The sequence below is a fragment of the Thermogutta sp. genome (genome assembly GCF_039793925.1).
Classification (GTDB): domain Bacteria; phylum Planctomycetota; class Planctomycetia; order Pirellulales; family Thermoguttaceae; genus Thermogutta.
Genome location: NZ_JBAMME010000295.1, coordinates 1 through 57,671, shown reverse-complemented (window position 1 = coordinate 57,671; position 57,671 = coordinate 1). Strand labels below are relative to the sequence as shown.

Genomic DNA, 57,671 nt, shown 5'->3' with positions numbered 1-57,671 from the left:
GACCGAACCCCAAAAGTACACAGGGTTTTTCCGCGGGTCCAATGTGGAGGTGTTCCGCGACATCCTGCAAAAGAAAGGCCTCTACGATCAGGCGGCGGATTTCATTCGGGCCTCGGGACGGTTTCAGGTGATCCTTTACAAGCAGGAGATCGAAGCCGCCTTGCGAACGCCGGGCATGGCCGGTTTTCAACTGCTGGACCTGCATGATTTCCCGGGACAGGGGACCGCTCCTGTGGGTGTGCTGGACGCTTTCTGGGAAAGCAAGGGGTATTGTTCTGCCCAGGAATATCGCGGCTTCTGCAATAGCACCGTTCCGCTGGCCCGACTGAAAAAGTTCATTTGGACTAACCAGGAGACTTTCGAATTCCAGCTCGATCTTGCCCATTACGGTTCAGAAGACCTCAAACAGGCGGTGCTCAAATGGGAATTGTGCGACGAAAACTCGGAGCGGCGCGTGATTGCGGCCGGACAAACAGCCCCGCAGGATTATCCCACCGGTCGGCTCACGGAGGGCCCAACGCAATCTATAGATCTTCGCGGGGTACAGGTCCCTGCGGCTCTTACGTTGAGAGTATCCCTCGAGAATTCTGACGTGATCAACAACTGGAAAATTTGGGTTTATCCGGCCCAGGTTTCGGCAGAGGTCCCAGAGCAAATCACTCTAGCCACAGATCCGCGGACAGCGTGGGCGCTGGCGCAGCAGGGGAGAACCGTGCTTTTCGTCCCGGAAAAGAAGTGGATTGGCGGCGATACACTGGGGACATTCCAGCCGATTTTTTGGAACCGGATCACCTTTCCCACGCAAAAAGTGCATATGGTGGGGATACTCTGTGATCCTGGGCATCCTGCGCTCAAAGATTTTCCCACTGATTTTCATGCTGACTGGCAGTGGCAGGAACTTCTCGACGCTTGTACGCCGATGGTCCTCGATGGGTTGCCGCGGAATCTGAAGCCGATCGTGCAGGCCATCGATGACTGGTGCGAGGCCCGAAAGCTTGGCCTTTTGTGGGAAGCGAAGGTCGGAAACGGTCGGCTTCTCGTGTGTTCCATGGACGTCCTGCACGATCTGTCCGCGCGACCAGTTGCCCGCCAGCTCAGAAAAAGTCTCATCCGGTACATGCTTTCGAATGATTTTGAGCCCACCGTGACACTCACAGACGCGCAGTGGCGCACGCTGTGGCGCGAGCCACGTCTGCTCGAAACTCTTGGTGCAACTGCCACGGCTGATAGTTACCAGCCAGGTTACGAGCCCCGACTGGCGATTGATGGCGACCCAGAAACGATGTGGCATACCGCCTGGGACCCGGTAGCCACTCCGCTCCCGCATCACATCGTGCTCGAGTTGCGTCAGCCTGTGCTCATAGCCGGGGTAAAAGTTCTACCGCGGCAGGACAACAACCCTAACGGGCAAATTGCCCAATTTCTCGTCTTTGTGAGCGAGGACGGCCAAAACTGGGGTGATGCCATCGTTCAAGGCACCTGGGACGAGCGCCCCAGCGAGAAGGTCGTTCGCTTCCCACATCCGATTCGGGCCCGATTCCTCAAAGTCGTGGCGCTAAGCGAAGTTCGCGGGCAGCCTTTCGCCTCGATTGCCGAGATCGACGTCATTCCCGCCGATCAGCAGTGACAAAAACCAGCAATTTTCGCCAGCATCGGCCGCCAATCGCGCGGGAAATCGTCGAACCTGCAAGGGCTTTCCCGTAAAGAACTTCCATGGACATGATGGGTGCAAGCGTCCACCGACGGTCTAGGTAATCGGAGACGAATTGTGTGCACTTATTTCGCGATTTGAGTCGGTTGCTCTTCCAGTCGCACGAGCCGCCCGCGAATTTTAAGACATTGTCTCACTGCCCGAAAACTGTGATCTATAGTTTCTACGAGGCGAACGGCGACAAGCTGGCTGACCAGATTAGTTTTTGACGTCGTCAAAGGGCAGAGAAAGAGGGCTGGGCGTATGCCGCGAAAGGCCTCTCGGGCCCGAGCCGCGCTTTTTTGGCCTTCTTTTTCTTAACGCGAAGACGCCCTTGTTGAGTATGGATGCCACTTTGCTGCGCTGGATCGCAATTCAGTGCGGGACATTTTGGACCGGAAGTGGTTGAGGATGGAAAAACGTTATCGGTTTCGTAGGGAGTTGAAAAAACAATGCGATTACGAACGAAAGCGTACTTGTTAATTGGGTTCATCGTGGTGCTCATGGTAACCGTTTCCTCGGTGGGATGGTACGCCTTGGCTACGCTGGACAGGGCGCTCCAGGATGTAGCGGAGCACCAGGTTCCCTCGTTAATCGAACACAAAATCAACCCGCTCATAAACGAGCAGCTTGGGAGCCTCATGACCGGCGAGCTTCCGGAAGTCGCGGGGCGCTACGAGAGCATCACGCTTATGCTGAACGCTGACCGCGATATGTACCAGGCACTCGTGGCGGAAAAGGAAGCCCTCGCCGCCAGTACCGCAGAGGCCTGGGAAAAAGCCAAGCAGGCCAGCGAAGAGAACATCGCACAGGCTGAAGAACGGGTGAAAAAGGCCCTTGAAAAATTCGACTCGCCAACTCTTCGTGAGCTTTCCCAAAAATACGAGCAGGCTTTTCAAGCGTGGAAGTCGGCAACCAGCGAAGTTGTGGCCAAAGCGGCTCGACCTGAACAGAAGGACGCAGCTAGCGAGCTCAGCGCCGCGACCTCCGCTCGCCATTTTGATGAAGCCCGACACATTCTCGACGTGATGCAGGTCGAACAGCAGGCCCAAATCGAGCAAGTGTTGAAAGCAGTGGGCGACCGTCACAGCATAATCGCTGCACATCAGCGGGAAATCCAAAGTGCCGCAGCGCAAACGGAATCGAACAGTCGTCAAATCCGAGAACAAGCACGGAACACCCTGTTCTTGTTCCTTGGATCCGTGTTTGCAGGTGGTCTGCTTTGCCTGGGTGGCGTTCTGTACCTGATTCGTCGGACACTTCGCCAGATCAGCACGACTACCGAGCTTCTCCGCGATATTGCGGAGGGTGAGGGGGATCTGACGAGGCGTCTTCCTGCCGATATGCGGGACGAGTTCGGCGAGCTGGCCACTTGGTTCAACCGATTCATCGACCGTCTGGAAGCGCTGGTGGCTAATGTGGTGGAGAGCGGTCACCAATTCGCGGAGGGCTCGCAGATTGTGGCCACCCGCTCCCAGGATATTGCTGCAGGGGCGCAACATCAGGTCGAAGCAATTGAGTCTGTGACCCGGTCCGTGGAAACCCTCAGCCAATTGATCCAGGAGATTCAGCAGAAGGCTGTGGAAGCGGCGGCACAGGCCCGGGCTACCGATCAACTGGCTCACACAGGTGCTCAGTCTGTCGAGAAATCGATGGAATCGATGGAACTGATTCGGGCAAGTGCCAATCAGATCAGTGAGATCATCGGTGTCATTTCGGATATCGCCAGCCAGACCAACCTGCTCGCCCTCAACGCGGCCATTGAGGCAGCTCGGGCAGGTGAACACGGCATGGGCTTCGCCGTAGTGGCTGACGAAGTGCGCAAGCTGGCAGAACGATGCAACCGCGCTGCCAGCCAGATCACCACGCTGATTAAGGAGTCCACGGAGCGGATTGTGGAGGGAGCACAACTGAGCGAACAGGTAGGGGGTGCTCTCCAGAAGATTGTGGCGGCAGTCGAAAGTACTTCCCAAATGATTTCCGAGATTGCCGACGTGACACAGCAGCAAACGGCCATTGCCCAACAGGTTGTGCAAGCCATTGGATCGGTAGCTGCAATCACCCAGGAGGCCTCTGCGGGCACTTCCGAGCTCGCTTCGTGCAGCGAAGAACTGGGCGCCCAGGCCACGGCACTGCGGTCGCTCGTCGGTCGGTTCAAAATCCGTGGCGAGCTGCTAAATCAGAGCTAATTCTTCTCGCATATCAGCCATAACCGAATAGGACCAGGAAAGCTACGCATCGCTGGTCATCCGGTACCTCCTTTGCTTTCACGAGTGCCCCCGCTTCGATCGGGGCACTTCATTTATCTCAGGGCAAGCGGGTAGCTTGCACACCGCTTTCTCCTGGCACACAATACGCGTTGTTTTGTGGAGAACGCTTCTGCCCTGGAAGCGACGGTGTCGGTTGACGTTTTAAACAAGGAGACCGCGACAATGCAACGCGTTTGGCACCGCTGGAGAAGTGTCCTGTTGTTAACCAGCCTGTGCTGGTGGGGATTGGCCCTCACCGCAGCCCGGGCGGACGTTAAACCGATGGCCCTGTTTTCGGACCATGCTGTCCTGCAGCAGCAGATGCCAATTCCGGTGTGGGGGACAGCCGATCCGGGCGAAGAAGTGACAGTGACTCTGGGCGATCAAAAAGTTTCCACCAAAGCAGATGAACATGGGCGGTGGATGGTGAAACTTCAGCCGATGCCGGCCGGTGGACCGTACGAACTGAAGATTCAGGGTAAGAACGAAATCGTCCTCAAAGATGTCATGGTCGGAGAGGTATGGATTTGCAGCGGCCAGTCCAACATGCAGTGGCCGGTGCGCGCGTCAGCCAACGCCGAGGAAGAAATCGCCAACTCGGCCAATCCCATGATTCGGTTGTTCACCGTGCCTCGCCAGGCCAAGCCCGAGCCGCAGGCCGATGTGAACGGTGCCTGGGCGGTCTGTGGTCCAGATACCGTGGCGGACTTCTCCGCTGTCGGTTACTTTTTCGGACGGAGCCTGCAAAAGAAGCTCGGGGTGGCTGTGGGGTTGATCAACACGTCATACGGCGGAACACCGGCCGAGGCCTGGACAAACTGGCACAAACTCATCAATATGCCTGAACTCTCGCCGATCGTGGACCGCTTCCGCGAGGCCCTCGCCAAGTATCCCGAGAATATGAAGAAATACGAGCAGGCCCTCGCTGAATACCGCGAACAGGCTCGTCAGGCCAAAGAGAAAGGTGAACAGTTTAATCGGCGGCCTCCCAGCGCTCCCATGGGGCCGGAACACCCGCACAGCCCCGGCGGTCTGTATAACGCCATGGTCGCCCCTCTTATCCCCTACGCGATCCGAGGTGCGATCTGGTATCAGGGGGAGTCCAATGCAGGCCGGGCCTATCAGTATCGCACACTGTTCCCCGCGATGATTGCCTCCTGGCGGGAAGCGTGGAATCAGGGAGATTTTCCCTTCCTCTTCGTGCAACTGGCTCCTTTCATGAAAATTGAATCCGAGCCTACAGAAAGCGCCTGGGCGGAACTCCGCGAAGCGCAACTTCTGACCATGCTCAATACTCGGAACACGGCGATGGCCGTCATCACCGATGTGGGTGAGGAAGACGATATTCACCCCAAAAAGAAACAACCGGTCGGTGAACGCCTTGCCATTGCTGCCAGGGCCCTGGCCTACGGCGAGAATATCGAGTACTCGGGACCCATCTACGACCACATGGAAATCCAGGGCAACAAGGTGATCCTGCATTTCACCCACGTGGATGGGGGACTGGTTTGCAAAGGCGACAAGCTGACGGGCTTCACGATCTGCGGCGAAGATCGAAAATTTGTCAACGCCGAAGCGGAGATTCAGGGTGATACCGTCGTCGTCTGGAGCCCGCAGGTCGAAAAACCTGTCGCAGTCCGGTTTGGCTGGGCCAACTATCCCGTGGTCAACCTTTGGAACAAAGCGGGGTTGCCGGCCAGCCCGTTCCGCACCGACGACTTCCCGGGTGTGACGAAAGACGCCCAGTGATAGGGCCTCTCACTCCAAGTGGTATCTAAAGTGCAACAGCCTGTGGAAAAGCGCGGGGACGGCACGTTTGCCGTCCCCGCATGCTATAGCGTTGCTCGGCCTAAAAAATCAACACTCCTACGTTTGACTGACACCCATCCGTGAGCTAATCGTTGATTAGGGAATACCGACGTTGACAATAATACGAGTGTTTCTGGGGGACTACTCTCCGCAGTTAGATTTTTCAAGATTTTCTATTCGGCGAAATTGTGCAAGAAAGTCCCGTTCCATGGTGGCAAGTGAAGGACTCGCGGCGGTAAACCCGCCGGAAGCGCTCCTCAGGCGTCTTCAGCATCATCAGAACCGATGCCGTGAGATTTTTGCGCGTCAGGAAGAACGGCTTCGCCTTGCCGGGGAAGGACTGAAAACCGCTCTCGAGCAGGCTCTCCGCAACGCCGAAACGGTCGCCGCGTTGGCCTCTTCGACTGACGCCGGCCTTTCTCAGCAACTGGCCTCGATGATGCCGACATTGGAGGCCATAGTCCAAAACGCCCAACTATCTGAAAACGGATGGCGGGAGGCCCTTCAATGGCAGACGGATCGCCTAGATCAGCTCACGAGGGAGTTGGCTACCATCCGTGAGGAACTTGCATCCGTGCGCAAGCTCAAGGAGGATCTGGAAACCACCCTGTCCGCACTTCAGCAACACTCCCGGGACGGCGAAGACAGTTGGAAGACGCAAGAAAGTCAACTTCTTGCGCAATTTGAACGTGAGAAACAACAGTGGGCCAATCAGTGGAATGACCGCGAAGCGGCCCTCAACGCCCTGGTACTTCGTTGCAGCCAGCTTGAAGAAGAGTTGGAAGCTCTTCGCCGTGAAGGAAACGCTTCAGCACAATCCCAGCTTCAGGAAAGATATAACCTTGCTCTGGCGGAAATCCGTGAATTGAGGCAAAAGAACGCCGAATTGGAAAAGAAGCTGGCGCGAGGGCACTCCAATGGGTCGGCTGACGGTAGGGCCGGTGATGGACGGATTCTCGATTGGGAAGCCGAAAAACAGCGAATCCTGGCAGCCCTGGAGTTGGAGTCGGAAGATTCTCCAGATGGTACGGCTCAGAAGGATCGGGTTCGTATTCAGGAGATCATCGCGCGGACTGAGGCCCTGCTCGCCGAAAAGGACAATGAAATCGCCGAGCTTCGGCGTTTGCTTGACGAACAATCCACGAGTATCGGTTCTCTGGCCGTAGGTGCTGCTGCGCTGGAACGTCTGCTCGATCAGGATGAAGTCATTCGTCAGCAACGTGAACACCTCCGCCAGTTGGAGGAAGAGTGGAAGGAGAAACTCCGCAAAGCCGAACTGGAGATCTCTTTGGAACGTGCGAAAATTGCTCGCGAGCGTGCTCTGCTGGAAGAAAAGCAGCGTGAACTCGAAGAGAAATTGGAAGCTCTGGAAAGTGCAGCGGCCTCGGGCGACAAGGCCAAACCACCCCGAGGTCGCTGGCTCACCCGGCTGGGCCTCAACGGTCCTCCGAACTCCTGATCGGCCGGCTGGTTTGCCCGAAGAAAAAAGTCCCGGCTGCGCGAATTCTTCATTTCAGTAAAGTGCCGTCTTGCAGAATTTCACGTGCGGCCCGCAAGGGATCGACCCCAAATACGATGGCCGCCAATTGTGTCCATTCCACCAGAAAACGTGGATCGACGATGTCCCCTAGCGAAGTGGCCTGGCGGTGCAAGTCGGCAAGTCGCACATGAACAGAATCCGTCGGCCGAAAGCGAGGAATTCGCAGGTAATGGAGCAGGCTGGGACTCCCGAAGCTTCGTGATCCCGACATTCCGAAGGCCTGAAGAATCGTTCCAACCAGCGGACTATTCAAAACACCGGCCAGATAGTGTCCTTCTTCACTGGACTCCACCGGGACAAAACAGCATGTCTCTTGGGGAATGACGGGTTTGCGGGGTAGTCCAGCGAGGGACTGTTTCCCCAGCACTGTGGCTTTCAGCTTTGCATCCATCCGTCTCCACACGACTTTCCACGAAGCCATCGTGTACGGGCCCACGTTGTACTGGGCATACCAGGGACGACGCGATTGCAGCTTCTTTCGTGCCGCGCGTCTGTCCAGAACATCTCGAAAATGGGCGAGATAACCGAAGGTGCCTGGGAAACGTTCGCGAAGGTAGTCCTCGGGCCATGGTGAGCGCGTGAGGGGATTCTGCACAAGGAGTATGCCAAGTGTGGGCGCCGCCACGGTGGCGAGGTCTTTCCACCGCACCAGTGGAAAAACCAGATTGGGCTCGACAGACGCCGTCATACGGGCTACAGGGGTGTGACCAAATTCCGGGTGATTCTGTACAACGAGCCGGTTGTTTTCCCATCCCAGAACTTCCAGCCAGAAAATCCCGTTCGCTCCACCTGTGTTCGCTCCTAAGTACGCCTGATAATCCGATCGGCCGCAGATTTGCTCCCAAATTTTCCACAGAGAACATCTCATGAGAATCCAGGGAGCGCCGGCATCTTCCCTGTTGGCCGGCTGGGCGAGGAGCACGGACTGCTCCGCCTGGATGCGCGGCCACGCGCCGTTACGAAATTGGTCCCGATGACCTTTCCTCCCGTGCCACACGGTAAACGGTACAGGGAAACGAGGTGGAACACCTTTCTCTGCGAAAAGAATGCCCGTTCGCTGGATTGTTCCAGGAAATACCGAGACGGCGCGAAGGTCCACCACCTCCCTGATCTTCAAATGTCTCTGGCCGTTGCTGAACAGGAGCCGAAAACTTCGGCCAGAAGCCTGGGTATGAAAGAGACTGACCGGGACCACCATTCCGAGGCGGCCCTGCTCTCCGAGAAGGCGGCACGCCGCGGCGACGAAGGCCGCCCCACAATCGCGCTTACCGCCGCCATGCCGTGCCCTTTGCGGCGAGAGATCGTAAAGCCCGAGTTCGCGAAAGACGGCGGCCATTTCGGTTCGGGCGCTTTCGTCCAGGCGGTCCCATAGGACCCACGGTGGATTGCCGACGATGATGGCGAACCGCTGACCTTTGAGGAAGCCCATTTGATTCGTTCGGAAAGATGTTCCGGATGTGTCACACGCATCGGCGGCCAGAGGCGACCACAGAGAGAGAAAATTTCCCTGAAGAACGGGAGGGCTATAGCGTGTGAGGTCTGAAAGGGTAATCTGCACGGGGCGTATCCATTGGCGACAAAGTGCGGCGGCGATCAGGGCCAGACTTGCCCGCGCGGCCAGCACAGCGGCAGGTTGAATCTCTAACCCAACCGCATCATTTCCGAGGATGGCTTGGAAGAGTCTGTCGCGAAGCACCGCTTGCGCAAAGTTGGTGCCCTCAAGTGTCAGTGTTGAAGGACCTTCTGGGCGGACGGGGAAACTCGCGGCAAGTTGCCGCTGAAGGTGCCTAGCTCGCCGCCACGCAGCCGCTACCAGAAAAACTCCGCTCCCGCACGAAGGGTCCAGGAGGCGCGCCTCTGTTTCATCGGGATATCCAAGTTTTTCGAGGATGTAGTCCGCCAGTGCAAACGGCGTGTAGAATTCGCCTTTTGCCAGACGAATCCATTTGGGAAACAGGGCCTCGCGGATGGGACGAAAGATATCTTCCGGCGCTACGTCCCAGGCTCGTTTCGGTGCGAGAATGCGTTGCACCTCCTGCACGAGCGCTGTGAGAGGCGGCGTCAGAAGGGCGGGATCAGCCTGGACAAAAAGGGCGTCGGTCAGCCCTAACCAGTGATAGAAGTCCCTGAGTTCTTTCGCTTGGCGACACCGATTGGGCACGTCCCGGCTTGCAGCGGCGGCCAGCGACTGGGCGTGGACGGACGGCTCTTCGGGGATTCCCTGGACCTCCAATAGCTGAAGAAAACGCATGGTGATGACGGTGGCCACATAGGCGAATACTGCCTCAAGGGCCTGCTCGAGAACACCGGATCCCATGCCGGGGTGCAGACCCCATTGAGAGGCCCATAAACGTCCTGCTTCAGGCAAATCGCCAGCGGCGGCCCTGTTCGGAGCCACGGATAATTCCGCAGGTGAGGCGGAAGGGGAGGTTGGCGAAGGCCGGGAGAGCGACCAGCTCAGGCATGTCAGAAGTTCCCGTACCGTGGCGGGCCGTGTCTTGAGCCACCGGGCCACCGTGCACACGGCAGATCCCAGGTTCATCGTACCCTGCACACCTGACACCTGTCTTCTCGACACCGGGTTGACCTTCACATTTTCTGGGAATTGGCAGCAGCACGTTTTTCCTGGGTTGGTGAGAACACCCTACCTTGAGGCGAGCAGCGATCACTGAGCGCTTTGTTGAGACCGCCAGAGTTTAAGACGCGGCGGCAGCTCTTCCGGTCTGGCGGTCCCTGTAGTGGCCAGTTGTTGCACTGTGATCGAGGCGACCAGGTTACCTACGAGAGCCGCCTCGGGGAGTGAAGCGCCGCTGGCCAGGGCTGCCACCGCGCCAGCCGTGGCACTGTCCCCGGCTCCCGTGGGATCAGTCGGCCCGTCCACGCGGACGGCAGGAATCCAGAGGATCTCCGGATCGCTCACCATCATTCCGTATTCACCTAGTGTGACGACGACGGGTGCGCCATTCATCACGCGGAAGTTGCCGAGGGCTTCCCGCAGCGAGGTCCAGTCGGGCGGAATGCCCTCTTGAGGCCGTGATCCTGTCAATTCATAACGGTTGCACTTGAGGATGATTCGACGAAATTGCCGGATACGACGTCGACTGTCCGCCCAAAACACAATATTGGGAAAACGTGGCGCTTGCGCGGCGAGAAATTCCCGCAAGCGACGCCCCACCACACCGCATTCTTCTTCCTCGACCTGATCCAGAACGATGACCGCGTGCACTTCCGAGAACAGGCTTTCCACCGAGGAAAGAAGCCGGTCCACCAGTTTTTCCGGTGTAGGTGTTCGATTTTTCGTGTCGTACCGGGAATGTTCTCCGGCAAGTGACGGGTCAGTAATGTCCCGGGGTTTCAGGTATGTGGGCGTGAATCGATCTGGAACAACCTGGAGATGTTCCAGGCGACAACCCAGTCTTTGCAAATCCTGGCGCAATTCATATCCCTCGCCGTCGTCGCCGATGAGTCCCACACAGTGGATGGTGCCCACGCCCAGGGCAACCAGGTTGCACACGATGGTTCCCGCGGCCCCCGGGCTATGCCGGACGCGGACTACCTGATGGGCGATTTTGCCGGTTTCCAGGCTGATCTCCGCCAATCTAGGATCGACATCGAGGTATTTGTCAAGGAAAAAATCTCCCACGACCGCAACACGTCGGCTCGGAAAAAGCTGCAGCAGGGCAGTCAGACGTTCCTGGGTCATTCCCTCAAATCGTCTTACAGGGGCCATGTCCTGGACCTCGCTCACCTTCAAAGCATTCTTTCGGGGGCCAGACTGTCCTTACAGGGAGGGCCCGAATCTGCCGCCGTGGCTTGCCTTCCGGTCAGGGGGATCGCGACTGCCAGCGGCGAATGATCTCCGTGTACAGCGCTGGCACCGTCTCGCGGTGATCCCCCTGAATGTAGAGACTTTCTCCACCATCGGCCACCGTTCGCACAAGAACCGTTTTGAACGGGCGGTAGTAATAACGCGGATCGTCCTTGGGGGCTTCGCTGCTCCAGTCGTCGCCGATCGCAACCAGATCGAACACCGCGGTTGTGAAGTGCCGGATTTCCCGACCTTCCTGGCGCGCCACATTTCGAGCCATGCTGAGAGCCTTGAGATAGACCTCCGGCCCTGCTACTGCCGAGCCGATGTTGAGGTACACACCCCCTTCCAGGCGAGCCACGCTCTCCGTGAAAACCAGAAAATCGGTGTACGATGCCTGGCCGGTGGCCGCTGCGTCGAAGTTGGGGTGTTCGTGTACGATATCCTGCCCAATGGCCACGTGGATAGTAACCGGCACACCCAGCCGATATCCGGCCGCCAGCACGCTTGTCTGTCGATAAGGGAACCGTTCTTCTTCGATCATCCGCCCCAGGGCTTCGCCAAACCCGAGGCCTTCCCGAGCCGCCAGAATCGCCGCCTCGTTGATTCGGCCGGTCTCGCACCAAAGGCCAAACTCTCCCGTGCGAATGTACCGCGCGACGCTCTCGCAGGTAGCGCCGATAAGGGCCAGTTCGAAGTCATGAATCGCCCCGGCACCATTGAGGGCCAGATGTGTCAGGAGTCCTTTCTCCATCAGATCAATGAGAAGTGGACCATTGCCCTTCCTTAAGACATGCGCGCCGCAAAACGCGATGATGGATGCTTCTTTTTCCGCGGCCTGGACAATTCTCTCGGCCAGAATGGGAATCGCGGGATGTTCGAACGAAACCTGAATGTTATTCGGATCCAGGAGAATGCTCCGGTCCAGATCGTGAACCCGCTCGCTCAAAGGACGCAACCTTACCCGCGAACGATCAAACTGTCGATAGGGCATCGCTTTTCCCTTCTCCAGCGGGGAAAAATCTTTTACGGTTATTCGCGCACCGTGGGAACCGAACGGAAAAATCGGGCCCGGGTTGACGCGGCCGTACCAGGTCTTCGTCATCCCGTGGGAACGCGGATTTCTCCCCAGAGATATCCAATGAGTGCTCGCCATTCTCGATAATCGGGGATGACCACGTCCGCGCCCACACCGATCAACCTTTGACGCTTCCACGGATCGGGCTTGCCGCTTTTATGGGCTTCGTCACTCGCCACCGCTACCGCGGTGCCCCCGACCTCCTTCACATTCTGGATTTCCACATAACCATCACCGAAACCGAGAAGTTCCCGGCCGGTAATGCGGTTGCTCGTCAGAATCTGGTCGATGACCATCGCCTTGGAAAATCGTTTATAGTCGTCAATAGCCCCATAGATGTGAGGACCGAAATATTTGTCGAGTCCCAGCAGCCGCGCTTCCTCCTGGACATAGACTTGATCGGTGCCACTAGCCAGGTACAGCGTCACTCCGCGGCGACAAAGTTCTTCCAGCAGCTCAATCGCACCGGGAACGAGCATCTCGGCGGGTTTAATGCGTCCGCTCCGCAGTCCTTCGCGCCGGTGGGCGATACGTGCCATAAGACGCTCGTGATAGATCCGCTTGTATTCGGCGGGCTGGAGCGGCTGGCCACCGCGTCGGGTTACCTCTTCCGCCAACCGGATCATCTGGTAAATCGTCTGCTTTCCTGTCAGTTCGGTCACAAAGTTCCGAACCAGTCCCTCGAGCTCCTGCGGTGTCTCCTTAGTCCCGGTGGCCAAGAGAATCTCCACCATCATGGGGATCATGACGTCCGGCCAGCCTTCTCGAATTAGACTCAATGTCCCGTCGAAATCAAACAGCACATGTCGATAGACACCCGGGCTGTCAATCGGGCGAATAATCTCGATCTGCGTTCCCGGGATGAAGATCGATTCCGTGGGCGGAGCAACCGCGGGCCGGTAGTCAGCTTCCTCATAGCCGTGAATTTGGTAGTCCATAGTTATGGGATTTTGATTGGAGAGGGTCTGGAAAACGGGTGCGGTCAGCGCTACTTGCACGTTGCCGAGCCAGCATAGGGGCCGAGCATGAAAAACCTGCGCTCATTCTCCGTTCCAGAAGCTGAAGGATCACTCATCAGGGATAATGGCGACCGCCCTGATCGGTGAACCGTCTCTTCCCACCAGTTTCAGCGGGAAACCCGCAAAAACGAACTCCTGCGGCAGAGCGTCGAGATTGGTCAGGGCTTCCACAAGAACAATCTCGGCACCGGGGGCCAGCAAAATCTGGTGGACCTCGCGACCGGCGATTTTGCTGGGGGTCGGCATATCAATTCCCAGCAAACTGATACGCCGGGCCACAATCCATTGGGCCGCCTCTATTGTGAGAGACGGAAGATCAGTGAAGTACCCCGGCTGACCGAAATGGCGGTACCACCCCGTTCGGCAGATGACGCGGCTGCCTTCCCGAAAGTACTTGGCAAACGGCTGAAGCATATCGGGAGTAATCGGTGTTTTGGGAGGGAGTTCACTCCCCGGCGCCAGATCAACGAGGCTGGCCGGGCCATAGAACCGTTCCAAAGGCACCTGATCGATCGGAGAACCGTTTTCCAGAAAATGAAACGGCGCGTCGCAGTGCGTTCCCTGGTGCGTGCCCATGGTGATCTGCGTCACGTTGCATCCGTCCTCGGGAAGCCGTCGGTAAAACTCAATGCGGAGTGGTGGGTCCTTGGGGTAACTGGGTGCTCCGTCGGTTAACGGGAGCGAAAGATCGATAATTTTTGGCATGGTGTCCCTCCAAGTCGGTCGTTGTAGCTTCTGAGCGTTTTTGTCGCAACCAAAATGAGCCGAAGCGGCTGCGGGATTGCAAGGCCAGGTTAATCGTGGCCTCTGTGATTAGTCCGCGTTGCCGGTGTCGAATGGGCTGCAGCCTTTTGTAACCCCTCTATTATGGCCCCAGGTACCCGCACGATACAGCGCCCAAGCTGGGCCTTGCTTGGACAGCGGCGAAGTTTCCAGGACAGCTCATTAAACACTAGTAAATATGTCGTATTTCGACGCTTGACCCCGGCTTCCAACCTACCTATGCTTATTACAGCAATTGCTGCTGGCAAAAATTTATCGACGCCCTCGGAGAAGCGAGAGGAGGATGAATATGAAATACTTGGTCGCGTTAGTTAGCCTGAGCGCTGGAATTATTGGCGGATCCATCCTCTTGAGCTCCTCATCCACGACGGGCGACGAGACTTCTGGTCAGTGCCCAGTGGTTAAGGCAGTGGCCGGAAGTTGCTGCGGTGGCGGAGCAGTCTCCGAGGTGGCAGACAAAACGGACGCCCAAGATTCCGCCTGCTGTGCGGGGAAGGAGTGCCACAAGGGTGAATCGTGTCCCGCCAGTGCTAGCCAGGGAGAAGCCGGTGTCCCCGCTCAATTGACCGCCCTTGAGGGAGAGGCCAAATCCAAGAAAGGGCCCAAGATTGAATGTCCGGTGATGGGCGGTGAAGCTAAGAAAAGAGGTTGCCACCGAGTATCGTGGTGGCAAGGTCTTCTTCTGCTGCCCTGATTGTATTGAGGAGTTTAAGAAGCATCAGGACAAGTATGCGGCCAAGGCCAATCAGCAGTTGGTGTTAACGAAGCAGTATGTGCAGAAGGCCTGCCCGTTGACTGGACGTCCCGTGTCTGCCGACCAGAAGGCTGAAATCGGGGGTGTGGTGGTCCATTTCTGCTGCCAAGGATGTGCTGGCAAGATTGAGAAGATGGCCGACGCCGAGTGCTTCAATGCGGTATTCGGCAATGCAGGTTTCGAGAAAGGGTTCGAGCCCCGCAAGAAAGAAGAAAAGAAACAGGGTTGATAACTCTCTCACATTGACTCTCTCCGGATAAACCCGTTCCCCTTTGTCCCTCCCGGAAGCGGCCGCGTCCCGAATGGATTGTTTGGGACGCGGCTCTTATTTTCTTGGGGCCGAAAAGGTATTATTCGGTTCTTTTTGGAATTTTTTGCTTGACGGGATGCTGGCGAGATTTTCCGCATTGAGGGTTTGCTGGGCATCCTCTCTGTTCTTTTCTTCGTCCCGGCTCATTCACAGCAACGGATGTCTCATTTCTTCTGCCGTCTCACCGTCCACTATTTCTCGCACTTTTGTCACATCCTGTAAAATCGGTGAGCACTTCGGCCAACGCGTCGGCCGGTCGATCCGCGTCGGAAAGTTGTGCCGATTCGTGGCGTGATCTGAAACCCCAATAGTTCCTGTCAGGCCCTGCCGACATTTGCGTGGTCGGAAAAGGTGACCTAGATTTTCACTGGGACCCAGCCGAAGAAACCGATTCGGAACGAGGTCAAGGGGCTATCGAATGGACAAATCAGTCGAAAAACGTTTGGCAAATGCGTGAGATCTTTGTTTGTGGCGGCCGGTGCGGTGAATCTCATCGAATGGGGCCCAATGAAGTTGTAGATGTCGGAAAACAAGCGAGGGAGCCAGCTATGACGATAGGAGAGTCTTCCCTGGTTGATGCCTGGCACCAATGGGGGACTGGTGAAAGTTCCGGTTTTGTGGAAACCTGGCCGTGGGGATCCTCGGTCACGCCCGCGGATTCAAAGTGTCTCGGCTTTCTGACCAAAGCTTTCGGGACCGATTTTGCGGTTTTCAAAGGGGAGACCGGGGAGCTTCTGGCCAAGCCCGAACAGCCGGTGATCGATTGGGAACAATTTGGGATACTGTGCCGGGTCGTCGCGAACCGAAGAGAGCCCGAAATTATTTGGGAAGATCCGCCCCTGACGGCACTCGCCGTTCCTTTCCTTGCCGCGCACGAATGGTACGTGGCCGCCAGTGTATTCGTTACCGCACCGTTGTCCCCGCAGGGTTCTCTGAAAAATCAGGCCGAGCGTCTCGGGACCAATACCGCCAATTTCCACCGATGGGCGACGTGTCAGCGCGTCTGGGATCCGCAAATCCTGATGCAGGTGGCACAAGCTTGCCGTGAGCATTTCCTCACGCTTCATCGTGTCAAGGATTTAGAAAGTCAGGCCGATGAGATGTCCATGCACCTGGCTGGTGTTTACGAAGAGATCAGTCTCCTCCACCGACTAACCCGTAATCTGCGACTCTCCAAAACAGATGAAGAGCTTGCCAAAATTGCCATCGACTGGCTGATGGAGGTGGTCCCAGCGCAAGGCATCGGGCTGGTCCTTCTGCCTGTGGACTCCACCGAGGAGAGCTATATCGGAAAGGTCCGCACTCAAAACGTGTTGCTTAAAGCAGGGGATTTGCCCCTGACGGACGAACAATTCTGCTCCCTTATGGAGCACTGGAATGTCCGCAAAGCGATCGACCCCCTGGTACGGAACTTTTCTGAACCATTCACGTTTGAAAACTTCGCCATCCGCAACGTCATCGCCGTCCCAGTGACCGAGGGTGAAAACCTCCTGGGATATCTGGCAGCTTTCAATCATCGGCAGGATCACCAGTTCGGCAGCATGGAAGCTAATCTGCTGCATTCGGTAGCGACGATTATCGGCGTCCACAGCGCTAACCTTGAGCTTTATCGACAGCAGTCGATGCTTCTGGCAGGGGTGATCCGGGCGCTGACATCGGCGATTGATGCCAAGGATCCCTACACCTGCGGTCACAGTGACCGTGTCGCTCGAATCGCCGTCCGGCTGGCTCAGGAGATGGGCTATTCGCCCGAAGCACTTTCCCGGGTCTACCTGGCAGGCCTGCTTCACGACATTGGTAAAATCGGTGTCAATGATGCCGTGCTCCAGAAACCCGGCAAACTCACGGATGAGGAGTTCGATCACATCAAGACGCATGTGGAGAAAGGCCATCGAATTCTCTCAGGGCTCAAACAACTGGATGACATTCTCCCCGCGGTGTTGCACCATCACGAGTCGTGGGATGGAACGGGCTATCCCCACAAGTTGGCAGGCGAAGCCATTCCCCCCATTGCCCGAATTGTGGCGGTTGCCGACGCCTATGACGCGATGGCGAGCAATCGTCCGTATCGCTCGCGGATGCCCAACGAGAGGATCGACGAAATCATCCGTAAGGGAGCCGGCCGCCAGTGGGATCCGCGTATCGTGGAGGCTTTCTTCCGGGCCCGTGATGATCTGCGGCAGATCGCCGACGAAAAAGACCTGAAACTCATCAATCATCCACTGCTTGGGCCGATCGTCAGAAAATCACTGGGGATGACCGACAATGGGAAAAAAAACCAGAGCGCGGCTGCCAATCAGCCGGTACCAGGCAATTCTCAATCCCCTGAAAGTTAAATCTTCAACGGCTGTTGCGAAGGTCCGAATTCATTTTGGCGAGGGAAATCTGGGAATCTCGATGGCACCGTGTCGGCCGAGATCTGTTCCGATTCCGCTGATGTAGAGCCACTCGCCGCTGGATTCCACCCAGTACTTTTCGCCTGTCAGAGGATTCACTGCTTCGGCGGGGTTCCGGTCACCTAATGCCGCGTTGAGTGCCACCGCCCAGGCAAGCATATTGGCATGATCTTCCGCCTGGGCCAGTTGCCCGGGTTCTACCATAGGCAAAAGGATTCGACACGCGACCAGAACCTCCTCATCTGCCCTTCTGGCCTGCCATTCGCTGACTAGCCGGTCAAGTGCGGATTTTCGTGCAAAATAAGGCTTTCGTGACAGCTCGATCACCTGACGCATCTGGGTAAGATAATACAGTTCGTCCTGATCCGCCTGGGTACGCGTTCGCTCTACAAGGATGCGAAGGTCGTACTCCTGCGAAAGCATTTTGGCTTCCTCGTCAGTTAACAGATCGAACAGCCGGCCAATGCGAACCAACTCATAGGCATGAAGCCCAAGGGCTCGGGCAGCCTTCCAGGTGTCAGCGTCTTCCGGCCAGGTGGCGAGGATATTCTTCATAACCTCTCGCAGCTTGGCCACCTCCTCGCGAAGGACTTCGCCGTGTGAGAAAACTTCCTGGAGCGTATCGAGAACGGTCCGGCGCAGCCGAGCGCCTTCGAATCGCAACGCGGGATGCCCGGCCTGGCTCAAACGGTGACTGATTCGCAAAGCCACGCCGATGCTTTCCAGAGATTTCCCCGTTTCTCTTTTGTAGGCCGACAGCAATGCTTGCAAAAGTTCCATCCGTGTGGCCATGATCACATGATCGGCAAACCCCAGGTTGGCGGCGAATCCGGCAGTGTAAGCAATCGGAAAGACAGATTTCGGTCGGTGCATCGCCGCACGAACCGCTTTCTGCTGCACTTCTAGAGGGTGCAGGAATTCCTGGATGGCCCTGGCAGCTGCATCATCTATTGGGAATCCGCTCAGAAGTAATTCTCTGCTCTTGGCCAGCAGGAACTCGAGACGGTCACCAGGAAAAAGCTCGTGAAACACGGCGGCCAGATTTTCATCGGCAGGTGGGAGACGCGGCGTCATGAGTTCTGGAGTTCCACCTTCCTCCTCGATTCGGGCAAGTTCCTCCCGAAGAGCAGGTAGGAGTGTCCTCCGCACGCCGGGCAATTTGCCGAGTTCTTCAAGCGGCGACGGATGAAGTGCCTCATGCTGGGAGGCCCGTTGACAGCCGGTCGAGAGCAAATAATGCACGAGTATTCCAAACGCGAGAAAACTTCGGCTCATTAGACCGCGGCGCGAAATACGACGCGCTCCAGCCGACCTGGCCGATTGACCGGGGGAACCATGCAGAGACCGGGCGGACGCGGAAGTCATGACCGGGACCCAGGCATTCGGGAGAAAATCGCGCTTCTCTTGGACCTTCCGGTGACGTCCTTATTGAACACCAAGTTAAAGTATGTGGAAATACCACATTTCTCTTTGCCAAGGTCGCGAAAGCGGGCTAGAAAAAGAAGATTGAGAAAGCAAGAACAGAAGTGAGTGCAAAAAGGAAGGTCCAGCCTGGCTAGCCTGTTGACCGGTTTTGACGTCAGATTACCGCCAGGGGTGAGAAACTTCTGGCCATTGTCCGGCCCAACTAGTCCCAGGTAATTGGAGAAGGATGGGTAAAATGGGTAACACGGTGACCCGTTGCCCACAGGCCACCGTGTTCAGCGCGCCGTCAGCGCGATTCATCAACGCATCCGAAACTTCTGAGGATGCTGCGCAATTTCACCGACGGCCGGTTGACGCTTAGATCGGCCCCCCGGCCAGGGGGTCACATCGGCCAGTTCGGGCATCAGCTCCAAAAGTTGTTGGACCAGCATGTCGGCCAGGTAGCGGACGGACGGCTGTTTCGTCCGCACCTGAATGGCTCGGGCCGTTTTCATCATTCGGAGCAACCGTGCCCGTTGGAGGACGGGTGTCGACAGAGGCTCCTCAATGTCGGAGAGCAACTCGACAAGTGGAACCTGCAAGGCCCTTTGCCAGCGGTAGAGCGCGGACAACGGCAGGTCCGTGTAGGGGTCCTCCTCGCGCTTGACCGTACGTACATCCACTTTCATCCGCCGGGCCATCGTCCGCCGTGTGACTCCCTGCCTAATTCGAACTTCGGCGAGCCGATGCAACGGCACTCTGTTATTTTGGCCCGGAGATTGCTCTTGGCTCGCTGGCGATGTCGTCGATGTGTTCGCTGGGGAAGTCTGTTGTTCCTTACCGACGGGCGTGACCACGGCCGGCAGGGCCACTGCCGGAAGACCCAAATCCGAGACGCGCATGATAACATTCCTCCGGCCGACAAGGCCGTCAAGGAATCCAGCGCCGGGAACAGAACCAGAAGATCAGAACTCCTGCTGCGTTGAGCATCTGCGAAAAGATCACCCGGCACCGTCGGTCAAGCCGCCTGATCTACCAATCATTAGGTGTGGGATCAGGCCTTCCGTCGGAGCAGGCAGGAGCACTGTGATTATTCCCAGGGAGTGCCGGTCTGATGTTCCCTCCCATCAAAGCCGGCTCGAGTGTCGCCAGGGATAATGCAACTGATCGAAGATGACAAAAAAGGGAATGAAGATGACGTGACGTGAACCCTGAGCGATGTGGCGCCACTCCGATTGATCACTGGCTCTCGCGCTGTTTCCTTTCTCTCCGCGGGGCTTGACACAACTTACACGACCGCAATGTACCGAATATCCTCATCGGCTCGCGCCGTCTCGAACGGGACGCGCTTTGGATGATCATAATGATGGCGTCGGAATACTTGATGCGTCCCTCAACACTGGGCGGATTAACAATAACTTTTGCCGCCGCTGCGGAACAATCCACCCTTTGCATTATAATCGGCAGAACGGCAGCGGCAAGTCAGTGCGTTGGGTAATTTAGCCAAAAGTCATGGCGACGCAGTACGCTTGCCAGAGTTTATTCAGTGAAGTGGCCTGTTGGCCGGGGCATCCAGCGCTATTTTAACCAAAATCACACTCGGATCGAAAAAAGGATGACCCTATGAATCATCCAGGGCTTTTGCGTCCGTGGAAGCTTTCCGATCTCACCTATGGACTGGTCAAGGACTTTCATTACGAGGTGGCCGTTCTGCCGCTTGGAGCCACAGAGCCGCACAATCTCCACTTGCCTTACAGCATGGATACACGGGAAGCCGATTTGGTCGGCGAGAGGATTTGCGAGGCGGCGTGGAATCAAGGGGCGAAGGTCATTCTGCTGCCTACTCTTCCTTACGGCACCCAGACCAATCAGCGCGGCTTTCCCTTCGCACTCAATCTCAATCCGACGACGATCTTTCGCGTATTGGAGGACCTGGTGGAATCTCTGGTCTCCCAGGGCATCCTCAAGATTGTGCTGCTGAACAGTCATGGGGGCAACGATCTCAAGCCGTTTCTCCGCGAGATGTACGGAAAGACCCCTGCGCACCTCTTCCTGTGCAACTGGTACACCGTCTTTCGCGATGTTTACCATCAAATCTTCAAACACCCCGATGACCATGCGGGCGAAATGGAGACATCCCTGGCCCTGGCTTACTGGCCGGAGTTGGTCCTGCGACGCGACGATGGCCAACTCGCTGCGGATGACGGTCGGACACGCCCCAGCCGTTTTGAGGCCGTCAATCGTGGCTGGATCACTATCACCAGGCCGTGGCACCTTCTGACCACTAACGCGGGTGCCGGCTATCCGCACGAAGCCACCGCCGACAAAGGACGCCGCGTCATGGAGATCCTCGTGGAGCGCCTCGCAGCGTTTCTCGTGGAGCTGTCTCAAAGTCTCCTCGACGATAGCTTCCCGTTTTAGCCCCATTGTGCGGGAATCCGGCCATGGTGCAGGCATAGAATAACTTCGGGGCCATGGAACACATGCTGGGCCATCGAGACAAGCAGTGATCTAAGGACGGTGGCGCGCAATTGGCGACCTACGTCCCAGGCATGCCGATTTTTAGTCCACTATCGTGCCACATAACCTGAGATCAGAATACGCCGGTTCCCCTTCCCAATTCTCGGTAGATGGAACTATCCCATGGTACACGACGATTCCTTCTCCTCCACGGCCGTGATCTTGGTTCCCCACGGGACGCGAGAACCGGCTGGTATTAGCCAAAGCATGGAACTTTGTACAGAGGCTTGTAGTGTCCTAAAGCACGAATTCGGAAGTCTGCCGCCGTTTTACGTGGGATTTTTCGAAATCGCTGAGCCAAGCCTGAAGAGCATGCTCCAGCTGGTGCTGGAAATGGGTAGGCAAAAGGTCATCGTAGTGCCCATCATGTTATTCAGCGCAGATCATATCAAGAAAGATATTCCGGCTCTTGTACGCCAGGTGGTGGAGTCTCATGCGGAAAAGCCCGTCACTGTTTACATCACGTCAGGATTTGGGCTTCGTTTGCGACTTTCGGGGCTGGCTAGGAGACGGCAAGAGGATGCGCTGGCTCGTTACAAACTCAGGCCCGAGAAAACCGGCTACGTAATGGTCGCGCGGGGCACAAGTGATGTTGCGGCTCTCGAGGAAGTCGGATCAGTGTACACCTTGACTGCGATGAATTCTTGTGCCCATCATCGCCTATGCTATTTTGCGGCGGCTGAACCACGAATTGAAGATGTGTTGGAGGAGGTGGCCCAGCTTGGCGGGATCAGCAGTGTGCTGGTGCAGCCTTACCTATTGTTTGAAGGCTACTTGACGAACCATTTACGCAAGTTACTAGAGCAGTGTCGCCAAGAATGGCCGCACATCACCTGGGTTCAGACGGAGGTATTATGGCCGGACTCCTCGCTTGTGAGTATTCTGGCCGAAAAGGTTTCCGTCGCGCTCGCCGACTCCGCCAGGGAGAGGCTTCCTGGAAGCGCCGAAGTGCATGCGGAAGGGCTTACAAAAATGGGCAGTGGGGTTCCCTACCGGATCGTGTCGCTGCGAGATTGACGCCCGCTGTTGGACAGTCGCGCCGGCGAAGCAATCGGCTTTGGTCTTGCGTGGAACCTTTTTCCACGTTAGATCCCGGTGCGAGACCACGGGCCATGTTCAGTTTCGACGAGTGGGGTCTTTCATTTACAATGAACGGCCGGCAGTGTTTCAGCCGAAATTAACAAAAGCCCTGGCCTGAGTATCCGGATTAGCGCTTCTAGATGACACGAGCGGCCGGTTTTGTCTTCTTTAAAGTGAACCTGTTGGAGGTCAGTTGCGTCTCTTAAATGTGGAGATGCAGGTTCCGAACAGTTATGGGACGTGTGTTGGCGGAAAAATTTATGGGCTGGAGAAGCCTTGGCAATTGAATCGATCGCAACTTCGCTGGCATGGAAGTTGCTCAAAACGTCGACGAGAATTTCCTTTGACTTTCGTTGCCGGGTGAGTATATCCTATAGTGGAGGCTCGAGAAGGTTGAATTTGAACCCTCTTCTTTGGAGGCAAAATCATGCGTCGAGCCTACGCACGATCCGATCCTGGCTGAGGGGCGTCCGACGGCGGAGTCGGGCGCCCAAAGCAAGTAGGAATGGCGAGCGTGGTCTTTTCCAGAAAAGTGAAAGGAGGGGTTAGCGAAGTACAGAGTCATTTCTCTGACCCGAGGCTGCCAGCGTCAGCGATGACGTGCTCAATTGGGTCGGTCCGGTACAAGCTCGTTTGAGCCCATCCTGTTAGCCAGACGCCGGCTGGACGATCCAGCAAAAGGTCATATGTGGCGGGGCCATCCGTGGCGCGTGCGACCGAAACAACATGCAGAGGCATGTAGCACGAGCGGGCGCCGACAGCCTCCCGCTAAAACCTGATGGATAAACACACGCGGGCGGTCATTGGACCGCCCGCTGCTTTTCATCCACCTTTCGGCGTGACCCGCACCGGTATCACAGTGCACTGTGACGAATTGTTCCCAGGCGATGACGCCCGTTGAGGTTCGTCAGACTTCCAGTTTCCACGGGGCGCGATAGGGCTTGCTGAGAAGTGCCGCAGCCTCGGAGTCTCCCACGATTTCCTCCTTTTCCGGGTCCCAGTGAATCTTTCGGCCTAGCTTCCATGCGATATTCATCAAATGCCCGGGATTGGTGGCCTGATGTCCGACGAGCACGTCCGCCGGTGGCTTCTGTCGCGACTTGATGGAATCCAAGAAAACTCGGGCGTGGGCCTGAAGGCTCGTGACGTGTGTATTCTTTTTGAATTCATTTTCCACCGTCGTTTCATCCTTGGGTTCGCGATTTTCTCCCGCCTCCCAAGTGATGGTGAAACCGCTGCGGTCGATGAGCATTGAACCCTTCGTTCCGTAGAAACACTTCGCGTGGGACCGCCGCTGGCGTCGCGCTGCGCCGCTGAAGGTGTATTGGAGGACAAATCCCTTGGGGGCAACCGGTGTCGGAGCGTATTCACAAATTCCCACAAAGGAGTCTGGCCATTCTGTGTTGGTGTTCTCGAAACAGTAGAAGCCACCCATCGCCGCGGCCGAGATGGGACCTTTGGTTTGCAGGAACCAGTGGACCACCTGGTAATGGTGAACGGCCCAATCTACCTGCCACCCGCCGCCGTAATCGAAGAACCAGTAGAAGTGGTTGTAACGGTTCGGATTGTACGGCACTTCGGGGGCCGGCCCTAACCAGAAGTCCCAGTTCAGTTCGGCAGGAGGATCAGAGTCCGGAGGAGAGCCGAAGCCGGGATACATGCAGTCGAAGTCCCAAACCCGAACTTCGGTAATGATGCCAAGCTGGCCGGACTGAATGATTTCCGCCGCCTTTTGATAATGCGGCCAGCTCCGCTGCTGGGTTCCAATTTGGACAATACGTTGGTATTTATCAGCAGCCTTGACCGCTGCTTGACCTTCGGCAATACAAACGCCGAGAGGTTTCTCCACATACACGTCTTTCCCTGCCTGGCAGGCGTGAATGGTGGGCAGCACGTGCCAGTGATCGTTGGTAGCCACAATTACCGCGTCAATGTCCTTGCGGTCGAGGAGACGTCGATAATCGTCGTACGCCGCTACGGTGCTTCCACCGCCTGACTTTTCGAACGGGGCTTTGGCCTCCTCCAAACGGGCCTTGTTGACATCACACACCGCTACGATCCGTGCGTCGGGTAGCCCTTGATGAGCGGTGGCCACGGCTCGGCCTTCCCCCCCACAGCCGATAAGCCCCACGTTGACCGTTTCGCTCGGCGCAGCAGCCGTTGCGGAAGCTTGGGCTGCGGGACGACCCAACCAGAGAGTGGCCACTCCAACAGCGGACGTCCCCAAAAATTGCCGTCGCGTCGTTTGTGTCTTCATGGGTAACCTCCAGTCAACTTGGCATTCGAACAACGATCGTAATCTCTGCCGATACCAAACGCCTGCATCGCCCTCTCAGAAGACGGTTGCGCGGGCGAACGCGTGAAGCTATTCGTGACCTTTTGTGCCCCAAATTATTAGCACCGAGATAGCCACAGTCAAATAATCACTCTGCGGAGCGGTTCGCTAAGAGCCTTCCAAGGGGCTCATCGCGGGTGTGAGGTACAGGAATCGGCTGGGGTAGTTCCAACGGATTGTTATCTCAATGAAGCTGCAACACGAAAGGAAATTGACGCGAAGGTACGTGGTGAACGGTGGAATTTCGTGTTGGCACAGTTTCTGTCCTGTGCTACACTTCGCCGCTCCGTGATTTTGAATTAGGGAGCGGAGAGTGGACTCAGAGAGGGATAGTCAATGCCAAAGTTCCGGCGATCCCCCCTAGTATTGGTGATGCGCAAACGATATCCTGTGCCTAATGCACTCCGCGTTCTTCTGGTTGGCCCCGTCATGGCAACGCCTCGGACTGGCATTGGGACTACCAGGCGGTTGACGGCCCTTTTGCTGATCGGAATCTTTTGTGCCGGATGTGTGGAACGGCGGCTTCTCATTCGCACGAACCCACCCGGTGCTATGGCCTATGTGGACGACTATCAGGTAGGGTTGACGCCTATCGGGACGTCCTTCACGTACTACGGAACGAGAAAGATCCGCCTTGTGAAAGACGGCTATCAACCACTCACAGTCTATGAGCGCATCAATCCACCCTGGTACGAGATCCCGCCATTTGACTTTTTTGCGGAAAACATTCTGCGGCGGGAAATTCGTGACACTCGTGTTCTGGAATACCAATTGATCCCACAGCCCGTGTCGCCACCGCAACAGCTTTTAGAGAGGGCGCAATCCCTCCGTTCGAGGGCCGCCACTCAGCCGCCGCTGCCAGCGGTCGGGCAGCCTGGGGTTGCACCATCGGCAGGTCCACCAGTTGAGGGGCTGGGTGCGTTCCCCCAATCTCAATCGGTTCTGAACCCCCCGCCACCTCCATCCATGCCAAACTCTGCGCCTTGATGCTGCGTTCTTGACCAAACCCTCATCGGGCGGCTGTTGGACCGACGCCTTCGGCGTTGGAAACTCTGGTCAAGTGGGCACGGCAGGCGTGCCCCGGCGAACATTTTTTAGCGGAACATGCTTCTCACGTGCGATTTTTGGCGTTTTCGCTCTATGGAGTGAGTTGGAGGGTCCGGTTCCACCCAGGCGTTGGCACTGTTTTAATGAACTGCGTCTGCCTGGGAGGGCAACTTCGCGCTCGGCTTAGGAATAAACGATAGGGAATTCCGCACATGATGTCTGACGGATTCAATTCGGACTTACTTTACCAGGAATTGGAGCAGCTTCTGGAACCCTTTGGCCAAACCCATCTGTTGCGTACCTGGTCGCAGCTCACCGAGGAACAGCGCAAGCAGTTAGCCCAGCAAATCCGCGAGTTAGATTTGGCGCTTCTGCAACGGCTTTACGAAAAGCGCCATCAGGTGCTGGATGTGTCGGGCCTCCTGGAACGGGCGTCTCCGCCGCGAGCAGTCCGCCTGGGAAGCCACTATCAGGGAATTCCGTTGGAGGAGGCCAGGGCGACAGGGGAACAGGTTCTCAGGGAAGGCCGCGTGGCTACCCTGCTGGTGGCGGGTGGCCAAGGAAGCCGATTGGGTTTTCCACACCCAAAAGGAATGTTTCCCATTGGCCCGGTTTCAGGGCACAGTCTTTTTCAGATCCACATCGAGAAGATTCTTGCACGCTCGAGAAAAGCGGGGCGGCCCATTCCTCTTGCGTTAATGACCAGTCCTGCGACCCATCAGGAAACTGTCACGTATTTGGAGAGTCATCGGCGGTTTGGGCTTTCGGCTGCTGATCTATACATTTTCTGCCAGGGAACCATGCCCTCGCTAGATGCAAGCACGGGGAAGATTCTGTTGGGGAGTCCCGATTCGCTGGCCCTTTCGCCGGATGGGCACGGGGGCATGCTGGCCGCCGTGATCCGCAGTGGGACCCTTCAAAGGCTCCGCGAGCGAGGTATTGAATACCTCTTCTACTTCCAGGTGGATAATCCCTTAGTGGATATCCTTGCACCGGAAGTCATCGGATACCACGTGCTCAGTGGGTCGGAGATGTCCACAGAAGTCGTTGCCAAGCAGTCCCCGTTCGACAAAGTGGGCAATCTGGTGCAGGTCGATGACCGCCTGTACATCATCGAATACAGCGATTTGCCGCCGGAATTGGCACAGAAGCGGGCTCCCGATGGCAGTCTCCTGCTCTGGGCGGGTAGCATCGGCGTCCATGTCATCAATGTCGAGTTTCTGTTCCGGGTGGCAGAGCTTGCAGATGCTCTCCCGTATCACATCGCACTCAAAAAGGTCGATTATTATGATCCCGATCAGGGCTACGTGAAACCCACGGTCCCCAACGCAATCAAGTTTGAGAAGTTCATTTTTGACCTTATACCTCATGCGAAGAACGCCATTGCTATCGAAGTCGACGCGACACGCCACTTTGCGCCACTCAAGAATGCACCAGGGGCAGAGAAAGATGCACCAGAGCATGTGCGGGCGCAGATGGTCGCTGTCCACCGTTCCTGGTTGGAAGCCAACGGGGCGATTGTGGAAGACGGTGTTGCGGTGGAAATCAGTCCGCTTGTCGCCCTGGATGCCGACGATTTGAGGGACCGAATCCCGAAAAACTGGCGAATTACGGAGCCCATTTTCCTTTCTCCGGAGTTTATCTCGGCATGGACCTCGTCATAGCAAACCACCTTAAAAACTGAGTGAGCGATCCGTAACAAAAGAGACTTTTTGAGGCATTCACGCTTTACAAGGCCAATCGGGACCCGTAGGATGGGATCAGCGGACAATTGGTAGGCGTGGCCTGCCCTGCTTTGGGAAGCCGGTCGTGAACTCGCACGTCTCGGTGATTTCGGCCGCATGTACAGAGATTGTGGCCAGATGGCGGCGGTTGGTCCTGACCCTTGCTCGTCAGTTTGAGGAGGTGGAGTATGGCGACCTTCGTGATGTTTGGCAAGTATTCTCCGGAGGCGCTTTCCCAGATCAGCGCCGAGAGAACAGAACGCTTCGTCAAAATGATCAACGATCTTGGCGGGAATGTGCGGGCGATGTACGCCACGCTGGGAAATGTGGACCTGGTGATTGTGGTGGATCTCCCCGGGGTGGAGCAGGCGGCCAAGGCCTCCGTAACGGCCAGCCGAGAAATGGGGATCCATTTCAGCACACACCCGGCCATTGCGGTTAAAGATTTTGATCAGCTCGTGAGTTCATAACTAGACAGCTTTGCCGACAATGACTCGGGCGCGGGGCGGTTGGGGTGGCATTGCACGCTCGGCGGTCGCAGGATTTTTGACCAGGTGCTGGATCTGTTTGCTATTTGCAAAACACCAGACAATCTCAACAGAATTTGAGTCGATCAACCTTGCCCTGTTTGAGCCGGGGACAATGTCTGGCTCACTTATCCCATATGGGCTTTGGCCAGCACGAGATACACCACCAGCACGGCGGCCAGCGCGTACATGAGCCAGTGGACCTGACGGCCTTCCCCCGCGAAAAACTTAACCAGGGGATATGTAATAAAGCCAAGTGCCAGGCCATCCGCGATGGAATAACTGAAAACGATTCCCGTCATTGTGATGAATGCAGGAATAGCTTCTGCTGGTCGATGCCATTCGATTTTCACCACATTCTTCATCATCATTGATCCAACAATGAGAAGTGCTGAGGCGGTGATCGGCGGATAGCTACCGATCATTTCAATCACAGGAGCGAAAAAGGGTGCGACAAGAAACAGTACCGCCACCGTGATAGCCGTCAATCCTGTGCGACCTCCCTGTTCGACGCCGGCCGCACTCTCGATGAAGCTCGTGACCGTACTCGTACCGCAAACAGCACCCACCACGGTGCCCGTGGCGTCCGCCATCAATGCCTGTTTGGCACGCGGAATTCGATTGTCGCGGATGAAACCCGCCTGTTCACTCACACCCACGAGAGTGCCGAGTGTGTCGAAAAGATCCATGAAGAGGAAGATGAAAATGAACGGAATCATGGGCGGAGCCAGGGCGTGAATCAGGTCCATCCTGGCAAAGGTGCTGGCCATGGACGGTGGAGAAGAAAAAACCTGTTCGGCGGGTGTGAATCGCTGGATGAGAGCTGATTCTTTGACCACCGGGTTCTCTGCCAAAGCGGGCACCTTTGGTACTCCCCATCGAAGCACCACGGCTAGCACGGTCGCCGCGATGATTCCGATGACGATGGAGCCGGGAATCCGACGCGCATAGAGACCTGCCGTCACCAGTAGCCCCGCGAAAAAGACAATCACATCCGGACTGGCCAGTCGTGGGCTCAATTTCACGATCTGGCTGGGGGTGCCGATGATGATCGATGCGCCCTGGAGTCCCAGGAGTGCAATAAACAGCCCGATGCCCGAGGCAATGGCGTTTCGCATGCTGGGGCTGACGGCCTCGAGGAGTTTCTCCCGCAACCCCAGCACCGACAGCACGAAAAAGAGAACTCCGGAATAGAAAATCACCCCCAGAGCAATGCTCCAGGGAGTGGTCGCCTCTGGTGTCAGTCGGCCGCTTCGGACCTCGGTCTCGATCCACGCCTGAGCGGCCGGAATAAGCGAGAGAGTGAACACGAAGTTTTCACCCATTCCTGGAGCCAGGGCAATGGGGTACCGCGCATAAAGCCCCATGATGAGCGTGGCAATTGCAGCAGAAATGCAGGTAGCCGACGTAACGGCCCCAAAGTCCATGCCCGTATCCTGACCAAACATCCGGCCGGAAAGAACTTGTGGCTGGACGACGATGATATAAGCCATCGTGAGAAAAGTGGTGATCCCGGCCAGTATCTCGGTGGAAACCGTTGTGTTGTTTTCCCGAAGACGAAACCACTGGTCCAGCATGACGATCGACTCTCCACAGTCAATCAGTTAATGCTTGTCTCACGGCTGCTGCCATCGTTTGATTCATGGGGCCGACGCCACTCTCACGGCGATACGCGCCAGGGTGATCCGCTCATAGGGGTGGGTGTTACCCCTTTCGTAGAGCACTAGGAGGGTCCCGTCGGCCAGCGAAGCCAAACAGCTATAGGCTGCCGGTCCTGGCCACACCTCGAGACCCCACGGCCAACTCTCGCAGGAATTGGCACTCACCCGCACGGTGAGTCTTTTTCGCTCCTTGGGATCGGCCGGGTTGCTGAAAGCGATTACTGGTTGTCCATCGAGCGATAGACCTTCGATCCTTCGGATACTTGCCTGGCAAATTGGTTCCACAAGTGTCATGTCGTACCTGACGGCCGACCAGGTGAGCCCCCCATCGAAGCTTTCGGCAATGGCTCGAGATGGGGACTTCCTGTTGTAATTTCGCATGTTGAGGAGCAAACGGCCACCGGCTAGCTCGACCACCTCGCATTCGTTGGTTTGTGGTCCGGCTGAGCCGCCCAAATGCCACGTCTGGCCATGGTCGTCGCTATAAAGCACGTGCGATCCGCGGTTGCCAGCATCGTCAACATGATCGCACGGGATGACTAAACGCCCCGATTGGGTTTGGATACCACATCCCGGCCCGGTGGCGTACCATGTCCAGTTCTTGAGTTTGACTTTTTCAGTCATGTCCATTGGTGGGCTCCACGTTCGGCCGTTGTCATTGCTGTGTGTGAGCCACACCGTTCGTGTGCCACGGCTTTTTTTCGCCACGATTTCCGGCTCACGGTCCACGCCCAGATTATGGGTCATCCAGAGCCAGATAGTGCCGGTTTGACGGTCAAGAACAGGGCAGGGGTTGCCGCAGGTATTGGGACCGTCGTCCCAAACGATAGACTGGTGTGTCCAGACTTTTCCAGCGGGATCCCATCGTTTCAGCAAAAGGTCGATGTCGCCCGAATCGCCACGGCCGTGCTTCCGCCCCTCACAGAATGCGAGGAGAGTACCATCGGCGGCCACGAGGAGGGAGGGAATTCGGTAGGTGTGGTATCCCTCTTCGCCGGAAATGTAGATATCTTCCTGGTCGACGAGCTCGAGAGTGACAACGCGGCCACTGGGAGTAACCTCTCCCAGTAGAATCTGATTCGATCCGAGGGGATAGGCAACGAGCAGAAAGCAGACCGTCCAACTCATTCGAACGGGTCGAAGTCGTTGCCACAGCGCACGCATGCGGTTTTTCCCCTGGATTATTGGAGCTGGTTGCAAAATTCCAGGCTTCGGACCGCCATGAGACGATGTCTCACGGACCTTGAGCCTGTATTCGTCTTCGCTGTTCCAGACCAAGCCGCGGGCGGTGACGGATTCTGGGTCCGCCGTGCATGCCCACATTTTGAGGCCCCTTTTTCCGGAATGCAAGTCGGACGGGAGATACGCTATCGGCACTGGCACGAAGAGGCTTGTGATATGCGTGACAAACAAAAACCGCCGGAACCCAGGCAAGGATTCCGGCGATTTTGTTCAATCAAACCCCCCGCGATATTGCGACTGGATGCGTCGCTGCGAGACGAACGAGGGTCAGGCGTGCACTTGCACAAGCCGGGAGAGCGACCCTGGTTCACGCGTAAGGGTTGGCACCTCCGTCGGAATATGCGACGGGAGGTTTGATTATCGACTTGTGTGCTCGCTCCACCGATGCATTATATCGGCCGAACCAACTCGAAACTGAATTCTTCTCCATGCTAAGCCTCGGAGGTCCGGCTGTGCTATGATCGGCTGGCATTTTCTCCGAGCAACTTTATTTTAGCTTACAGGCCGGGCAGGGAACAGATCGTAAAACCCCGGTTTTTTCCGCGTTTTCCCTGCCAGGATCGGAACGCCGTTTGCACATGCAGCGTCCCTCTCAATCCTTCGGAACCAGCCAGATGTTCCGGTAAACGACGCGGTTGCCGTGGGCCTGTAGGTGGATGGGCCGGGGGGCCGGGCCTTCCGGCTGCCGACCTGGCGTGGCTCCTGGCAATTCCAAATTGTCGTGAATCACCACGCCGTTATGACGCACGGTGATCCGGGCATTGGCCACCTTTTTGCCATCCTCGTACTTGGGTGGGGTGAAGTCGATGTCATACGTCTGCCAGACCAGCGGCGGTAGGCACATGTTGACATCCGGAGCTTTCACTCGGTAAATGCCACCACACTCGTTATCCTCACCGGTCAGCCCGAAGGAATCCAAAACCTGGACCTCGTAGCAGTCGTGCAGGTACACGCCGCTGTTGGAGCGTGCCTGGCCGAGGGCCTTGGGCATCCAGGAAAGCCGAAATTCCAAGTGCAGATGATACGCACCAAACTTTTGCTTGGTCGTAACACCGGAAAGCAGGCTGCCGTCCGGAAGAACTGTGCCGTTGTCGAAGGCGTCGGCGCTTTTGCCGTCGAAGAGAACCACGGCACCTTCCGGGGGTTTTGCCCCCAACGTGGGACTTTTGCGCTCCACACGCTTTAGTTTAACTTCCCCGTGACCATGCTTCAGGGTGAGAACGCCATCGGCAAGCGTGCCCTCATAACCCTCACCGCGGACACTTACTTCACCGTCCTGCCGCGTGGCTTCTCCACGTAAACGCGGCTTGGAGCGGTCCCATCCTTCCCCGGGCAGCCCACCAACAAGCACATACATCTCAAACTTGCCGTCCCCCCGTGCGATGACCTGGGCTCCCAGCTTTCCCTCACTGCCGGTCGGCAAAGCACCTTCGCCCAGGTATTCTCCCTGAATGTGGAAGTCCGGATCCTGAGCGGCGACTTCCGGATCGATAATCTCGTCCCTCGCCCGACGTTCTTCCGCCACCGCCAGGTACCCGACCACCAGCAGCGCGATGGCTAACCCAAATAGATGCCGTTTCATAGAAGCGCCTCCTCATCAAGTGATACAAGTACTGTAACGTGGTCCGCACACGTGTTAGGAATCAAGCCTGTCCGGGCAAAGTAGCCTTTTCCCACTGGTCGCGTAGGAACGCCAGGGCTTTGGGGATTTCCACTTCTCGATCGCCTTGCACGCCGCACTCGAAACTACAGTAATCCTTATAACCCACCCATTTGAGGCCGCGGAAGCCGTCAATGAAGGAACGCTCATCCTGACCAGGCAGGACACGCTTCCGAGACGCGAGATGGACGTGGTGGAGCCAGGGACCTCCGGCAACGAATGCGGCAAAATCGCTCGGCTCCTCGATGTACATGTGGTAGAAGTCTCCCATCAGGCAGATGCCGGGGCTATTCACGTCGCGGCAGATCGCTGCGGCATCGGCAACCTGACGGAGGAAAAATGCCTCGCCCCGATTGAGCGGCTCCAGGAGCACCCGGCTTTTCACGCTGACTGCGTACTCGCCGATTCCCGGCAAGATGTCCAGGAGGACCTTCCGAATCTCCTGATTGGTGAGCTTGGTTTGGCCGTTAAAGGCAGGGACAAAGATAACGCCGGTGGATTGCAATTCTCCGGCAGCAGCCAGGACCTCCTTGATCATGGAAATTCCTTCCTCCCGCCGTGCCGGATCTTCAGAGACCAAAGCCCCGCCCGCCGATCCCCAGCACACCGCGCTGATTTTCAGCCCGGCATTGGCCGCGGCTTTGGCGTACATCTCCACTTTGCCCACGACGTCACCGGGCAGTTCCACGGCGTCGAAGCCCCATTTCTTCATTTTTTCCAATTTTTCTTCGAGGCTTTTACCGGGAATGACCCCTAACTGGCTGGACAACTTCAATTCCGCTCCAGGCTGAGGAAGGGAGAACTCCCCCGGGGCTGCCAGGACGAATGATCCGCTGGCCATTCCCCAACCGGCCGAAACTGCTAGACCAGCAGCAGACATCAAAAACTCTCGCCGTTGCAACATGCTGTTTCCTCCTCGTAGCGAAGACTGAACATCACGAAGAAAGTGCAGGCTTCAGGAGCCCTCAAAGCGATGATTTTCCCTAGACAGGACGAACAGTGTCAACAAGTGCCTCGGCGGAAGTGGTTCGCGCCGCTTCGAAGACGCACTCGAAAGCCTTACCGCTTTTAGGGGAGGAAACGATTTTGCAAAGTTTTTTAAGTGGACAAACCCCTCCGCCGATAAGAAAGGATGTCCGGGTCACGCAACAGACCGGTCGGGCCGCGAGCGCGGGTCGCGGTAATGAAACCGGTGGACCAGGCCAAACTCGGACCACACATGATGTGCCCAGGGGGGAAACAGCCCGGGATACTCAAGTCATATCCCGGGCTGTTCGGTTTTTAGGGCCATGTTGGCCGGCAGGCTTCCCCTTCAGGAAAATACGCTTTCAGCACGCACAACCGTGTTTTTCCAATTTCTCGCGGAGTGTGTCGGCGGTGAATGGCTTCACCAGGTAATCCGAAACACCAGCCTGGATCGCCTGGAGGACCCGGCTCTTCTCCGCCTCCGTCGTAACCATGATGATCGGCACATGGGGATCTTGCGCCCGAATCGCCTGAATGACCTCCAACCCCGATCGGCCGGGCATATTCCAGTCGGTCAGGACCAGGCTGTACTCTCCCGGCTTGAACAAGGCGAGGGCTTCATTTCCGTCGGCCGCCTCCACGGCTTCCTGAACTCCAACCGCCTGAAGCGAGCGAATAATGATTTTCCGCATGGTGCTGGAATCGTCCGCGACTAATACTTTCGCTCCCATGGTTCCTCCTCTGCACGATCAGGCTTTTCACAAAAAGACTAGACCCCGACAAGCCATTGCAAAGACGAGCAATCTCTTGGGTTCGGGTCTTCTCACCCAAACATGCTCAACGTTGGTCACTTCCCATGGAGTGGGCGGCGACCTGCATGTTGTGCCGTCTGCCAAAATTTAGGTTACGCTCGTGAATTGTCAAAAAAATGGGATTGCAACCACGGCAGAATGAGCGAGGACAGGATGTCCAATGCCCGCCGCGCAAGTTGGCCCCAAGTGCATTCTCAAGCGTACGGCACCCCTACGGCGAGGACCTCCTGGCATTGATCAAATCGTGCTCAGCTTGGAAAAGTTGATTGTCGCGGAAAGCGGGAATACTCCGTAAATACCGCGTGTGAAGACAAGTTCGATAAAATCGTCCGCGCGCTGGATGAAACTCTTCGGCAGGATGACCACGTCGGAGTCAGACAGCCAAATCTCGTCGCACGGGGTGGCCTTATTCCCATGCAGCGCCGCTTCCAGATTGAGCATCGTTGCCATCAATCGCCAGTCTTCGCCTCGCCGGAAAACGACGATTTGCCGCAGGTTCGCCCCTGGTTTCCACCCTCCCGCCATGCTGATCGCCTGAATCACCGTGGTGGGACCGGTCAGCTCAAATCGCCCGGGATTGGCCACTTCGCCTAGGACATAGATGTACCGGGGCGCTCGTTGCATAAGGATGGGAATGGCCTCGAAGCCCTCCACCTCCTGGCGATAAAGTTCGTTCAATTCAAGCTGGAGTTCGCGGAGGGTCAATCCCTGGGCGCGAACCGACCCCAGGCCGGGTAGCGAAATCGTGCCCTCTGGAGTGATACGCACCTTTTGGGCCTGGCCGCCTTCTCCATTCCGGCGGTCCACTGTGGCTCGCAAATCTTCCAATTTGCTGTTGACCAAAATTGGCGTGACTGTGATGGACGGCACGCGATAGTACCGACGGTAAAGCTCTTCCAGCCGTTGCTGCAACTGAGCCACCGTGTAACCGGTCGCTTTCACCTGACCCAGCAGAAGAAGTGTGATCGTGCCGTCCGGCTGAATGAGCACGTCCCGATTCAGGGTGGGATCCGTGGCCGACTCAACGCGGATTTGATCCCCCACATTGAGCCGGTAGGGTTTCGATGTGGCCTCCCGCGTGAGCCGGTACACAATCTCCAGCTCGTCATCCACCCGCAGGCGGTATTCCGGCACATGCGCCGAGCGGGCAAGGCCGACATATTCCCCCTGAGCATAGCGTTCCCAGGCGATCAACCGTGCGCGTTCCCAACCTCCCCAGTGCCGGGGATCGCACGTGGAGCCATCGACCGCACATCGAGGGCATGGCGAAGCCGGGTTGTGCGTCCAGGCTGGCGCCCCTGAAACTGCGTTGGAAAGCGTGGTCTGGTCTGGGGCTGGTTGCAACACAGAGTCAGAGAGCGAGGGCCCTTCCGGCTGGGACGGCTCCGTTCTCGACGCCGAGTTCACCGCGAGGTTGTCAGACCAGCTCACCTGCGCTGCAGGGAATTCGCGACTCTTCACCGGGTTACTGAAAATTCCCCATCCAAACAAACCTCGGCTGGAATTTTGCTGCTCCTTGGAAGATGACAAACCGACAGGAAATTGCGAAGGCCCGTCAGCCCCTTTCACCGTTTCAGGACTCACCCAGACGACAGCGGGTGTGTCAGACGCGTTTCGCCCTTCCAGTCGAGCGGTGTCACCGTTGGATACGAAAGAATTTCCAGGAGAAGCGCCACTTATCCCAAGTTTCTGTCGTACTTTAGCCAGATTCCGGAGCACAATGTCATCTGCGCGGATTCGCGCCGCATACGTCAGGGCTTGATAGGCTTCTGTCCAACGGTTTCCACGTGCAAAAAGAACACCCAGGTCATTGGCAGCCATGTAATTTTCAGGACAGACTAGAATCTCTGCTTGGAAGAATACAACCCCTTGCGCCAGGGGTTCGCGCACGCCACTGTGCTGAGCTTCCGCCATAGCCATGTACAGTTTTCCCAGGCCACGCAAGGCCATCGATGCTGCAACCTCATGTCCTGCGGCCTGGGCAAACAGATCCTGCGCGTAGTTCAGATAACTGCGAAACGCATCCAGGGCTGTCAACTGGGCAAACGTTTGATCCTTGAGGATTGGCGTTTCGTGCCGTGCGATAATCTCGGAAACAGCGGCGTGGTCGATCAGGCCGTCGGGTGAGCCAAGAAAGTCCTCTGCTTCCGACAGGGCCCTCCACGCTCGGGACAGCGCGGTGACGTGGCGGGAGGTGGCCTCCTCAGCGTCCAGCCCCTGGGCGACAACGGCAAGGGCCGCACGAAACTGGGCCCGAGCAGCAAAATAGGCGCCACGCCCGGCCAGGTCATAGCCTTTCTCAGTGAGAGAGTCGGCCTGTTGAGCGACAAGTTCGAGTTTTGCGGAGCGACGAAGTCCCAGTACTTCTAGAGGGAGAGGTGCCGGGGGTTGCACGCGGGCAGACGCAATGCGGGACGGCTCGGGCTCCGCCGAAACGTTTCCCATTTCGTTAAAACCGACGGAAGGCAGCCTCGCTATTTGATCGGCGCCTTGGAGAGCTGGCGCTGACGCGAGCATGGATCCGACTAGAATCAACCTGCCTACAACTCGTTTTTGCCAGAGACGTCGCGCAAGCCATGTGGACATGCCACCCATGCCTCCTTGCAGGGTCGTACGCCTTGGGGGACGGCCAGTGTGCCTTTTGCTAAAAAGCGCCATCGGCCATAGAAAAGAATTTTCCCTCTCAATCCGGACATAAATGTACTTCTGCGATTATCCGCACGACCATCACGCTGCGGCGTTACCGTCATTGCCGTTGCAACCGTCATTCCAGGTCAAAGCTGTCCAAGGGGAGTGGCCCCGTGGTGAGTTGTATGAAAAAAGGGGGTGTGGCCGTCAGTAGTATCAAGTCTCCACGATTTTGCATTGTGACGGCCCGATCTTCTCCCACGGTGTGTACTGGGTTGGAATTACTGTGTCTGACCGACTACAATGACGCGGAGGGTCAGGGGATCTGCAGGATCTAGAAAACTTTGCAATTTGGGGGAGCGGATTGCTCTGCCCTGACGATAAACAATGCGGGAGCTCAGATCTCATTTGTCTTTTTGGACAGGTTTATTGAAACCGACCGTCGGAAGTATTGCAGTGTTAGACCCGGGCCCAAGCTCAGGGGGCCGCGAAGTGAATGATCAATAGTCTGGCTCCATTCAGTTGGAAGGATTGTCTTGAGGTGGCGGCGAAAAGCGACATTGGCTTGCGCCGCTACAACAATCAAGACGCCCACGCCGAAGATCTTGCCGGCAGCCAGGATGCTTTTTTAGACCGCGGGCATCTTTTCCTGGTGGCGGACGGTATGGGCGCTCATGCCGCTGGGGAAACGGCCAGCAAAAAAGCAGTGGAAGTCATTCCGCTGGCCTACCGCAAGCTCCGCGATCTCCCACCGCCGGAAGCCCTGCGCCAGGCTGTGAGGGAGGCCAACGAGGAAATCTTTCAGTGTGCCCAGGCCAATGAGAATTTTCGTGGAATGGGAACTACGGTGAGCGCGCTGGCGGTACTCCCTTCGGGGGCATGGATTGCGCAGGTGGGGGATAGCCGCGTATACCGCTGCCGGGGGGATGTCATTGAGCAACTTTCGCAGGACCACAGCCTGGCGTGGGAGCTGAGGCGGCTGCCAGAGGACATTCGGCCCCAGTATGTGCCCAAGAACATCATCACCCGATCGCTGGGCCCCCAGATGGACGTGGAGGTGGATCTCGAAGGACCGTTTCCAATCGAGCCCGGCGATACCTTTGTCCTTTGCACCGATGGACTCTCCGGACAGGTGTCGGACGAGGAAATTGGCCAAATTGTCCGGGTGCTTTCTCCGGCGGAGGCTGTGGAGACGCTCGTTAACCTGGCCAACCTCCGCGGCGGTCCGGACAACATTACCGTCACCGTGGTGCGTGTCAAGCCCATGGCCCATTGTAGCAGCTCCGGCGATACAAGGCGGGACGCCATTTTCTTGGCCCACGGTCGCTGGATGCGACTGGCCGGTTACATGTGTATCGCGCTGGGCATGGTCGGTTTTGCCATGGCCCTTTTTGGGTTGGTACAACTGAAATTACTGACGCATCCTTCTGGATGGGGAATTTTGCTCGTGCCGGTTGTTGCTCTGTCTTTGGGTTTTTATCTTTTGCTGCGTCGTACCGAGACCAGCGGGCCAGTGCTGCGATTGATGAACCCCCCTTCTCCCTACAACATCACGAGTTGTGCTTTCCGACGCGAAACGCTGGAGAATCTCCTCCAGATCCTCGCTGAACTCGAGGATACAGCACGGCAAGAAAGCTGGGAGGTGGATTGGACGCTCCTCGAGAAGTTACGAACCTCCGTGGTGACCGCCCAAGATGACCGATTGGGCGAGGCGATTGCCGACGTCTGCCGGGCAATCAACCATGTGATGAATCGGGCCCGCCAGCACAAGAGGCAAACTCACCCGCAGGCGAACGGTCACTTTTACCGGCCGCTATGAGTCATTATTGGATTAGCCAAGCGGCGGACTACCCGAACAATCGGGGCGGCCGGATTCGAACCGGCGACCCTCTGCTCCCAAAGCAGATGCGCTAGCCAGGCTGCGCTACGCCCCGCGATATGTGTTACGTCGGGCTACAGGACTCTGCATCCCGTCTGCAGGTTTCTTTAGCGTCATTTGCTTTATCATACCGCCGCCGATCGCGAATGTTAAGAGAGGATCGCGGGACGTGCACCGTTGCATCCCGGCCCCTGGCAGGCTGAGGAACGATGTTCACAGGCGCCTGAGGACCGAGGATGTCGGGGTTTCCCGGTCCTCACGAACTGCCCACGGGCCACGACCGCCGCGGGTCGTTTGCCGCTCGGTTCCTAGACATGCTTGGGCTTTCCGCGCGAAGTTCCTTCACTTGGTGATGCCGAAACGAGCCTGTGCGAAGTGGATTTCGTTTATCGCGGCGGCATGGCCTCCACACGGTGCGACGGGGTCACATGCCAACGGCTTGACGAAACTCGCCGCCGCAGATCCTTTTACGCAGACGCTCAAACTCTTCGTGATTTTTGAAGTGCACAATAAGTTTGCCCCGTCCCCGACCATTATGTGTCAACGACACGCGAAGTCCCAGCGCGGCGCGAAATTCCTGTTCCAGTAAGGCCACGTGCTCATCCGGTGAAGCGGGACTGTGCCCTGACTCGGGACGGACGATCTTGAGAGGAGTGTCCCCGCCCTGTTGGCGCTGCTGCACTTCCGCCTCGACCCGCCGCACACTCCATCCTTCTTCGATAATTCGGCGGCAGAGAGCGATTTGTTCCTCCTCAGACTCCAAGCCGAGCAAGGCGCGGGCATGGCCCTGGGTAACGCGTCCCTCTCGTAGCGCCTGCTGCACCTCCGCGGGCAGGTCGAGAAGGCGTATGAAATTGGAGATCGTCGAACGATCGAGATTGAGCCGTGCCGCAAGCTCCTCCTGCGTCGACCCGTATTCTTCCAAATACCGCTGGAAGCAGAGGGCTTTTTCCAGAGGATTGAGATCCTTCCGCTGGAGGTTTTCGACGATTGCCAACTCTGCGAGCTGCCGGTCGTCAGCCTGAACGACGCGAGCGGGTACCTCGTGCCAACCGGCGATCCGCGCGGCCCTCAGGCGCCGCTCGCCGGCCACAAGTTGGTAGCGATTGCCATGGCGGCGCACGACGATCGGTTGCAGCAAGCCGTGCGTCGACAAGCTCTCTGCCAGTTGCATTAGCTCTTCGGTGTCGATTTCCTGCCGTGGTTGAAAGGGATTTCGATCGATGTCGTCGATTGGAATCCGCATCACCTCCGGGGCGTTCTTTGGTGGTGATGGACCTTCCCGTAATTCGGGAGCGGCCCCATCCCGATGCGAAAACTCCTGCCCCAAAATCTCACCTGACACGGAGGCCGGATGTTCCTCCCCAGTCGCGACACTATCAAGCCGGCCGAGCAAAGCTTCCAAACCACGTCCAAGGCGTTTTTCTCTACTCACTTTCCAGAACCTCCATGCAAAGTTCCACGTAAGCGCGGGTGCTTCGTGCCCGCGGTGCATAGGCGATGACGGGTAAACCGTGACTGGGCGCTTCCGCGCACAGCACATCGCGCGGAATCACCGTGTGAAACACTATTTCTCCGAAAAATTCCCGAACTTCCGCCTCGACTTCCAGAGTCAGTTCGAGACGGGGATCATACATCGTGAGCAAGATTCCCCCAAACTGGAGTTGGCGATCACGCTCGATCATGACTTGCCGGATAACCTCGATCATTTGGGCGAGGCCCTCCATCGCGAAATATTCGCACTGAATAGGCATGAGGACCTCATGGGAGGCTGCCAAGGCGGTCCTGGTCAACTGCCCGACCGAGGGTGGACAGTCGATCAGAACATAGTCGTACCCGGCCATTCCATTTTGCAGGTGGGAACGCAACAGGGAGGCGTATGTGCCGTTGTCCCTGGCGAGCGCTTCCACGTCGCGAAAGCTCCGGCTCCCGGGCAGGAGTTCGAGGTGCGGCACATCCACCTGGAGCACAGCATTGCTGAGCGGTAGTCCTGCCACGAGCGGATGATGAGGAAGCGGCTGACAGCCGAGCCCCGAAGTGGCGTTACACTGGGGATCGAGGTCGACAAGGAGTGTTCGCCGACCTGCCACGGCCAGACAGGCAGCCAAATTGATGGCGGTCGTCGTTTTTCCTACGCCACCTTTTTGGTTGGCAATACAGATGACACGCGGCACAAATCGGCCTCCCTGCCGATAGCTGACCTCCTTGCGATATTGTGTCGATAATCGATTTGCCTCCCTGAAAATGGCCTGCCCGCCGCCTCGGCTTCTCGGCACTCAGTCGAGGAGAGTCTAGAAACTCTCCGGTCGATAACAACGGACGTTCGAGCTCGCTCCGAAAGGAACGAACTTTTCCATGCGTTCCACGTGGAACGGCTCCAGACCTTGGGCAAATCGGTCAACTTATTCTACCGATGAGTGGAAAAACGCGGAATGGCAGTCTGAAAGCCCAGACTGGGCAGCCTTTCGGCATATTTCTTGTGATAAGGCCCATTAAACCCAGACAGATCCTGGATCGCCATTCCCCAGAAGATGAACGGAAGAATACGATCTCACGCCGCAGAATGGACATCCGTCGCGTAGGGCCTAGAAAAAACGGACCTGACAAGCAGGTCCCGCCAAGATACGGAAGGGAACGCTTGTCCTCCGCATTCGCAATTCTGTTGCGCACCCTTTCGGCAAAACCGTTCTCCTTGCATCAAGCTCTCAGCGTGACTGGAGTTCGGCGTTGGCAAGTCGATATATTCAAACGCTGCACACCCGCGGGATCAAAATCGTATTGATCGCCTAGGAAAGGATTGAGTGCCGATCGAGGAGGTGAAACCACGCGGGAGTGCCTTGCATGGTGGTTTTACTCCGGTTGGTCCGGTTTATGGGGCAATCACGTCAGAATCAGCCCGCAGCGGGTCAAGGGACCGACAGGAAAAGTTCTTCCGGTTTCACGTGGAACAGAGCCCGGGAAACCTCGGCAGCCGGGAGATGTGAAACAGCGGCCCAGGCCTGGTGATCGCAGGGGAGACATCTCACTCGAGCGGGTTGATCACCAGACCCGAGCAAAGCTTGGGATAGAAATAGGTGCTCTTGGGCGGCATCCGGTCGCCCTGGAGGCTGACGTCGCGGATGTCGGTGACGGTGGCCGGGCGAACCAGGGCCGCCAGCGGATACTGGCCTGACTTCAATCGCTCGATCACCTCATCGACGAGATGCACGTACTCGAACTCCGGCGGCGAATTGGGGCGGAGGAGATGATCGAAGACCAATTTGTGAAGCACGGCTACCCCCAGTCTTCGCCATTCCGGCGTATGATCGGCCGCCAATTCGTCCATTTTTTCCCGACCTGCCGGAGTAATTTCGGCGACCGACCATTGATCATCTTTTTGGGTGTAGAAGGCGAGGGTGGCCGGATCTGGAGACCGTTCCACCAGCTCCCATACGTCGCGGGCCGCTTCGGGTGAGCGGGCGACAGTTTGTACCGTAAATGCGTCGCCCAGTCGGCTGGCAAGCTCATCGGTGCTCAGCGGCGGTATTCCACGAATGAGCCGGTGCGTGGGAAGCACGATGAGGCCGGGGTCTTCCATGGGCACGCAATGCATGAGGACGTAGTGGGCCGGGTGATCGGGGCGGAGGTACCCCATGTCCCGAAGTTGCTCCCGGTACTCCAGGGCCGTCTCGTATCGGTGATGGCCATCGGCAATGAAGATGGGCGACGGTCCAACAATGCTGGAAAGCTCCGTAACCAATTCAGGTTTCGTGACCGGCCACATTCGGTGCGTGACTCCTAGATGGTCTACCGCTTCCACGGGAGTGACATCGCGGATGGCCTCATCGAGGACTGCCTGGGTCCGTCCCTCAGGGTCGGGATACATGCCGAAGACTTGGCTGAGCTGCGCCTTGCACATCGTCATGAGCATGAGCTGGTCCATTCGAGGCCCGCGCAAAGTGTGCTCATGTGGGAAAATTTGGCCTTCTTCGTAGCGGGAGAGCCGCACTCGGGCCATAAAGCCTCTCCGCGCGTACCGCACACCCTGGAGATCGAACTCCTGGTAATAGACGTAGATCGCCGGGTCCGCTTCCTGGACAAGAACGCTCTCCGCTAGCCAGCTTTTGTAGTACCGTCGGGCCCGACTGTACCGGTTGTTCACTTCGTCATCACCCGGTTCGATTCGATTAAGAATCAGCCGCACCACATTGCAGGGATGCTTTTTGTAGAGAGCGTCCTGAAGCTCCGGAGAAATTACGTCGTAGGGTGGGGCGATCACATCGCTCAGCGAGCCCACGTGGCTGAGATTATAACGAATTCCGCGAAAAGCTTGGATTTCTGGCATGGTTATTCAGTCAACAGACAAACACCACCAGACAATTGCTGTTTTTCAACAAAACCGGTCCCCGCACACCTCGGGCAGGGACCGATCTATTCTACCGATGCATTTCTAACTGCTTGCTTGGGTTACCGAACAACTAATCTGAAGGGCCTCATCAACGAAGACCGGTGTGCACGCAGCGACAGATATCAGTAACGGTAGTAATCGGGCTTGAACGGGCCGTCCACTGGGATTCCAAGGTACGCCGCCTGCTCGGGGGTCAGCTTTGTCAGTTTGACGCCGATTTTTTCCAGATGCAGTCGGGCAACCTCCTCGTCCAATTTCTTGGGCAGGCAGTGAACGCCCACCGGATATTTCTCTGGCTCGGTCCACAACGCGATTTGCGCGAGCACCTGATTGGTAAAGGAGTTGGACATCACGAAGGAAGGATGTCCCGTCGCGCAACCCAGGTTGACCAGCCGACCCTCGGCCAGGAGGATGATCGATTTTCCGTTTGGGAAAGTGAATTTATCCACCAGCGGTTTGATCGTGGTTCGTTTCGCGCCGGATTTGTGCATGAGCCAATCCACATCGATCTCCACATCAAAGTGACCGATGTTGCAGATGACCGCACCATCCGGCATGGCGAGCATGTGTTCCGCTCGGATGACGTTGCAGCAGCCAGTGGCCGTCACGAAGATGTGCGCCCGCGGCGCCACCTCTTCCAGTGTGGTCACCTCGTAGCCTTCCATCGCTGCCTGAAGGGCGCAGATGGGATCGATTTCGGTGACCACGACCCGGGCACCATACGCCCGGAGAGATTGCGCGCACCCTTTGCCCACATCGCCGTAACCGCACACAACCGCCGTTTTTCCGGCGATCATCACATCGGTGGCCCGTTTGATGCCATCGATAAGTGATTCCCGACAACCATAGAGGTTATCGAATTTGCTCTTTGTCACCGAGTCGTTGACGTTGATCGCGGGCACCTTGAGCTCACCTTTGGCGTGCATTTGATAGAGGCGGTGAACGCCGGTTGTCGTTTCTTCGGACAGCCCCCGGATGCCCGGCAAGAGATGGGCATACTTGGGGCTGTGCACCATGGCCGTGAGGTCGCCGCCGTCGTCGATGATCAGGTTCAGTTGCTCACCATCCGGGAAGATCAGGGTCTGTTCGATACACCATTCATACTCTTCATCAGTTTCGCCCTTCCAGGCGTAGACCGGAATTCCTCGTGCGGCGATGGCCGCTGCCGCGTGATCTTCCGTGGAGAACTTGTTGCAACTGCTCCACTGGACCTGGGCTCCCAGTTCGACCAGCGTTTCGATGAGAACGGCTGTCTCGATCGTCATGTGGAGGCATCCGGCGATTCGCGCGCCCTTGAGCGGTTTCGAACGGCCGTATTTCTCCCGAAGCGCCATCAGGCCCGGCATTTCCTTTTCGGCCAGTTCTATTTCTCGTCGCCCCCACTCAGCGAGGGAGATATCCTTGACCTTGTACGGCAACTTCCCTTCCACCTTTCCCTTGGTTACGGCAGTCTGCGACATACGCTGATCTCCTCGAGTGAATCTTCAAAAGTCAGGAGTTCATTCGCCCGTTGATGTGAACCCTCGGCCGATCGCCGCTTTCGCTCTTGTAGCTGCCTCTTAGCATCAGTTAATCAGTTTATGATATGCACGAAAACAATTTGGGAAAACATCCGCGGTCTGCACAGCAACCAACCGAAGCAGCGGGGTACCTGCTGCCAGAAACGGTCCCCGCCTGAGAATGCCTCGGCTGTGTCATGGCTTACCCCGCTATGATACGGGAACCGGCTTGAGCTCTCAAGTACTTGCCGGTTCAGAGCCGCTATCAGCTTTCAGAAGAATTGCCGCCTATGACTCAGCCATGATGCCCGCTGGATGTCCAGAATCAGTGCCTTAAGAGCTCAGTTTTTCCCACGCCGCTTTGGCCTGTTGTACAAAACGCACCACTTTTTCAGCCGATTTCTTACCCGGCGACTCCTCGACCCCACTGGCGACGTCTACGGCCGCAGGGTTTACAGTGAGGATCGCTTCTTCAACATTCTCGGGTGTCAGTCCCCCCGAAAGGATTAGGGGCGGCGGATTGGGGACGAGCTTCGTGTACTCTTTCGCCAATTTCCAGTCAAACGTGATTCCGGTACCACCGTATGTGTCGTCCTTGCGGGCGTCGAGGAGGATGGCACGCGGCATCACATCCTGTGCGGCGCACGCTTCCAGAAATTGCTTTACGGGACCCAACCCCGTTTCTTCGTCCACGCGAAAGGCTTTGATGCAGACGAGCGGGCGAAGCTGCCGGAGGATGTCGGGCGATTCGTCGCCATGAAGTTGGATCCAATCGAGCGTGACGCGAAACGCGATCTCGCGAATTTCTCCGACTGGCGAATTAACGAATACTCCCACTTTAGCCACGCCCCGGGGCACGTTTTTGGCAATTTGACTCGCCTCTCGAGGGGGAATATAGCGCGGGCTTCGCGGATAAAAATTGAATCCCAGGGCGTCGGCCCCAGCTTCGACCACGACGGATGCGTCCTGCCGTGTGGTAATTCCACAAATCTTGATGCGAAACATCTTTGCAGATCGGTTTTTCAGAGAACCAATGATCAGCGAGGAAAAATGGATAAACTCGTTACAGTTTCTCGAACCCTCCTCAAGGCCGTCAGGCGAATCGACGATTCTGAGTTTGGAGCCGGATTGGGGCTCGGCTCGCCCAGTACGCGCTGAGGGCGGCAGATTGTCGATTCAGTGACAGTTCCCAGTGTGCACACGAGGCAGTTTGTGAGGGTCACCCGCGCTTCCCACGTCCGACGTAATCTTGTGCCCGTGTTTGCCTTCGCAGTGGCTGCCGTCTCGGGCATCGCTGCGGGGACGCTTGTACTCTGGCTTGTGGGAGCGCCTCTCGTTCCCGTTTCACAGTGCCCGTCGCCTTCGCAGCAGCCGCCCGTCACGCGTGTGCATCTAAAATGTTCCCCCTATTATTTCCCAATTGACCCACGGGCGCCAAACCCCGGTCGCCCGGATTTGACCGGTTTCCCACGAACACCCGACCTTCCCGGTTTTTCCGTTTCCAATCGCAGCTTCTGGCAAGCCGATGTGCAGTGGCTTTCCCGCGTTCTGTCCGGTAGGGCGACCGTCCTCCTCACGCGGCCGGACTCGCATCCAACCGCACAGGGCCCAACAGGCGTCACGTGGTCTGCGAGGAATACTGGCACGCTACAAATGGGGGAAGTAGCGAGTAGTAGCGGAAAGTCGCTTGAGGGGGCGGTTCCATCGGACAACGAAACGACGAGCGACATTCCAGCGGTAGTGGTCGAATTTCCCGCCGAGACCTCCCTCTCCATCGCTCGCCGGCAGGTGAGCGAGGCCCTTGAGGAACTTCGCGCCATAAGGTGGGAAGAAGTGGCCCGAGCATCAAAACACGTCGCACAGTTTTTGCAACAGGGAACGCAAATCTGCAACCGGTGGAACGAGGAAGCAAAACAGGCACTCCACCAGTATCTGGCAGCCCGCGAGACAATTTGGACCCAGCTTGCCAGTCTCGCCAACGAGCGGGCGGCTCGGTCGGTATCGGAGACTCCGCCGCCAGATGCGGCGCGACTGCTCGCCCAGCGTCAATTTCTACTGGAAAAGCGTGAGCGACTTCTCGCTACCAGAACTCCGGAACATCCTGAAGTTAAGCAGGTGGAGGCAGCGCTGGCCGAGGTGGAAGCTGAACTGCGATTGCGCGATCGTGGAACACGCGAGGCACTGGGCTCGGCCAAGTCAGGGGTGCAGTGGCCATCCGACTGGATGACCCTGCCCGATAAACAACCAGTGGGTTCTAATCCAGCGCCCTCGAGCGGAGGACTTTCTCCAGATGATTTGTCCGCGTTGGCATTGCCGGGCGAGTCACCGATGAAGAATCTCGCCGCCAGCTTGATGCGTGTGCAGGATCTGCTGGAAGAGACGGAGCGAACATCCGAACGTTTCGTTTCGCGTTGGGAGTTGGTGCAGTCCCAGACATCGGAAAGCTTGGAGAGTTGGGCCACCGCTCAAAGGGCACTTGCCGTAGCTTTGGGCTGGCAAATTGTGCCTGACCTTTGCGAAGAAACTCAACCGACGGTGGTATCTCAACCTCCGTTTCGACTCGTGTGGTGGCATTTTCTCGCCGCGTTCCTCGTGTGTTTGCTGACAGGGGAAGCGGCCTATTCGCTCGTGACGGGAATAGCAGAGCGACGAACCATCAATTCGGAAGATGAGCTGGGGGCCATCACGGGATGCCCTGTTTTTTCCATTGCCGTGCCGGACATCCCGTCTGCGGTGTTCACAAAAACGCATGGTCCCCACGATATGGATAAACAGGCACCTCATATGGGTGCCGCGCAAACAACGCGATCAATCTCAGACTGATTCCACGAGTCATCTATGTACGAGCAGTTTTTTGGATTCAAGCAGCGGCCTTTTCCGGCATCGTGCCATCCGCGGTACTACATTCCCCTGGAGGCAGTGGAAGCGGCGCGGGAGAAGCTGGTTCGGGCGGTGTTGCGGGCGGAGGGGCCAGGGCTCATCATCGGCCCCACCGGCACTGGCAAGTCCATGCTCCTTCAGGTGGTGGCCCAGCAGCTTCAATCCCGTTGCGAGGTGGTGCTCCTTGCCCATGGGCGGTTTCCCAACGTTCGGGCAGTGTTGCAGGCCATCCTTTGCGAACTGCGCCAGCCGTTTCGGGGAATGGATGAAGGTGAACTCCGATTGAACCTGGTGGAATATCTCAGAAGCCTGCCCAGTTCGCGCCCCCTTGCGCTTCTCGTGGACGAAGCGGACACCCTGTCCTTCCGAGTTCTCGAGGAGATTCGCACGCTTCTGAATGTGATGAGTGGGGAGGATCCGGCGGTGCGACTCGTTTTAGCTGGAGGGACTGCGCTGGAAGAGCGTTTGACGGCCCCCAAGTTGCAGGTGCTCAGCCAGCGAATTACCGCGCGATGCTACCTGGATGCTCTCAACCGATCCGATACGTTTTTCTACATCGAACAACAGATAAAGCGTGCCGGGCAATCGCCCGTCGAGATTTTTCCGGAAAAAACCTGCGAGGCGGTGTATCATGCGACTGGAGGCGTCCTTCGCTTGATCAACCAAGTTTGTGACCATGCGCTCATTCTCGCCTTTGCCGACGGGCTGAAGACGGTCACGCCGGAGCTCGTGCAGGAAGCGTGGTCGGATCTCCAACAGTTTCCGATTCCGTGGGATCCTGTTCCACGCTCGGCCGGTGCAAGCAGCGTCGTGGAATTTGGAAGTTGGTCCGATATCGGAAGTGAGACGGTCCAGGACCTCGCGGCAGACCTCTCCGGGGGTGGATCAAGTATCCCAGCCGAGCCAGTGGAACGGCAGGGCTGGCGCGATCCAGAAGCTCAATCACTGACCGGCCCGCACGGGGAACCGGACCGCTCGCCGTTGGCCCATGAAAGCAGTGAGTCGTTTGAAATTCCGACCGATTTGCTCACGGGTAGCAACACGTCAAAGGAAGTATTGGAAGGTGTGTCAGATCGGGAACCGCCTGACGGATTGAAGGATCGTCCCGACCCCGTCGCACGCATTGACGATGTGGTGGCCACCGTATCAGAACTCGAAAGAGAGATGTCACCCCAAGCGAAACGAACCCCGGAGGTGGAAGTTATCTTTTATGATTGGGGGGATCCTTTCGCGGAGACGTTTTCTCAGGAAATTCAGGTGTCTCCCCGCGCACCGGTGACATATGGTAGCGAATTCAAGCCCCAAACGGGCCTTCTGGACGTGCCGGGGAATCGGGAATGCGCCTCATCAATCGTTTCCTCCGCAGTCCGTCACGGGGAAGCTCTTCCTGCTAAATCCGGCGGGATGACAGAGCCCTCGGTGCTGGAGGACGATAACCAAACACAGATCGGCCGGGCGGACGACTCCGTGGAAAAGTCGGAAAAGGAACGGCGTGGCTGTGCCTCGGGTGGGGTGATGACTTCATCCGTGAGACAATCTGGCAATCCCCCCAGCAATCTCACCGCAACGGCGAGTATAGGTAACCAAGAGGCCGGAGAAGTCGCGCAATTAGTGGGAACGGCCGAGAATGAGTCCGAAAATACTCGAAGTTCTCCATCGCTGCCGACGACCGGCGGTTGGAATGCCGAGCAGGGACCAGATAGGCCAGAGATTGGTGCAACCGCCGAAAATCGAGATGCGGAAGACCTTGCGTCGCCGCGTGGAGAGCAGCCACCGCGCGAGGTTACCAGGGTCACCACACCGCACAGCCGGCGCCGCTTCAAGTCGCTGTTCAGTCAATTGCGAAATGCACAGTAGCCAGTTGTTTGCAGGACCTTTGGACTTTTTTATGGGACAAACTGAAAAGCCGAGAGCAAGGATTGTTGACGCCCTCGAACAACTCGAGAGGGAACGCGACGTCGCACCGCACACAATCCCGTTTTCCGGACACGCTTCTTCCGCGGCGAGCAGGTCGCGATCGGCAGCGGAAACGCCCGGCGAGACGATCCGGGTGTGGCGACGAGATGATGCCCACGTCGCAGCACCGTCGGGAATCACTTCGCGGCGAGCGGAGATGAAAATTACTCAGTCCGAGACGCAAGCCGAAGAACAATCTCGTGTCGAGTACCGTGTCTTTCGGCAGCAATACGGTCACCATCTTCAGGAGCTGGTCGATATCCTGGTCCTAGGCCTAGGCTGGAAAGCGCAAAACGCGGGTTGGCTGAGTGTCCAGCTTATGGACGAGGCCCTCGATCCGGGACTCATTTTGGGATTGGCGACCGAAGTAGCTGAAAAAAGCGATCAGCCCGTGCTGGTGATCGACGCAGACATTCTCAATGGCGCACTCACCAAAAGGCTGGCAGTGAATTCACGTCTGGGACTGGGTAGTCTCTTGGCCCGGGGAGTGCTTTCCGACGAGGCCATTATGAAAACCCGGCACGTTGCATTTTTGCCGGCAGGAACGATTCCGGCCTCATTGCCCGCCTGGCTCGAGTGTCGTCGTCTTTTTGACAGTTGTCGTCAGCGTTATGGTCTCACGCTCGTCTATTTTCCACTGGCAAATGAAAGCTTTTTGCTCAAACTTGTTCGTGCCAGTGACGATGCCTGGCTTTGGTGTATCAAAGACCGCACACCGAAGCACACCGTCCGACAGATCACGGAGATCATTCGCGGCGCATCCTGCCTGCTTTCGGCGTCAGTGCTGGTGGAACCTTTCGGCAAGCTACCCAGGTAGATCGGTTCACAGCATGTAAGTAGGCGACATCGCTGTTGTGCGTCAGGCTACGCGGGGCTGGTCACTGAGCGTTTGCTTCACGCGGAGGGGATGTTTTTGGGCCTGGTACCTGCCAGCGGGGATCCGGGGTGTGGGCTTCATCCATTAACTTCCGCGCTTTTTCCACGATGTCGGGATATTCCGCTGCGAGGTTCTTTGTTTCGCCCAGGTCCTCGGCCAGGTTGTAGAGCTCAATCTCGCCGGACAGCATCGGCTTGCGAATCGCTTTCCAATTTTCAAAACGCACAGCCTGGGCTGAACCTCTTTCATAAAACTCCCAGTACAGATAATCATGCTGCTTTTGATCAGAGAACCTGCCAAGCAAAGTCGGCAGAAAGCTTACCGAGTCCCGATGAGGTGGTAGTTCGGCACCGGTAAGTTCGCACAAAGTGGCCATCACATCGCCGAAATAGGCCACGTGGTTGGATACCGTTTCGGCGGGTACCTTTCCAGGCCACCATGCAATGAACGGCACCCGGATGCCCCCTTCATACAGATCCCGTTTCATTCCCCGCAGGGGACCACCTGGCCGAAACCGTTGCACGTTATGGCCGGCCTCATTGTGTGGTCCGTTATCTGATGAAAACATTACCAACGTCCGTTCTGCAATACCTAGATCCCGGAGTTTTTGCAACAGGCGGCCAACATCACGGTCCATGCGGGTGATCATGGCGGCCTGTCCCTTATCCTGATCGGGCCAGTCACGATCGGCATAAATACCAAAGTCCGGGACTTCTGCCCCGTTCCCTGTTGCCCGCGTGGCCTCATTGTTGGCGTGGGGAATCGTGTATGCCAGATAGAGGAAAAACGGCGTTTCTTTGTGTTCCTCAACCCAGCGCAAAGCATCTTCAGTGAATAAGTCATGAGAATAATCAACTTTTTTGATCGCATAGCCGGGGGTAAAGTCGGCGCCGTAATTGGCCTTCACTGCGACAACTTCGTTTCGCAGCATGACTTTACCCCAGTTTCGCCACAAAAACTCGGGATAGTAGTTATGTGCGTGTCCCTGGTTGAGATAGCCAAAGAAGTAGTCGAAACCTTTTCGCAGGGGATGACCCGGCTCTTCGCCTTCGCCCAGTCCCCACTTGCCAATGAGCGCTGTCTGGTAGCCGCGAGCTTTGAGGATCTGGGCAATGGTGATATCCTCTTCGCGAAGTGACTGATTGGCTCGTTGATTGGCGGGCGCATTTCCCCGGACGGAACAATGTCCCGTGTGCTGCCCCACCATCAGGACGCAACGCGATGGCGCACAAACCGTGGCCCCCGCATAAAACTGTGTGAAACGCATTCCTTCAGCAGCCATGCGATCCAGCTCGGGCGTCTGGATGATCTGTTGACCGTAACATCCCAAATCCCCATATCCCAGGTCGTCTGCCAGAATCAAGATAATGTTCGGCAACTGCCCGGATGCAGGGGTTTCCGCCCAGCTTGCACTCAAGGCACCAGCCAGGATCCACGCAACTAATCCCAGAGCAACTTCCGATTTCATGGCGTGATTTCCTCTCGGTCTTTGTTCGGTTCCCACGCTGGTTTGACGCTGACCCGGATGGCGAAGGCATCCGCGATTCATCATCGTAAGTTCGCACGGAGGACGCAACCTCCACAAATTGTGCGAATAAGGCCTGCTCGAAACCGCCAATGACGGCGTCGATCTCGCATCGGTAGGGTTTTGTTTGCGGTCGGTAGCCCATTATGAATCCGTGCAGGGATTCCTGTAAACTGGGGAGGAAATTGGTGGCGCCGCGTTCGGCCTGCCGGGGTGAATCGAACCGACGTTCTCAGAAAGACGCGTTTCAAATCAGGAAATGGCGTCACAAGTCGCCGCTCCCACTCAGTCCCACCCCTTCCAGATGACGCACGTCTTCGGCGGTAATCAGACGCATCCGGGCGGTCGAAGGCTCCACCTCGACAGTGGTGATGGACGCGTTTTGAAGTGCCGCTGGGATCTTGCACGCATCCAGAGAATCCAGGAGAGATTTGAGCGTGACCACAAGTAACCGTCCGTGGGCGACGACCGCCACGCGCTGGTAGCCGGAAGCGATGATATCGCGAAAGGCGGCAACCCCTCGTTCGGCAAGCTGGCGGCGCGATTCTCCGCCAGGGATCACGAAATCCGGATCCCCGGAGGTCCAGCGGCGGTACTCTTCGGGAAATTGGGCGACCAGTTCGCTGCGCAGCCGGTCCTGGAAAATCCCGGCATTGATTTCCTTGAGTCGGGGATCGGTGCGGATCGGCACCCCTGTTCTTCGGGCAATGAGTTCTGCCGTTTCATAAGCACGGCGAAGAGGACTGCTGAAAATGACTTCCAACCCCACATCTGCCAGTGCCTCGGCCAGGGCCTCACCCTGTCGCCGTCCCAGATCGGAGAGTGGCACATCAGACTGCCCCTGGACGCGGCCTTCCGAGTTGTAGGTGCTTTCTCCATGTCGAATGCAGTAGAGAATCATCGTGGGTACGTTCCTACCGTTCTCCTTGCTGTCTTTCCCGAACAGAATTCATTCGGCAAAAAAAACGACACGGTCCAAAAACCGTGTCGATTTCGATAGACGGTTACAGCACATCCGACTCACCCGATGACCGGTCGGACTATCCACCTGGTGTGCAGGCGGAACGACGATCAGCCCTTTTTGGCCTGTTCAGCCTTGTCGAACGCGGCGTCGAAGGCCACTTTGCTGGGCGGGAAGTCAATCCGGCGGACGAACTCGCAAGCTTCCTTCGCGCCGAATTCACGGTCCATACCGCTGTCTTCCCATTCCACCGAAAGTGGTCCCTGATAGCCGATGTCATTGAGGGCCCGGATGATCTCTTCAAAGTCCACACTGCCGTGGCCCAGCGAGCGGAAATCCCAGGCCCGGCGCGGATCACCGAAATTGAGGTGGCTGCCCAGGATACCACCTTTGCCGTCACGCTTCACAATCGCGTCCTTCATGTGTACGTGGAAAATCCGATCTGGGAAATACCGGATAAACTGCGCGGGATCGACACCCTGCCAGATGAGGTGGCTGGGGTCAAAATTGAAACCGAACGCAGGATGTCCCTTAAGAGCCTCCAGCGTTCGTTCCGCCGTGTAGAGGTCAAACGCAATCTCAGTCGGGTGGACTTCCAACGCGAACTTCACGCCGCACTCCTCAAAGACATCCAAAATGGGGATAAACCGCTCGGCAAGGAGGCGATATCCCTCCTCGATCATGTCAGGTGGCACCGGGGGAAATGAATACAGCAGATGCCAAATACTGGAACCCGTAAAACCATTCACGATGCTCACACCCAACTTTTGCGCTGCCCGGGCAGTATCTTTCAGTTCATCGGCCGCCCGCTGATTGACACCTGCTGGATCCCCATCTCCCCATACGTAGTCGGGCAGGATTGCTTTGTGGCGCAAATCAATGTTATCCAGGACGGCCTGACCTACAAGGTGATTGCTGATCGCGAAGACCTGCATGCCGTATTTCGCCAGCAGCTCCCGCTTTTTTGCGCAATACTCATCGTCCTCAAGTGCCTTGCGGACTTCAAAATGATCGCCCCAACATGCCAGCTCGACGCCGTCGTATCCGAACTCTTTCACTTTCTGGAGGAGAGTTTCCAGAGGAAGATCAGCCCACTGGCCTGTGAACATCGTGACTGGTCGCGCCATGATTCGCTCCTTACCTTAACAAACTGCCGACACAAGACACCGTGACGATCCAACCTGCCACGCCATTGCCAAGTCTGATGGCGAAGTAATGCTGGTATTTTGGGCCATTTTTCTAACGACTGCAACACCCCCGGTGCGTGACCCATCCCCACTTTTTGTCCGGAAGATGGACGATGTCAAAACCTCGACGGGTTGTTGGGGGATTCTGGCGATAGCTTACCCGTTGTCTGGGAGGGGCAATTCATGAATTGCCCGACGAGAAGCCGGTTTGGTGATGTTCGATATCGTCAAAGAAAAAGGGGAAGTATATCAGCCTGCAGCAAGCCTTGTTTCGTTCGGCTCTTCCGCGATAATTGGCGCTAAATGATAACCAGCGCGGAAAAGGGATGATCCGTGTTCGCCGCGCTCCCCGGTCCAGTAACGGGGGAGGCGTCAGATTCAGACCCTGGGACAGTCGCCCCGCAGGAGTGCGGAGGAATTCAGGCGTGAGTTCATCTCGGTTCCAACTGAGGAGAATGCTTTCCATTTGAAATGCTGCCCCCTGATGTCAATCGATCGAGGTCTGATAAAAAACCGGGTTACATGAGAACAGTACTGAGGAGGCCGTTTCTATGAAAATCTTGATGCTCGTCGGTGACTATGTGGAAGACTACGAGGTCATGGTGCCGTTTCAGGCGCTCCAAATGGTGGGGCTGACGGTCCATGCCGTTTGTCCCGGCAAGGCGGCCGGGGAACAGGTCCGAACTGCCGTACACGACTTCGACGGTGCCCAAACCTATTGCGAACTGCGTGGCCATAATTTCACGCTCAACGCGGATTTCGATAAGGTCCGGCCGGAAGACTACGACGCCCTTTGCATTCCCGGTGGCCGTGCCCCGGAATATCTCCGTTTGAACAAGCGCGTTATTGAAATCATCCGCCACTTCGCGGAGGCAGGCAAACCAATCGCCGCGATCTGCCACGGTCCCCAGCTTCTGACGGCGGCAGGGGTGCTCAAGGGGAAGATCTGCACCTGTTATCCGGCTGTCGCCCCGGATGTCGTCAATGCCGGAGCCACCTATGTGCAGGTGGATCTCGATCAGGCCTACGTGGATGGGAACCTGGTGACGGCGCCCGCCTGGCCGGCCCATCCTGTGTGGCTGGCAAGATTTCTCGACGTACTCGGCGTCCGCATCGAACTCCCAAAGCGATGATCCGGTCAACCGGTGTGTCGTTTCGGCAATTGTTCATTTCGGCAGCTTAGATTTCGGGCGAGATCCCTTTACGCGGAGGTTTAGGGGTCTGCTAGGACCCAAGTTGCGCACGCAACCCGGCCCTTTGCCCGACGCGCCAGCGACAGCTCGTCAATTCTCAGGAATGAAAAAGAGAGCGATGCCGATGGCCACGGCTGTGAAAAGACTGATCCACGCCCACCATCGTGGACCGGTAGAAGGATCCAGGCGAGTCACCACCAGATAGCGTTGTTTCTCCCCGTCCACCGGAAAGACGTGATGGATATAGCGAACGCGGTGGCGGGATTCAGACACCGCAACTGGCTGGGCTGCCCCTTTGGCAAGCACACCGCTAAGTTTCGGCCACGGAAGCCGCCAGTGCGTGGACTGTTCCTCCTCTGAGCTGTCCGTTGGCACGGCCAGGACGAGAGCGGGCTCCCCGGGTATGCCCTGGGCGAGAATCACCTGAACTGTTGGTGTCGGTAGTCGATCCTCTAGCTTGGCCAAATCTTCCGGCCAGTGCGAATCCGGCGTCTGACGGATGCTTTCGACGGTTTGGTGAATCAGCTCCTCCGGAAGTTCGACGGTGGTCGACCTTGGCCAAAGTGTCCAGACCGACCAGGTGAAGAGAATCGCTGCAGCTATCCAACCGAACGCGCGCATGAAACGTCTTCCCGACTTTCAGTCGACTTAAAGGGACCAATTGATGATTGGACCTCACCAGCCAACACACGATTGGTGTTCCGCTTGCGTTTGGCCCAGAACACCGGCAGATAAATGATCAGTCCGGAGCAGGCGAGGAACGCCAGGGAAAAACCCACAAGATCCGCCCAGATCCACGCCCACTCTTTGCCGAAAATCTCGCCCGTGTGAAGGTCTTTGAAAAATTTTTTTAGGCCCGGCTTGGGAGGAGGTTCGGAGAGGATAGCTTGCTGAGCCGATTTTCCCATCGTCTGCGAAGTGGTAGCGGCAACCGGATGCACATATTGCCGTTCTCGAGCGGTTGACCTGTGCACTCCCTTGACGTTCACGAACCAGCCCAAGCTCGAGTGAAACCGCACGTCGATCTGCTTGATGTGGAAGCCCTCCAGTTTGCTTGCGTCATCCAAAGCCGTCGCAATCACCCGCGCTATTTCCCGAGGTGGCGGCGGGCTGGGAGGCAGCTCCTCCACCTTGCGTGATTCATACCAATTGGGATGAATCAAAAGAATTCCGGTGACCGCGACAGCCAACAACGGGATCATTAATGCGAGTCCAATCCACCGGTGAAATTGGCGGAGCGGTCGTGAAAGTGTACGAATAAAAGCGAACATGGGGACCCTTTCTATCGCGGCTTGATTGTTCGAACCCGTTGAATTGTTTTGCCATCATCTTGACCAACGCAGCAGACACCCGCGCAAGCACCGGGTAGTTCCCTGTGCGAAAGGGGCTTCGATGGCAGGTTAATCGTCTTTGCCATTGGGATCTTTCCCGCGAAGAAGCTCCCACTCAGCTTTGCTTCCCACCGTGACAACGTGCCCGTCCACGAAGAGCACGTTCATATGCCCAGTGTGAAATGGCTGGACCGTAAATACACCCCGGAGCGGGAACGATTTGATTTCGCCAGCTTTCCAGGGCTCAAAAAGATCGCGTGCCAGTTGAATTTGGTGCGACTGGACTCTGTCTTCGGGTTTTAATTCTTTACCCTCAGCGGCTTTCTTGGTGTCGTAGCCTTGAATATGGTCGTCCAAACGGCGAACGAACCATGGTTTGGCTTCCTTTTTCTTGGGTTTCCAGGTACCGGTCTTGGTGTCGTACTCCATCACGGTTCGTTCAGGAAGGAATCGTTGACTGAAGGCGCGGCCTTCCAGTTTGTAACTGGTTCCCAGAGACTTAAAAAACGGGGTCGAATCTTCCACGGTGCCGACGTCGCCAGGACAGGCGAAAATTGCCCGATTGTTCTCACAAAACGGCAGCAGCGCTTCCACTGCCGATTGACTCAGATCGGTGAGGTCGCCTTCTCCAACGTGAAAAGGCATGACCCCGTCGTGAAGATTCGCATAATGATGGACGGCAATGCCGATTTGGCGAAGGTGACTGCGACATTGAGCGCTCCGGGCAGTCTCTCGGGCCATCTGGACAGCCGGTAGGAGCAAACCCACCAGAATGGACACGATCGCGATGACCACCAACAGCTCGACGAGGGTGAACGCCGACCGCCGCTGATTTTTACAATGACTGAACATAATCTATCTCCTTTCCATTCTGAAAATGCTTAGTTGCTGATACGCCATGTCTTGAGACTCAGTATCACTTTCGTTTGGCATTGTTGTGCTGCAATACCTGTA

The 57,671-nt window shown here is 57.0% G+C and carries 41 protein-coding genes and 1 tRNA gene (1 of these 42 running past the window's edge); 16 read left to right on the top strand and 26 right to left on the bottom strand.

What is annotated here, in order from left to right; translation table 11 throughout:
- From ABJK56_RS15770 to ABJK56_RS15755, 4 genes are all read left to right on the top strand, one after another.
- Positions 1-1,627 carry the final stretch of a discoidin domain-containing protein gene (locus ABJK56_RS15770; protein ID WP_347245659.1) on the top strand. It extends 1,679 nt beyond the left edge of the window, so the window shows 1,627 of its 3,306 coding nt (coding positions 1,680-3,306); the start codon falls outside the window, past its left edge; it ends in the stop codon at positions 1,625-1,627.
- A 515-nt stretch (positions 1,628-2,142) separates the two neighbouring features.
- Positions 2,143-3,879, top strand: coding sequence for a methyl-accepting chemotaxis protein (locus ABJK56_RS15765; protein ID WP_347245631.1), 1,737 nt, complete (start codon positions 2,143-2,145; stop codon positions 3,877-3,879).
- 243 nt (positions 3,880-4,122) lie between these two features.
- Positions 4,123-5,688: a sialate O-acetylesterase gene (locus tag ABJK56_RS15760; protein WP_347245630.1), complete on the top strand. Its 1,566-nt coding sequence runs from the start codon at positions 4,123-4,125 to the stop codon at positions 5,686-5,688.
- 268 nt (positions 5,689-5,956) lie between these two features.
- Positions 5,957-7,207: a hypothetical protein gene (locus ABJK56_RS15755; RefSeq protein ID WP_347245629.1), complete on the top strand. Its 1,251-nt coding sequence runs from the start codon at positions 5,957-5,959 to the stop codon at positions 7,205-7,207.
- 49 nt (positions 7,208-7,256) lie between these two features.
- On the opposite strand, the gene ABJK56_RS15750 is transcribed toward ABJK56_RS15755, so the two are convergent.
- From ABJK56_RS15750 to ABJK56_RS15730, 5 genes are all read right to left on the bottom strand, one after another.
- Complete coding sequence (locus ABJK56_RS15750) at positions 7,257-9,830, bottom strand: N-6 DNA methylase (protein ID WP_347245628.1); 2,574 nt, start codon at positions 9,828-9,830, stop codon at positions 7,257-7,259.
- A gap of 123 nt (positions 9,831-9,953) precedes the next feature.
- Positions 9,954-11,018 carry a PfkB family carbohydrate kinase gene (locus tag ABJK56_RS15745; protein ID WP_347245627.1) on the bottom strand — a complete coding sequence of 355 codons (1,065 nt, stop codon included), beginning with the start codon at positions 11,016-11,018 and terminating at the stop codon, positions 9,954-9,956.
- 94 nt (positions 11,019-11,112) lie between these two features.
- Entirely contained in the window at positions 11,113-12,090 is a 978-nt protein-coding gene (locus tag ABJK56_RS15740) for a hypothetical protein (protein ID WP_347245626.1), read from the bottom strand.
- Between the two features lie 107 nt (positions 12,091-12,197).
- Positions 12,198-13,112, bottom strand: a complete 915-nt coding sequence (locus tag ABJK56_RS15735; RefSeq protein ID WP_347245625.1) for an HAD family hydrolase — start codon at positions 13,110-13,112, stop codon at positions 12,198-12,200.
- A gap of 129 nt (positions 13,113-13,241) precedes the next feature.
- A complete protein-coding gene (locus ABJK56_RS15730) occupies positions 13,242-13,898 on the bottom strand; it encodes a cyclase family protein (RefSeq protein WP_347245624.1) in 657 nt (218 codons plus the stop codon).
- 707 nt (positions 13,899-14,605) lie between these two features.
- Here ABJK56_RS15730 and ABJK56_RS15725 point away from each other — a divergent pair.
- Positions 14,606-14,959 carry a hypothetical protein gene (locus tag ABJK56_RS15725; protein WP_347245623.1) on the top strand — a complete coding sequence of 118 codons (354 nt, stop codon included), beginning with the start codon at positions 14,606-14,608 and terminating at the stop codon, positions 14,957-14,959.
- Positions 14,960-15,588: 629 nt separating this feature from the next.
- Positions 15,589-17,376, top strand: coding sequence for an HD domain-containing phosphohydrolase (locus tag ABJK56_RS15720; protein ID WP_347245622.1), 1,788 nt, complete (start codon positions 15,589-15,591; stop codon positions 17,374-17,376).
- A 30-nt stretch (positions 17,377-17,406) separates the two neighbouring features.
- Here the strand turns inward: ABJK56_RS15720 and ABJK56_RS15715 are convergent, their stop codons facing one another.
- Both ABJK56_RS15715 and ABJK56_RS15710 read right to left on the bottom strand, forming a co-directional pair.
- Positions 17,407-18,711, bottom strand: a complete 1,305-nt coding sequence (locus ABJK56_RS15715) for a hypothetical protein (protein WP_347245621.1) — start codon at positions 18,709-18,711, stop codon at positions 17,407-17,409.
- Between the two features lie 449 nt (positions 18,712-19,160).
- Entirely contained in the window at positions 19,161-19,742 is a 582-nt protein-coding gene (locus tag ABJK56_RS15710; RefSeq protein WP_347245620.1) for a helix-turn-helix transcriptional regulator, read from the bottom strand.
- A 721-nt stretch (positions 19,743-20,463) separates the two neighbouring features.
- Between ABJK56_RS15710 and ABJK56_RS15705 the strand changes: the two genes are divergently transcribed.
- Entirely contained in the window at positions 20,464-21,261 is a 798-nt protein-coding gene (locus ABJK56_RS15705; protein WP_347245619.1) for a creatininase family protein, read from the top strand.
- Positions 21,262-21,483: 222 nt separating this feature from the next.
- Complete coding sequence (locus ABJK56_RS15700) at positions 21,484-22,377, top strand: CbiX/SirB N-terminal domain-containing protein (RefSeq protein ID WP_347245618.1); 894 nt, start codon at positions 21,484-21,486, stop codon at positions 22,375-22,377.
- A gap of 970 nt (positions 22,378-23,347) precedes the next feature.
- On the opposite strand, the gene ABJK56_RS15695 is transcribed toward ABJK56_RS15700, so the two are convergent.
- Entirely contained in the window at positions 23,348-24,697 is a 1,350-nt protein-coding gene (locus ABJK56_RS15695; protein WP_347245617.1) for a Gfo/Idh/MocA family oxidoreductase, read from the bottom strand.
- Positions 24,698-25,204: 507 nt separating this feature from the next.
- Between ABJK56_RS15695 and ABJK56_RS15690 the strand changes: the two genes are divergently transcribed.
- The 3 genes from ABJK56_RS15690 (at position 25,205) to ABJK56_RS15680 (ending at position 28,016) form a co-directional block, all read left to right on the top strand.
- Positions 25,205-25,762: a PEGA domain-containing protein gene (locus ABJK56_RS15690; protein WP_347245616.1), complete on the top strand. Its 558-nt coding sequence runs from the start codon at positions 25,205-25,207 to the stop codon at positions 25,760-25,762.
- Between the two features lie 272 nt (positions 25,763-26,034).
- Complete coding sequence (locus ABJK56_RS15685; RefSeq protein ID WP_347245615.1) at positions 26,035-27,486, top strand: UDPGP type 1 family protein; 1,452 nt, start codon at positions 26,035-26,037, stop codon at positions 27,484-27,486.
- Positions 27,487-27,734: 248 nt separating this feature from the next.
- On the top strand, positions 27,735-28,016 hold the full coding sequence (locus ABJK56_RS15680; protein WP_347245614.1) for a GYD domain-containing protein: 282 nt from the start codon (positions 27,735-27,737) through the stop codon (positions 28,014-28,016).
- A 185-nt stretch (positions 28,017-28,201) separates the two neighbouring features.
- On the opposite strand, the gene ABJK56_RS15675 is transcribed toward ABJK56_RS15680, so the two are convergent.
- The 6 genes from ABJK56_RS15675 to ABJK56_RS15650 form a co-directional block, all read right to left on the bottom strand.
- Positions 28,202-29,650, bottom strand: a complete 1,449-nt coding sequence (locus ABJK56_RS15675) for an NCS2 family permease (protein WP_347245613.1) — start codon at positions 29,648-29,650, stop codon at positions 28,202-28,204.
- A 63-nt stretch (positions 29,651-29,713) separates the two neighbouring features.
- Positions 29,714-30,898, bottom strand: a complete 1,185-nt coding sequence (locus ABJK56_RS15670; RefSeq protein WP_347245612.1) for a sialidase family protein — start codon at positions 30,896-30,898, stop codon at positions 29,714-29,716.
- A gap of 670 nt (positions 30,899-31,568) precedes the next feature.
- Positions 31,569-32,558 carry a DUF1080 domain-containing protein gene (locus ABJK56_RS15665; protein ID WP_347245611.1) on the bottom strand — a complete coding sequence of 330 codons (990 nt, stop codon included), beginning with the start codon at positions 32,556-32,558 and terminating at the stop codon, positions 31,569-31,571.
- A 61-nt stretch (positions 32,559-32,619) separates the two neighbouring features.
- Positions 32,620-33,540, bottom strand: coding sequence for a sugar phosphate isomerase/epimerase family protein (locus ABJK56_RS15660; RefSeq protein WP_347245610.1), 921 nt, complete (start codon positions 33,538-33,540; stop codon positions 32,620-32,622).
- 424 nt (positions 33,541-33,964) lie between these two features.
- Positions 33,965-34,333 carry a response regulator gene (locus ABJK56_RS15655; protein WP_347245609.1) on the bottom strand — a complete coding sequence of 123 codons (369 nt, stop codon included), beginning with the start codon at positions 34,331-34,333 and terminating at the stop codon, positions 33,965-33,967.
- Between the two features lie 318 nt (positions 34,334-34,651).
- The gene (locus tag ABJK56_RS15650) at positions 34,652-37,000 is read right to left on the bottom strand and encodes a polysaccharide biosynthesis/export family protein (protein ID WP_347245608.1); all 2,349 of its coding nucleotides are present in this window, start codon (positions 36,998-37,000) and stop codon (positions 34,652-34,654) included.
- 538 nt (positions 37,001-37,538) lie between these two features.
- Here ABJK56_RS15650 and ABJK56_RS15645 point away from each other — a divergent pair.
- Positions 37,539-38,861 (top strand): PP2C family serine/threonine-protein phosphatase, encoded by a 1,323-nt coding sequence (locus ABJK56_RS15645; protein WP_347245607.1) that lies wholly within the window; start codon positions 37,539-37,541, stop codon positions 38,859-38,861.
- 40 nt (positions 38,862-38,901) lie between these two features.
- Here the strand turns inward: ABJK56_RS15645 and ABJK56_RS15640 are convergent.
- The 6 genes from ABJK56_RS15640 to ABJK56_RS15615 form a co-directional block, all read right to left on the bottom strand.
- Positions 38,902-38,976, bottom strand: a tRNA-Pro gene (locus tag ABJK56_RS15640).
- A 369-nt stretch (positions 38,977-39,345) separates the two neighbouring features.
- Complete coding sequence (locus tag ABJK56_RS15635) at positions 39,346-40,356, bottom strand: ParB/RepB/Spo0J family partition protein (RefSeq protein ID WP_347245606.1); 1,011 nt, start codon at positions 40,354-40,356, stop codon at positions 39,346-39,348.
- Entirely contained in the window at positions 40,349-41,095 is a 747-nt protein-coding gene (locus tag ABJK56_RS15630; RefSeq protein WP_347245605.1) for a ParA family protein, read from the bottom strand. Before ABJK56_RS15630 ends, ABJK56_RS15635 begins: the two co-directional genes overlap by 8 nt.
- A gap of 848 nt (positions 41,096-41,943) precedes the next feature.
- The gene (locus tag ABJK56_RS15625; RefSeq protein WP_347245604.1) at positions 41,944-43,245 is read right to left on the bottom strand and encodes a DUF1015 domain-containing protein; all 1,302 of its coding nucleotides are present in this window, start codon (positions 43,243-43,245) and stop codon (positions 41,944-41,946) included.
- A 185-nt stretch (positions 43,246-43,430) separates the two neighbouring features.
- Positions 43,431-44,768: an adenosylhomocysteinase gene (gene ahcY / locus ABJK56_RS15620; protein ID WP_347245603.1), complete on the bottom strand. Its 1,338-nt coding sequence runs from the start codon at positions 44,766-44,768 to the stop codon at positions 43,431-43,433.
- 372 nt (positions 44,769-45,140) lie between these two features.
- Complete coding sequence (locus tag ABJK56_RS15615; RefSeq protein ID WP_347245602.1) at positions 45,141-45,812, bottom strand: phosphoribosylanthranilate isomerase; 672 nt, start codon at positions 45,810-45,812, stop codon at positions 45,141-45,143.
- Between the two features lie 207 nt (positions 45,813-46,019).
- On the opposite strand from ABJK56_RS15615, the gene ABJK56_RS15610 reads away from it, so the two are divergent.
- From ABJK56_RS15610 to ABJK56_RS15600, 3 genes are read left to right on the top strand one after another with little or no spacing between them, the layout of a single operon-like run.
- Entirely contained in the window at positions 46,020-47,630 is a 1,611-nt protein-coding gene (locus ABJK56_RS15610) for a hypothetical protein (RefSeq protein ID WP_347245601.1), read from the top strand.
- A 15-nt stretch (positions 47,631-47,645) separates the two neighbouring features.
- Positions 47,646-49,544: an AAA family ATPase gene (locus tag ABJK56_RS15605; protein WP_347245600.1), complete on the top strand. Its 1,899-nt coding sequence runs from the start codon at positions 47,646-47,648 to the stop codon at positions 49,542-49,544.
- A gap of 31 nt (positions 49,545-49,575) precedes the next feature.
- Positions 49,576-50,460 carry a hypothetical protein gene (locus ABJK56_RS15600; RefSeq protein WP_347245599.1) on the top strand — a complete coding sequence of 295 codons (885 nt, stop codon included), beginning with the start codon at positions 49,576-49,578 and terminating at the stop codon, positions 50,458-50,460.
- A gap of 61 nt (positions 50,461-50,521) precedes the next feature.
- Here ABJK56_RS15600 and ABJK56_RS15595 read toward each other — a convergent pair whose 3' ends face one another.
- The 3 genes from ABJK56_RS15595 to ABJK56_RS15585 form a co-directional block, all read right to left on the bottom strand.
- On the bottom strand, positions 50,522-51,988 hold the full coding sequence (locus tag ABJK56_RS15595; protein ID WP_347245598.1) for an arylsulfatase: 1,467 nt from the start codon (positions 51,986-51,988) through the stop codon (positions 50,522-50,524).
- A 322-nt stretch (positions 51,989-52,310) separates the two neighbouring features.
- Complete coding sequence (locus ABJK56_RS15590; protein WP_347245597.1) at positions 52,311-52,946, bottom strand: histidine phosphatase family protein; 636 nt, start codon at positions 52,944-52,946, stop codon at positions 52,311-52,313.
- A gap of 170 nt (positions 52,947-53,116) precedes the next feature.
- Complete coding sequence (locus ABJK56_RS15585) at positions 53,117-54,133, bottom strand: sugar phosphate isomerase/epimerase (protein WP_347245596.1); 1,017 nt, start codon at positions 54,131-54,133, stop codon at positions 53,117-53,119.
- 611 nt (positions 54,134-54,744) lie between these two features.
- Between ABJK56_RS15585 and ABJK56_RS15580 the strand changes: the two genes are divergently transcribed.
- Positions 54,745-55,326, top strand: a complete 582-nt coding sequence (locus ABJK56_RS15580) for a DJ-1/PfpI family protein (protein ID WP_347245595.1) — start codon at positions 54,745-54,747, stop codon at positions 55,324-55,326.
- Between the two features lie 150 nt (positions 55,327-55,476).
- Here ABJK56_RS15580 and ABJK56_RS15575 read toward each other — a convergent pair whose 3' ends face one another.
- The 3 genes from ABJK56_RS15575 to ABJK56_RS15565 form a co-directional block, all read right to left on the bottom strand.
- A complete protein-coding gene (locus tag ABJK56_RS15575; protein WP_347245594.1) occupies positions 55,477-56,007 on the bottom strand; it encodes a hypothetical protein in 531 nt (176 codons plus the stop codon).
- A complete protein-coding gene (locus ABJK56_RS15570) occupies positions 55,986-56,657 on the bottom strand; it encodes a PepSY-associated TM helix domain-containing protein (protein WP_347245593.1) in 672 nt (223 codons plus the stop codon). Before ABJK56_RS15570 ends, ABJK56_RS15575 begins: the two co-directional genes overlap by 22 nt.
- A gap of 129 nt (positions 56,658-56,786) precedes the next feature.
- Positions 56,787-57,569, bottom strand: a complete 783-nt coding sequence (locus ABJK56_RS15565; RefSeq protein WP_347245592.1) for a DUF1559 domain-containing protein — start codon at positions 57,567-57,569, stop codon at positions 56,787-56,789.
- Between the last annotated feature and the right edge of the window lie 102 nt (positions 57,570-57,671).

What these genes read in the sequence shown, in the direction of transcription:
- ABJK56_RS15580 (WP_347245595.1), top strand. Translation starts at nt 54,745, where the DNA reads ATGAAAATCTTGATGCTCGTCGGTGACTATGTGGAAGACTACGAGGTC.
- ABJK56_RS15615 (WP_347245602.1), bottom strand. Translation starts at nt 45,812, where the DNA reads ATGTTTCGCATCAAGATTTGTGGAATTACCACACGGCAGGACGCATCC.
- ABJK56_RS15565 (WP_347245592.1), bottom strand. Translation starts at nt 57,569, where the DNA reads ATGTTCAGTCATTGTAAAAATCAGCGGCGGTCGGCGTTCACCCTCGTC.
- ABJK56_RS15760 (WP_347245630.1), top strand. Translation starts at nt 4,123, where the DNA reads ATGCAACGCGTTTGGCACCGCTGGAGAAGTGTCCTGTTGTTAACCAGC.
- ABJK56_RS15735 (WP_347245625.1), bottom strand. Translation starts at nt 13,112, where the DNA reads ATGGACTACCAAATTCACGGCTATGAGGAAGCTGACTACCGGCCCGCG.
- ABJK56_RS15700 (WP_347245618.1), top strand. Translation starts at nt 21,484, where the DNA reads ATGGTACACGACGATTCCTTCTCCTCCACGGCCGTGATCTTGGTTCCC.
- ABJK56_RS15750 (WP_347245628.1), bottom strand. Translation starts at nt 9,830, where the DNA reads ATGAACCTGGGATCTGCCGTGTGCACGGTGGCCCGGTGGCTCAAGACA.
- ABJK56_RS15745 (WP_347245627.1), bottom strand. Translation starts at nt 11,018, where the DNA reads ATGGCCCCTGTAAGACGATTTGAGGGAATGACCCAGGAACGTCTGACT.
- ABJK56_RS15680 (WP_347245614.1), top strand. Translation starts at nt 27,735, where the DNA reads ATGGCGACCTTCGTGATGTTTGGCAAGTATTCTCCGGAGGCGCTTTCC.
- ABJK56_RS15690 (WP_347245616.1), top strand. Translation starts at nt 25,205, where the DNA reads ATGGCAACGCCTCGGACTGGCATTGGGACTACCAGGCGGTTGACGGCC.
- ABJK56_RS15730 (WP_347245624.1), bottom strand. Translation starts at nt 13,898, where the DNA reads ATGCCAAAAATTATCGATCTTTCGCTCCCGTTAACCGACGGAGCACCC.
- ABJK56_RS15645 (WP_347245607.1), top strand. Translation starts at nt 37,539, where the DNA reads ATGATCAATAGTCTGGCTCCATTCAGTTGGAAGGATTGTCTTGAGGTG.
- ABJK56_RS15650 (WP_347245608.1), bottom strand. Translation starts at nt 37,000, where the DNA reads ATGTCCACATGGCTTGCGCGACGTCTCTGGCAAAAACGAGTTGTAGGC.
- ABJK56_RS15715 (WP_347245621.1), bottom strand. Translation starts at nt 18,711, where the DNA reads ATGAGCCGAAGTTTTCTCGCGTTTGGAATACTCGTGCATTATTTGCTC.
- ABJK56_RS15675 (WP_347245613.1), bottom strand. Translation starts at nt 29,650, where the DNA reads ATGCTGGACCAGTGGTTTCGTCTTCGGGAAAACAACACAACGGTTTCC.
- ABJK56_RS15740 (WP_347245626.1), bottom strand. Translation starts at nt 12,090, where the DNA reads ATGCCCTATCGACAGTTTGATCGTTCGCGGGTAAGGTTGCGTCCTTTG.
- ABJK56_RS15720 (WP_347245622.1), top strand. Translation starts at nt 15,589, where the DNA reads ATGACGATAGGAGAGTCTTCCCTGGTTGATGCCTGGCACCAATGGGGG.
- ABJK56_RS15695 (WP_347245617.1), bottom strand. Translation starts at nt 24,697, where the DNA reads ATGAAGACACAAACGACGCGACGGCAATTTTTGGGGACGTCCGCTGTT.
- ABJK56_RS15600 (WP_347245599.1), top strand. Translation starts at nt 49,576, where the DNA reads ATGGGACAAACTGAAAAGCCGAGAGCAAGGATTGTTGACGCCCTCGAA.
- ABJK56_RS15625 (WP_347245604.1), bottom strand. Translation starts at nt 43,245, where the DNA reads ATGCCAGAAATCCAAGCTTTTCGCGGAATTCGTTATAATCTCAGCCAC.
- ABJK56_RS15765 (WP_347245631.1), top strand. Translation starts at nt 2,143, where the DNA reads ATGCGATTACGAACGAAAGCGTACTTGTTAATTGGGTTCATCGTGGTG.
- ABJK56_RS15570 (WP_347245593.1), bottom strand. Translation starts at nt 56,657, where the DNA reads ATGTTCGCTTTTATTCGTACACTTTCACGACCGCTCCGCCAATTTCAC.
- ABJK56_RS15590 (WP_347245597.1), bottom strand. Translation starts at nt 52,946, where the DNA reads ATGATTCTCTACTGCATTCGACATGGAGAAAGCACCTACAACTCGGAA.
- ahcY (WP_347245603.1), bottom strand. Translation starts at nt 44,768, where the DNA reads ATGTCGCAGACTGCCGTAACCAAGGGAAAGGTGGAAGGGAAGTTGCCG.
- ABJK56_RS15660 (WP_347245610.1), bottom strand. Translation starts at nt 33,540, where the DNA reads ATGTTGCAACGGCGAGAGTTTTTGATGTCTGCTGCTGGTCTAGCAGTT.
- ABJK56_RS15755 (WP_347245629.1), top strand. Translation starts at nt 5,957, where the DNA reads ATGGTGGCAAGTGAAGGACTCGCGGCGGTAAACCCGCCGGAAGCGCTC.
- ABJK56_RS15585 (WP_347245596.1), bottom strand. Translation starts at nt 54,133, where the DNA reads ATGGCGCGACCAGTCACGATGTTCACAGGCCAGTGGGCTGATCTTCCT.
- ABJK56_RS15655 (WP_347245609.1), bottom strand. Translation starts at nt 34,333, where the DNA reads ATGGGAGCGAAAGTATTAGTCGCGGACGATTCCAGCACCATGCGGAAA.
- ABJK56_RS15710 (WP_347245620.1), bottom strand. Translation starts at nt 19,742, where the DNA reads ATGCGCGTCTCGGATTTGGGTCTTCCGGCAGTGGCCCTGCCGGCCGTG.
- ABJK56_RS15665 (WP_347245611.1), bottom strand. Translation starts at nt 32,558, where the DNA reads ATGAAACGGCATCTATTTGGGTTAGCCATCGCGCTGCTGGTGGTCGGG.
- ABJK56_RS15670 (WP_347245612.1), bottom strand. Translation starts at nt 30,898, where the DNA reads ATGCGTGCGCTGTGGCAACGACTTCGACCCGTTCGAATGAGTTGGACG.
- ABJK56_RS15595 (WP_347245598.1), bottom strand. Translation starts at nt 51,988, where the DNA reads ATGAAATCGGAAGTTGCTCTGGGATTAGTTGCGTGGATCCTGGCTGGT.
- ABJK56_RS15575 (WP_347245594.1), bottom strand. Translation starts at nt 56,007, where the DNA reads ATGCGCGCGTTCGGTTGGATAGCTGCAGCGATTCTCTTCACCTGGTCG.
- ABJK56_RS15605 (WP_347245600.1), top strand. Translation starts at nt 47,646, where the DNA reads ATGTACGAGCAGTTTTTTGGATTCAAGCAGCGGCCTTTTCCGGCATCG.
- ABJK56_RS15685 (WP_347245615.1), top strand. Translation starts at nt 26,035, where the DNA reads ATGATGTCTGACGGATTCAATTCGGACTTACTTTACCAGGAATTGGAG.
- ABJK56_RS15705 (WP_347245619.1), top strand. Translation starts at nt 20,464, where the DNA reads ATGAATCATCCAGGGCTTTTGCGTCCGTGGAAGCTTTCCGATCTCACC.